The sequence below is a fragment of the Meiothermus sp. CFH 77666 genome, assembly GCF_017497985.1.
GTDB lineage: Bacteria > Deinococcota > Deinococci > Deinococcales > Thermaceae > Meiothermus.
The window spans coordinates 1-49,439 of record NZ_JAGDFV010000026.1; the positions used below are offsets into that span (position 1 = coordinate 1).

General features: G+C 61.5%; 47 protein-coding genes, 2 tRNA genes and 1 pseudogene. 28 read left to right on the forward strand and 22 right to left on the reverse strand.

Translation table 11 applies throughout. The features are described from left to right. Window positions 1-110: 110 nt before the first annotated feature. On the reverse strand, window positions 111-518 hold the full coding sequence (locus J3L12_RS12745) for a transposase (protein ID WP_243455222.1): 408 nt from the start codon (window positions 516-518) through the stop codon (window positions 111-113). A 67-nt stretch (window positions 519-585) separates the two neighbouring features. Continuing rightward, the gene (locus J3L12_RS16980) at window positions 586-1,413 is read right to left on the reverse strand and encodes a PEGA domain-containing protein (protein WP_208015442.1); all 828 of its coding nucleotides are present in this window, start codon (window positions 1,411-1,413) and stop codon (window positions 586-588) included. A 363-nt stretch (window positions 1,414-1,776) separates the two neighbouring features. Between J3L12_RS16980 and J3L12_RS12755 the strand changes: the two genes are divergently transcribed. Both J3L12_RS12755 and J3L12_RS12760 read left to right on the forward strand, forming a co-directional pair. Next, entirely contained in the window at window positions 1,777-2,550 is a 774-nt protein-coding gene (locus tag J3L12_RS12755) for a fumarylacetoacetate hydrolase family protein (protein WP_208015443.1), read from the forward strand. Window positions 2,551-2,657: 107 nt separating this feature from the next. Beyond that, on the forward strand, window positions 2,658-3,866 hold the full coding sequence (locus J3L12_RS12760; RefSeq protein ID WP_208015444.1) for a potassium/proton antiporter: 1,209 nt from the start codon (window positions 2,658-2,660) through the stop codon (window positions 3,864-3,866). Between the two features lie 177 nt (window positions 3,867-4,043). On the opposite strand, the gene J3L12_RS12765 is transcribed toward J3L12_RS12760, so the two are convergent. Continuing rightward, complete coding sequence (locus J3L12_RS12765; RefSeq protein ID WP_208015445.1) at window positions 4,044-5,564, reverse strand: NFACT family protein; 1,521 nt, start codon at window positions 5,562-5,564, stop codon at window positions 4,044-4,046. Window positions 5,565-6,010: 446 nt separating this feature from the next. Between J3L12_RS12765 and J3L12_RS12775 the strand changes: the two genes are divergently transcribed. After that, a complete protein-coding gene (locus J3L12_RS12775) occupies window positions 6,011-6,580 on the forward strand; it encodes a cold shock domain-containing protein (protein WP_208015446.1) in 570 nt (189 codons plus the stop codon). 69 nt (window positions 6,581-6,649) lie between these two features. Here J3L12_RS12775 and J3L12_RS12780 read toward each other — a convergent pair whose 3' ends face one another. Beyond that, a complete protein-coding gene (locus J3L12_RS12780; RefSeq protein WP_208015447.1) occupies window positions 6,650-7,423 on the reverse strand; it encodes a tRNA (adenine-N1)-methyltransferase in 774 nt (257 codons plus the stop codon). A 196-nt stretch (window positions 7,424-7,619) separates the two neighbouring features. On the opposite strand from J3L12_RS12780, the gene J3L12_RS12785 reads away from it, so the two are divergent. The 10 genes from J3L12_RS12785 to J3L12_RS12830 all read left to right on the forward strand — a co-directional run bounded on the left by J3L12_RS12785 (window position 7,620) and on the right by J3L12_RS12830 (window position 17,344). Beyond that, window positions 7,620-8,609, forward strand: a complete 990-nt coding sequence (locus J3L12_RS12785; protein WP_208015448.1) for an ATP-binding protein — start codon at window positions 7,620-7,622, stop codon at window positions 8,607-8,609. A 256-nt stretch (window positions 8,610-8,865) separates the two neighbouring features. Then, entirely contained in the window at window positions 8,866-9,351 is a 486-nt protein-coding gene (locus J3L12_RS12790) for a GspH/FimT family pseudopilin (RefSeq protein ID WP_208015449.1), read from the forward strand. Next, complete coding sequence (locus J3L12_RS12795) at window positions 9,348-9,737, forward strand: prepilin-type N-terminal cleavage/methylation domain-containing protein (RefSeq protein WP_208015450.1); 390 nt, start codon at window positions 9,348-9,350, stop codon at window positions 9,735-9,737. The genes J3L12_RS12790 and J3L12_RS12795 overlap by 4 nt, the downstream gene beginning before the upstream one ends. Window positions 9,738-9,855: 118 nt before the next feature. After that, entirely contained in the window at window positions 9,856-10,629 is a 774-nt protein-coding gene (locus tag J3L12_RS12800; protein ID WP_208015451.1) for a hypothetical protein, read from the forward strand. A gap of 56 nt (window positions 10,630-10,685) precedes the next feature. Next, a complete protein-coding gene (locus J3L12_RS12805) occupies window positions 10,686-12,770 on the forward strand; it encodes a hypothetical protein (protein ID WP_208015452.1) in 2,085 nt (694 codons plus the stop codon). A gap of 61 nt (window positions 12,771-12,831) precedes the next feature. Continuing rightward, entirely contained in the window at window positions 12,832-13,416 is a 585-nt protein-coding gene (locus tag J3L12_RS12810; protein WP_208015453.1) for a response regulator transcription factor, read from the forward strand. 216 nt (window positions 13,417-13,632) lie between these two features. Continuing rightward, the gene (locus J3L12_RS12815; protein WP_243455223.1) at window positions 13,633-15,696 is read left to right on the forward strand and encodes a pilus assembly PilX N-terminal domain-containing protein; all 2,064 of its coding nucleotides are present in this window, start codon (window positions 13,633-13,635) and stop codon (window positions 15,694-15,696) included. Then, a complete protein-coding gene (locus J3L12_RS12820; RefSeq protein WP_208015455.1) occupies window positions 15,693-16,151 on the forward strand; it encodes a prepilin-type N-terminal cleavage/methylation domain-containing protein in 459 nt (152 codons plus the stop codon). The genes J3L12_RS12815 and J3L12_RS12820 overlap by 4 nt, the downstream gene beginning before the upstream one ends. Beyond that, window positions 16,141-16,515 (forward strand): prepilin-type N-terminal cleavage/methylation domain-containing protein, encoded by a 375-nt coding sequence (locus J3L12_RS12825; protein WP_208015456.1) that lies wholly within the window; start codon window positions 16,141-16,143, stop codon window positions 16,513-16,515. Before J3L12_RS12820 ends, J3L12_RS12825 begins: the two co-directional genes overlap by 11 nt. A 7-nt stretch (window positions 16,516-16,522) precedes the next feature. Next, the gene (locus tag J3L12_RS12830) at window positions 16,523-17,344 is read left to right on the forward strand and encodes a type II secretion system protein (RefSeq protein ID WP_208015457.1); all 822 of its coding nucleotides are present in this window, start codon (window positions 16,523-16,525) and stop codon (window positions 17,342-17,344) included. Here the strand turns inward: J3L12_RS12830 and lepA are convergent. Then, window positions 17,341-19,140, reverse strand: a complete 1,800-nt coding sequence (gene lepA / locus J3L12_RS12835; protein WP_208015458.1) for a translation elongation factor 4 — start codon at window positions 19,138-19,140, stop codon at window positions 17,341-17,343. The two genes, J3L12_RS12830 and lepA, sit on opposite strands and share 4 nt — an antisense overlap. 216 nt (window positions 19,141-19,356) lie before the next feature. Between lepA and J3L12_RS12840 the strand changes: the two genes are divergently transcribed. From J3L12_RS12840 to J3L12_RS12850, 3 genes are all read left to right on the forward strand, one after another. Beyond that, complete coding sequence (locus J3L12_RS12840) at window positions 19,357-20,196, forward strand: ABC transporter substrate-binding protein (RefSeq protein ID WP_208015459.1); 840 nt, start codon at window positions 19,357-19,359, stop codon at window positions 20,194-20,196. A gap of 242 nt (window positions 20,197-20,438) precedes the next feature. Next, window positions 20,439-21,464: an amino acid ABC transporter permease gene (locus J3L12_RS12845; protein WP_347708900.1), complete on the forward strand. Its 1,026-nt coding sequence runs from the start codon at window positions 20,439-20,441 to the stop codon at window positions 21,462-21,464. A gap of 277 nt (window positions 21,465-21,741) precedes the next feature. Beyond that, window positions 21,742-22,485: an amino acid ABC transporter ATP-binding protein gene (locus J3L12_RS12850; RefSeq protein ID WP_208015461.1), complete on the forward strand. Its 744-nt coding sequence runs from the start codon at window positions 21,742-21,744 to the stop codon at window positions 22,483-22,485. A 27-nt stretch (window positions 22,486-22,512) separates the two neighbouring features. Here J3L12_RS12850 and J3L12_RS12855 read toward each other — a convergent pair. Beyond that, window positions 22,513-22,588, reverse strand: a tRNA-Asn gene (locus J3L12_RS12855). Window positions 22,589-22,737: 149 nt separating this feature from the next. On the opposite strand from J3L12_RS12855, the gene J3L12_RS12860 reads away from it, so the two are divergent. The 3 genes from J3L12_RS12860 to uvrA all read left to right on the forward strand — a co-directional run bounded on the left by J3L12_RS12860 (window position 22,738) and on the right by uvrA (window position 29,032). Beyond that, entirely contained in the window at window positions 22,738-25,377 is a 2,640-nt protein-coding gene (locus J3L12_RS12860; protein WP_208015462.1) for a replicative DNA helicase, read from the forward strand. A 36-nt stretch (window positions 25,378-25,413) separates the two neighbouring features. After that, window positions 25,414-26,016, forward strand: a complete 603-nt coding sequence (locus J3L12_RS12865) for a hypothetical protein (RefSeq protein WP_208015463.1) — start codon at window positions 25,414-25,416, stop codon at window positions 26,014-26,016. A gap of 76 nt (window positions 26,017-26,092) precedes the next feature. Continuing rightward, window positions 26,093-29,032 carry an excinuclease ABC subunit UvrA gene (gene uvrA / locus J3L12_RS12870; protein WP_208015464.1) on the forward strand — a complete coding sequence of 980 codons (2,940 nt, stop codon included), beginning with the start codon at window positions 26,093-26,095 and terminating at the stop codon, window positions 29,030-29,032. Here uvrA and J3L12_RS12875 read toward each other — a convergent pair. The 4 genes from J3L12_RS12875 to J3L12_RS12890 form a co-directional block, all read right to left on the reverse strand. Continuing rightward, window positions 29,029-29,649: a deoxynucleoside kinase gene (locus J3L12_RS12875; RefSeq protein ID WP_208015465.1), complete on the reverse strand. Its 621-nt coding sequence runs from the start codon at window positions 29,647-29,649 to the stop codon at window positions 29,029-29,031. The genes uvrA and J3L12_RS12875 overlap by 4 nt on opposite strands. A gap of 59 nt (window positions 29,650-29,708) precedes the next feature. Then, window positions 29,709-30,365 carry a deoxynucleoside kinase gene (locus J3L12_RS12880; protein WP_208015466.1) on the reverse strand — a complete coding sequence of 219 codons (657 nt, stop codon included), beginning with the start codon at window positions 30,363-30,365 and terminating at the stop codon, window positions 29,709-29,711. An 84-nt stretch (window positions 30,366-30,449) separates the two neighbouring features. Continuing rightward, window positions 30,450-31,508 carry a trypsin-like peptidase domain-containing protein gene (locus tag J3L12_RS12885; RefSeq protein ID WP_208015487.1) on the reverse strand — a complete coding sequence of 353 codons (1,059 nt, stop codon included), beginning with the start codon at window positions 31,506-31,508 and terminating at the stop codon, window positions 30,450-30,452. Window positions 31,509-31,662: 154 nt separating this feature from the next. Beyond that, on the reverse strand, window positions 31,663-33,504 hold the full coding sequence (locus J3L12_RS12890) for an arginine--tRNA ligase (RefSeq protein WP_347708901.1): 1,842 nt from the start codon (window positions 33,502-33,504) through the stop codon (window positions 31,663-31,665). A gap of 124 nt (window positions 33,505-33,628) precedes the next feature. Here J3L12_RS12890 and J3L12_RS12895 point away from each other — a divergent pair, with 124 nt between their 5' ends. The 5 genes from J3L12_RS12895 to J3L12_RS12915 all read left to right on the forward strand — a co-directional run bounded on the left by J3L12_RS12895 (window position 33,629) and on the right by J3L12_RS12915 (window position 36,251). Beyond that, a complete protein-coding gene (locus J3L12_RS12895; protein ID WP_208015468.1) occupies window positions 33,629-33,913 on the forward strand; it encodes a type II toxin-antitoxin system Phd/YefM family antitoxin in 285 nt (94 codons plus the stop codon). Next, on the forward strand, window positions 33,903-34,181 hold the full coding sequence (locus J3L12_RS12900) for a type II toxin-antitoxin system RelE/ParE family toxin (protein WP_208015469.1): 279 nt from the start codon (window positions 33,903-33,905) through the stop codon (window positions 34,179-34,181). Before J3L12_RS12895 ends, J3L12_RS12900 begins: the two co-directional genes overlap by 11 nt. 85 nt (window positions 34,182-34,266) lie before the next feature. After that, complete coding sequence (locus tag J3L12_RS12905; RefSeq protein WP_208015470.1) at window positions 34,267-35,385, forward strand: M20 family metallopeptidase; 1,119 nt, start codon at window positions 34,267-34,269, stop codon at window positions 35,383-35,385. Next, window positions 35,382-35,858 carry a YbaK/EbsC family protein gene (locus J3L12_RS12910; RefSeq protein WP_208015471.1) on the forward strand — a complete coding sequence of 159 codons (477 nt, stop codon included), beginning with the start codon at window positions 35,382-35,384 and terminating at the stop codon, window positions 35,856-35,858. The genes J3L12_RS12905 and J3L12_RS12910 overlap by 4 nt, the downstream gene beginning before the upstream one ends. A 105-nt stretch (window positions 35,859-35,963) precedes the next feature. After that, window positions 35,964-36,251 carry a hypothetical protein gene (locus J3L12_RS12915; protein WP_208015472.1) on the forward strand — a complete coding sequence of 96 codons (288 nt, stop codon included), beginning with the start codon at window positions 35,964-35,966 and terminating at the stop codon, window positions 36,249-36,251. A gap of 43 nt (window positions 36,252-36,294) precedes the next feature. On the opposite strand, the gene J3L12_RS12920 is transcribed toward J3L12_RS12915, so the two are convergent. After that, a complete protein-coding gene (locus J3L12_RS12920) occupies window positions 36,295-36,867 on the reverse strand; it encodes an NYN domain-containing protein (protein ID WP_208015473.1) in 573 nt (190 codons plus the stop codon). A gap of 159 nt (window positions 36,868-37,026) precedes the next feature. Here J3L12_RS12920 and J3L12_RS12925 point away from each other — a divergent pair, with 159 nt between their 5' ends. Beyond that, complete coding sequence (locus J3L12_RS12925; protein ID WP_243455225.1) at window positions 37,027-37,254, forward strand: hypothetical protein; 228 nt, start codon at window positions 37,027-37,029, stop codon at window positions 37,252-37,254. Between the two features lie 264 nt (window positions 37,255-37,518). Here J3L12_RS12925 and J3L12_RS12930 read toward each other — a convergent pair whose 3' ends face one another. Continuing rightward, complete coding sequence (locus J3L12_RS12930; RefSeq protein ID WP_208015475.1) at window positions 37,519-38,547, reverse strand: zinc-binding dehydrogenase; 1,029 nt, start codon at window positions 38,545-38,547, stop codon at window positions 37,519-37,521. 157 nt (window positions 38,548-38,704) lie between these two features. Then, window positions 38,705-39,457 (reverse strand): acetylglutamate kinase, encoded by a 753-nt coding sequence (gene argB / locus J3L12_RS12935; protein ID WP_208015476.1) that lies wholly within the window; start codon window positions 39,455-39,457, stop codon window positions 38,705-38,707. Between the two features lie 86 nt (window positions 39,458-39,543). On the opposite strand from argB, the gene J3L12_RS12940 reads away from it, so the two are divergent. Continuing rightward, window positions 39,544-39,618 (forward strand) — tRNA-Val (locus J3L12_RS12940). 39 nt (window positions 39,619-39,657) lie between these two features. Here the strand turns inward: J3L12_RS12940 and J3L12_RS12945 are convergent. The 8 genes from J3L12_RS12945 to J3L12_RS12980 form a co-directional block, all read right to left on the reverse strand. After that, on the reverse strand, window positions 39,658-40,278 hold the full coding sequence (locus tag J3L12_RS12945; RefSeq protein ID WP_208015477.1) for a DUF480 domain-containing protein: 621 nt from the start codon (window positions 40,276-40,278) through the stop codon (window positions 39,658-39,660). Between the two features lie 80 nt (window positions 40,279-40,358). Beyond that, complete coding sequence (xylB, locus tag J3L12_RS12950; protein ID WP_208015478.1) at window positions 40,359-41,786, reverse strand: xylulokinase; 1,428 nt, start codon at window positions 41,784-41,786, stop codon at window positions 40,359-40,361. A gap of 55 nt (window positions 41,787-41,841) precedes the next feature. Beyond that, window positions 41,842-42,687: an ATP-binding cassette domain-containing protein gene (locus J3L12_RS12955; protein ID WP_243455226.1), complete on the reverse strand. Its 846-nt coding sequence runs from the start codon at window positions 42,685-42,687 to the stop codon at window positions 41,842-41,844. A gap of 2 nt (window positions 42,688-42,689) precedes the next feature. Further along, window positions 42,690-43,679, reverse strand: a complete 990-nt coding sequence (locus tag J3L12_RS12960) for an ABC transporter permease (protein WP_208015479.1) — start codon at window positions 43,677-43,679, stop codon at window positions 42,690-42,692. Window positions 43,680-43,798: 119 nt separating this feature from the next. Further along, entirely contained in the window at window positions 43,799-44,803 is a 1,005-nt protein-coding gene (locus tag J3L12_RS12965; RefSeq protein WP_208015480.1) for a sugar ABC transporter substrate-binding protein, read from the reverse strand. 62 nt (window positions 44,804-44,865) lie between these two features. Beyond that, window positions 44,866-45,909: a LacI family DNA-binding transcriptional regulator gene (locus tag J3L12_RS12970; RefSeq protein WP_208015481.1), complete on the reverse strand. Its 1,044-nt coding sequence runs from the start codon at window positions 45,907-45,909 to the stop codon at window positions 44,866-44,868. A gap of 498 nt (window positions 45,910-46,407) precedes the next feature. Then, window positions 46,408-46,902: a hypothetical protein gene (locus tag J3L12_RS12975; RefSeq protein WP_208015482.1), complete on the reverse strand. Its 495-nt coding sequence runs from the start codon at window positions 46,900-46,902 to the stop codon at window positions 46,408-46,410. Continuing rightward, the gene (locus tag J3L12_RS12980; protein WP_208015483.1) at window positions 46,902-47,258 is read right to left on the reverse strand and encodes a DUF6152 family protein; all 357 of its coding nucleotides are present in this window, start codon (window positions 47,256-47,258) and stop codon (window positions 46,902-46,904) included. Before J3L12_RS12980 ends, J3L12_RS12975 begins: the two co-directional genes overlap by 1 nt. A gap of 253 nt (window positions 47,259-47,511) precedes the next feature. Here J3L12_RS12980 and J3L12_RS12985 point away from each other — a divergent pair, with 253 nt between their 5' ends. Continuing rightward, a complete protein-coding gene (locus J3L12_RS12985) occupies window positions 47,512-48,093 on the forward strand; it encodes a phospholipase A2 (protein ID WP_208015484.1) in 582 nt (193 codons plus the stop codon). Here J3L12_RS12985 and pdxY read toward each other — a convergent pair. Then, the gene (pdxY, locus tag J3L12_RS12990; RefSeq protein WP_208015485.1) at window positions 48,090-48,971 is read right to left on the reverse strand and encodes a pyridoxal kinase PdxY; all 882 of its coding nucleotides are present in this window, start codon (window positions 48,969-48,971) and stop codon (window positions 48,090-48,092) included. The two genes, J3L12_RS12985 and pdxY, sit on opposite strands and share 4 nt — an antisense overlap. A gap of 155 nt (window positions 48,972-49,126) precedes the next feature. Between pdxY and J3L12_RS12995 the strand changes: the two are divergent. Further along, a pseudogene (locus J3L12_RS12995) lies at window positions 49,127-49,439 on the forward strand (hypothetical protein); the annotation flags it as partial.

Sequence of the window (49,439 nt, forward strand, 5' to 3'; positions counted from 1 at the left end):
GCCATCACCGTACTGAACTTGGCTTTACCGCTTGGTGGGCTTACCTCATCATCGCCCTGAACCTCATCGCTGCTTCCCCAGACCTGTGTATAGCTGACATCGTTTTGTGACTAGCACCAGTGATTATCTAAGGCTACTGCCTCCTCCACCACCCCTAAGCTCTGCAATAACTGCCGGTTCATCTCATCCAGGTGACTTGCACGAAAGCGCTGATACATCCGGCTGAGGGTGCTGTAGTGAGGCACCTCTTCGAGTTCCAGTGCCTCCCTGAGTTCCTGGCTCATCCGCAAAAGCTCTTCAAAGTCACGGTAGCTCATCTTGAAGTAGAAGCACAACATAACGCAGGCGGCCAGTTGGGGGAGGGTGTATTTCTTGGGGCTATTGGGGTGGCTGTACTCGGGAAAGACCGTTTGGGTCTGGGCGTAGATGATTCGCGCAACCTGCAGGTGCAGGCTCGTTCGTGGCTGGGCTGCTTTACCCGCCCGGCAAGAAGGTCTTGGGGAGCGTTTATGACCCATCGGGCCCCATTATCACAAACCTTGCAACAGAGCAAGGTGATCTCGCTTTGGTGAAGCACTACAAGTCCTACTGCACCAGCTCCACTTCCAGATTTTTGTTGCGGGGCACGTTAATCAGAGCGCTGAAGGTACGGTAGCCGGGCGCCTCGACCTGCAGGGTGTAGTCGCCCGCCTCGAGCAGGAAGCTCGAGCGCCCTAGCTTGCTACTGGCAATCTCCTGGGTGCCTTGCAGGATGCGAACGGTGGGGTTCGCGGCATTGACCCTCACGCTCAGCAGACAAGGACAGCCTGGCTCGACCTCGCGCACGCTGCCCGAGGCTGCAGGCTGGCTAGGCGGGGGTGGGGTGGGCTCGGTGGGCGCTGGCGCGGGCGAGGGTTCTGGAGTGGTTTGCGGCGGGCCTGGCTCGGACGGGGTGGGAGCGGGCTCGGGGCTGGTAGGGGCCGGGCCGGGCTCTATGGGTGCGGGGGTTGCTCCGTTGGATTCGGGGGTGGTGGGGGTTGCGGTGGGTGGCATGGCCGGGCTGGTGCGGAAATTGTCGAGCGGGTCGGGGATGGTGCCGGAGGTCAGCAGGTTGGGGTTGGGGCTATCCAGCAGGGTGATGCTGCCAAACCCTACCAGCCCCAGCAGAATCGCCAGGGCTGCCGTCCAACCAGCCAGGCGGCGCTGACGCAGGTTTAGAAAGGCCCAGACCAGGAGCAGCACCCCCAGAACGCCCATGCCCCAGAACACCGGTGTGCCGTACAGGTGATGCAGCCAGGCTCCACCGAACCCAAATAAACCCAGCAGCGCACCGAAAGCCATCCAGGCTAGCCCACCACGCTGGAGGCGGGTCAGGCCCCACAGCAACAGCAGTACCCCCAGAATGCCTAGAACCCATAGCAATAGTGCGTTCATACAAGCTCCTTTCGTGGCTCGAGGGATCGGGAAAGAGGCTCACAGGGCATGGTCAGGCACTCAACCCCTGGGAGCCTTTCAGTTCACGACGGCGGGCCCGGACATCCTGTGTACTTTGCGAAGGCCCAGTGGTCGTGAATTCCTTACTCGCATGAGCCGTTGCCCTTCCTAAACTCTAACACCAGGGCTAACAACCTGGGTGTATCCACACCGTCCCGAATAACTCAAGAAATCCGAAGTGAAGCCCACACGACCCGCCAGGCTGAAGGTGGCGTTCGGCTTTCCAAATACACGCCGGCTCTGTAGGGCTGAGGCAAACGTCCTAGGACAACCCCAGCCGGGCAACGGTATACTTGACCCACTATGAAGCTCGTACGTTTTGGTGCAGGCCAGTGGGGGGTTCTAGAAGGCGAGATGATCCACGAGACCGACGGCCCGGCGGGCAACCCCACGGGCCGTCATTTTGACCTGGGGGGGGTGACCCTGCTGGCACCGGCCACGCCCACCAAGATTGTGTGCGTAGGGCGCAACTACCTCGACCACATCAAGGAGATGGGTAACGATGCCCAGGAGCTGCCCAAGGAGCCGGGCTTGTTTCTCAAGGGACTCAATACCCTGGCTCATCCGGCCAACCCGGCCCGCCCCGACCACTCCGGCGATGTGGTGCCCTATCCCAGCTTTACCAACCTGCTGCACTACGAAGGGGAGCTGGCGGTGGTCATCGAGCGGCGCATGAAGAACGTGCCCGAGGCCGAGGCCCTGGACTACGTGCTGGGCTATACCTGTGCCCTGGACGTGACCGCCCGCGACAAGCAAAAAACCGACCTGCAATGGGTGCGGGCCAAGTCCGCTGATAAGTTCTGCCCCCTGGGGCCCTGGCTGGTGACCTCGCTGGACCCGCAGAATACCGTCCTTCGCACCTATGTGAATGGCGAACTGCGCCAGGAGGCCCACACTAGCCTGATGATCTTCTCGGTGGCCCAGATCCTCTCCTATATCAGCAGCTTCATGACCTTAGAACCCGGCGACGTGGTGCTGACCGGCACGCCCGAGGGGGTGGGCGAGCTCAAGCGCGGCGACCACGTGGAGGTTGCCATCGAGGGGATTGGCGATCTGCACACCCGAATTGGGCACTAAACCCCTGCCTCCAGCAGGGTTTGGCCGCATACTGAACCTCGAGGTGCCCCGCGCACCAGGAAAAGGCGGTGTCTGCCCAGGAGGGCAGATGGGACGTGGAGGTGTAGTTGCCAAGGGCCGAACTCATCTTGCTGGTAGCAGGCGTTTTGCTGCTCCTGAGCGTGCTGGCCACCAAGCTGGGTGGGCGGTTGGGGGTGCCGGGGCTCTTGTTGTTTCTGGCGATTGGGATGCTGGCCGGCAGCGACGGGCCGGGGGGTATCTGGTTCGATAACTACGCCCTGGCCCAGTTTGTGGGCACGGTGGCGCTGGTGTTTATCCTCTACTCGGGTGGGCTTTTCACCCGCTGGAGCACGGTGCGGCCCATTCTGGGGCCGGGGCTGTCGCTGGCTTCCGTAGGGGTGTTCATCACCATGCTGGCCACCGGCGCTTTTGCCTACTGGGTGCTGGATTTACGCTGGCTCGAGGCCCTCTTGCTGGGGGCCATTGTCTCCAGCACCGATGCCAGCGCAGTGTTTGGCGTTTTGCGTGAGCGGGCGGTGCGCCTGCGCAAGCCGCTGCGCCCCTTGCTCGAGTTCGAGTCGGGCACCAACGACCCCATGGCGGTCTTCCTGACGGTGGGCCTGACCCTGCTCCTGACCCAACCCGGCATGAGCGGCTGGCAGATTCTGCCCATGTTCGTCCAGCAGATGCTGCTGGGCCTGCTGCTGGGGTACGGGCTGGGCCGGGTTTCGGTCTGGCTTTTGCGCCACCTGCGGCTCAGTTTCGATGGGCTGTATGCGGTCTTCTCCCTCACCCTGATGCTCCTGGTCTTCTCGCTAACGGCGGTGCTGGGGGGGAGCGGCTTTCTGGCGGTGTACGTGGCCGGGGTGGTGGTGGGCAACAGCGATTTTCCCCGCAAAACCGCCCTCACCAGCTTCCACGAGGGCCTGAGCTGGCTGATGGAGATCGGCATGTTCCTCACCCTGGGTCTGCTGGTGTTTCCTTCCCAACTGCCTGCGGTGGCCCCGAGTGCGATTCTGCTAGCCCTTTTTCTGTTGCTGGTTGCCCGCCCGGTGGCGGTGTTGTTCAGCCTGCCCACCCCCCGCTTTACCTGGAACGAAAAGGCCTTCATCGCCTGGGTGGGCCTGCGCGGGGCCATTCCCATCGTGCTGGCCACCTTTCCCTTGCTGGCCGGGGTGGAGGCTGCCCAGCAAATCTTCAACGTAACCTTTTTCGTGGTGATCTTCTCGGTGCTGGTGCAGGGCACCACCCTGCCCCTGGCGGCCCGCTGGCTGCGCGTGCGTGCCGAGGACGAGCCCCCAGGTTCCTCGCCCTGACTGCTTATACCAAATCCACATGAACCCCTTGCCTTCTCCCCTGGGCGGGAGAAGGTGGCTACACCCCGATCGCGCTATTTGCCAGTAGTGACGGGAACACGATTAATCGCACCTGGGGTGTTGCCGGATGAGGGGGGATATAAACGCCTTTCAAAGATAACTATCCTGGTAAAGTTGTTACTCCTCCGGCGGCTCTGCATCCACAAACAAGGTTTTGCCCTGGGTGTAGAGCACCTGTCCCGGTGCGGCCTTGCGGGGCCGCCAGACGTGTTTTTTAGCGGTGTAGTCCACCGGCACATTTTTCTCGCCCCTGGCCCTGGAGTGGTAAGCCGCCAGCTGGGCCGCATAGAGCAGGTCGGGCAGGGCGGCGGGCTGCCCCTGGGTGCGCAGGATGACGTGCGAGCCGGGGAGGCCCTGGGCATGAAACCACAGGTCTTCGGAATGGGCCATGCGGGTCAGGAGGTCGTTTTCCTTGCTGCTGCGGCCCACCCAGACCTCAAACCCGCCCGGGCTTTTGAAGCGCAGCCCGGTCTGGGGGCCTTTCTCGCGGAGCTTGCGGCTTTCTGTGCGAAGCTCGTCCCTCGAGAGCCCTTCCACCCGCTTGAGCTCGGCCTCCAACGCCCTAATCTGCGCCTCGGTCTGGGGGAAGAGCTCCAGGGCCTTTTCGGCGTTGGCCTCGAGGCGCTTGGCCCGCTCGTAGAATTTGCGGGCGTTCTGGATGGGCGAGAGCCCCTTCTCCAGCGGAATTTCCACCGGCTGGCCGGAGAAGTCCTGGAGCCGCGCCACCGTTCCCGGCGTAATTTGCGGGCCATAGGCCATCAGGAGGTCGCCCCACTCGCGCAGCCGTTTCGCTTCCTCCAGCCGCTCGAGGGCCCGCCGGTAGTCCTGGAGGCGGGCTTGCAGGGTTTTGATCTGCCGCTGTAGCGCCTCGCGCAGGGGCTTGCGCAGGGCCTCGGCCTCCTCCTGCTCCCAGCTTGCCCGCAGTGCTGCCGAAAACGGGGTGCGCCCCTGGGGCTGTTCCACCAGGCTGTGGATAACCCTGTGGATAAGCGGCAGATGCTCGGCGGTCAGCACCGTCTGCGGGCTGAGCTGGGCGCGGCGCACCAGTTCGGCCCCCAGTTCCTTGCCCACCCCGTCCAGGTGTTTGAGAAGCTGAGCAAAGGTCTGGCCCACAAAAGGGGTCAGCGCCTCCGGGTTTAGCGTGCGGGGGTCGAGCTTCTGGTAAGGTGGGGGCGGGGTGTAGGGCAGCCCAGGCCGCAACTCCCGGAAGCGGTTAATTGCAGGGGTGACGGGGCGGTCTATGCCCAGGATCTGCCCCTCCAGGTCGCAGACCATCAGGTTGGCGTTGCGCCCGGTGAGCTCGAAGACCAGCCGGGCCGGGGCCACGTCCACAAAGCCCTTCTCCCCCTCAAACTCCAGCAGCACCACCCGGTCCAGCTTGACCTGCTGTAGCCCCACCAGCCGCCCCTTGCAGCGGGCCTCCAGCAGCCGCTGAAAAGGGGTTCGGGCCTCGCCCCCCAGGCGGCCCGGCTCCACCGTCAGGATGGGGTTGGGCGGGCGGTAGCGCAGCACCAGGTTGCCCACCCCCTCCAACAAGAGCGCTGCCGTCCCCTCGTCCGGAAAGGCCCAGCCCAGGCTGCGCAGGGGCAACTGCCCCGCCAGCTCGCGCACCACTGCATGAATCAGCAAACCTTCCATCCGGCCCTACCACGGCCAAGTATAGGGGTTTGGAGAGGGCCCGACCCCTTCAGACTTCGGAGGCTAGCCGGTTCTCGAGTACCGCCTTATACAAAAACAGCAGGGCCGAAAGGGCAACGTTCTGCGTAGAGGCCGATACGTTTTGGTTGACTGCGAGATCGGTTAGGTAGGCCCTTACCTCTTCTAGCCCCAACTTTCTTGGGTGTTTTCTGCCGTGGAACCTGATGAAGTCGGTGATTGTAGTATAAATACGACTGTTCAGTGCTACGGGCTAGATGGCGAACCCTGATGGCCTCGCGCACTGAGTTCAGGAAAGGGGAGGTTTTGGGGGAATAAACCTTTGGTGGTTCATGGTCGTTCGCCACTTCGGCATAACTCCTCTCAGGAGGGTTTTATACCGCAGGTGCGGCATAATCACTAGCTAGCCGTTTTCAAGAGGAGTCTCTGTGCAAGGCAAGGTCAAATGGTTCTCTGAGGAAAAGGGGTATGGTTACATTGTGGCCGACGACGGAAAGGAATATTACTTTAATATCAGAGATATTCAGGGAGCGAATCTCCCGCGCAATGGTGATGTTGTCAGTTTTGAGTCCGTCCAAGGAAAAAAAGGGCCGAAGGCAACATCGGTTTCCATCGTGGCCAAATCTCAGACCCCCTCAAACAGCCGCGGCAATGATGACAGAGCCACTTGCACCCATTGCGGGAAAAAGATGGTGCCTCGAATCATAACTTACAGGGGTGAACCAAGTAAATCTGTTTGCCCATTTTGCGGTGGCACCTACAAAGATTTTGGTTTGTGCTTTATCGCCACTGCCGTTTATGGTGACTATCACGCCCCTGAGGTTATCGCACTCAGGCGCTTCCGAGATGAAACCCTCCAGCCCTCTCTCGTTGGCCGCATGTTCATCGCTGTGTACTATCTGCTTTCTCCTCCCATTGCGAAATTTCTTAGCTCAAAACCTTTTTTAGCTGCTGCTGTCAGGAAAATTCTGAATGTGCTGGCACGCTACTACGGCTAACAAACGCTTCGAGAGGGACGTATAAACACAGGGCGAAGCAGCCTGTTGGAGCGTCCCTCAAGCCGCACGTTAGGCCCCCCCAACCCGCCTAAGCTGCACCAAAAACGCCGTATGCCCCACCTGCTGAAACTTGGGGTGGGCAATGGGGGGGCGCACGTCCCACTCGCGGTGCAGCACTTCCAGGGTGCGCTCCACCAGGTAGGGGAGGCGCTGGGCCTGGAGGTACTCGAGCAGCGCTACCACCTGGGTCAGGTTGGGCAGGTAGCAGGCCAGAAAGCGGTCGGGCTTGAGGGCCGGGGTCACGGCGGGGAGGACTGTCCAGGGTTCCATCAGATCCAGCGCCACGCCGTCGAAGGTGCCGGGGGGTAGCTGGGCCTGGGCCAGGTCGGCCTCGAGCCAGGTCACGTTGCCCCAGTCTTCAAACTCGTGCAGGTTGCGCCGGGCCCGGGCCTGGTGTTTGGGGCGGGTCTCGTAGCTCCACACCTGGCCCGCAGGCCCTACGGCCCGCGCCAGGTACAGGGTCAGGCCCCCGGAGCCCGAACCGGCTTCCAGCACCCGCATGCCGGGGGCCAGGTCGAGCAGAAAGCAGAGGGTGGCGGCGTCCTTGGGGTAGGTGGGGGTGGCCTCGCGAGGCATGTGCAGTACGTAGTCTTCCAGGGTGGGGCGGTGGATGGTGAACTGCTCGCCCTGCGGGGTGGCGATCCGGGCGCCGGGGCCCGCCTGCACAATGGCCTCGTGATCCAGGGAGCCCCGGTGGTAGTTGAAGCGGCCCCCCGCCTGCAAACGGAACAGGTAGGTGCGGCCCCGCCGGTCTTGCAGGAGCGCCCAGTCGCCGTAGGTCATGGAGCCTAGCCTAGCGGGGGGGTGGGTGGGTTTGTCAAACGCGCTGGCGCTGCCAGAACGAGAACCTGGAACCCGACCCGAGCCCCACAGATGGAAAGTGGGTTTGGGGTCGAAAAAACCCGTCCTCTGTGTGCGTCTGATTTGGCTACTTGCTGAAAAAACCAGGTACCGATAGGGTTGGGCGTACACTTAGCCTATGCCGCTCAAGCATCAACTGGCCTGGGTGATTGGTTTGCTGGCTTTTATTCCCAACCTGGTCATTGTGCTCACCTTCTGGGCCTCGGTTCGAGGGCAACCCCTGGAAACCTCGCTTTTTTTGCTGGGGTGGGTGCTGGTGCTGGCGCTGATTGCTGCTGGCGTAGGCTACGTCCTGGCCAATACGCTCCTGCGCCCCATGGACGAGCTGACCCGCAGCCTGTACTACCTGCGCGGGGCGGGCCGCACCCTGGCCGAGCTTTCGCTGCCTTCGCCGCAACATCGGCCACCGGCTGAGATACGGCAACTGCGCGAGGGCTTCGAGGACATGCTTGAGCACCTGCGTGAGCTGCTGGAAGCCCGCGAGGCCACCTACGCGGCCCTGACCCACGACCTCAAGACCCCCCTGCTGGCCAGCCTGCGGGCGCTGGAATACCTGGAAGAGGCCGACAAAATCGGGCCGGAAAAGCGTAAGGAAATGCTGCGGAACTTGCAAGAAGAACTGAACCGCAGCTACCTGCTGGTCGAGAATCTGCTTACCGCCAGCCGCCTCGAGGCTCAGCGCATCCAGCCGGAAAACCTCAACCTGCGCTCGATTCTGGAGGACTTTCGCCTGCGCTACACCCAGCAGGCCCAAAAGCGGGGCCTGCAACTGGAGATTGAAGGGGCCGGACAGGCCCGCGCCGAACGGCTCTTGCTCGAGCGGGCCGTGGCCAACCTGACCGAGAATGCCCTGCGCCACGCCCGAAGCCGGGTGGTGCTCAGGGCGGGGGACGGCTGGCTCGAGGTCGAAGACGATGGACCGGGCCTGCCCGATAGTCTGGAAGCCCTCTCCCAGCCCTTTCGCAGCCAGCGCCTGCGGGGGGTGCGGGCGGGCAGCGCGGGGTTGGGGCTGTATGTGGCCCGGCGGGTAGCCGAGGTGCATGGCGGGCGTTTGGAAAACCTGGCTTTACGGGGCCAGGGCACCCGGTTGCGCCTTTGGATGCAATAAAACCTTGAGCCAGAGCTTCCAAATTCTTTGCCTGGATTTGACACCCGCTCCTTGTCCGGATTGTGATATTTGACCACGGACAAAGGGGTTATGAAAAAAATGCAAAACGGGTTCTGGAACGCATCAATCTCCAAAAATAATAATCTGAGACAAGGTATTAACAACTTATTAACGTAACGTCCAAACCCCCAAATGGGGGTCTTCAAAATCGTGGCCGCTACCTACTTTGGTTAGGTAGGAGGGCATACAAGCCGTTATGCGGAAAAGTCATCGGTCGCGTCTGAGGACAGGGGGTTTTACCCTCATCGAAGGCATCATCGTTTTTGCAGTTATGGCGATACTGTTCTCGGTTGGATTGGTGGGTTTTCGCGGTTTTTCCAATCCACTTGAGAACCAGTATGCCGAGCTCATCTCCCTTGTTCGCATGGCTCGAATAAAGGCCATGCAGAATACGGCTGCTTATCGGTTGAATGCCAGTGGCAGTACCATCTCGGTGCAGAGGGCCAGCAACTGCAACGCTACCGTCTGGAGCACAGATACCAGCATCGGGCGGGATCTGGGTGGGGGGATTCGAGGCTTACAGCTCGGTGAGGGTGTGACTATGAGCCCTACTACCTGGGTCATCTGCTTTAACAGCCGTGGAACCCTGGGCTCTAACAGCAATCTTTCGCTTACCTTGAGCCGTGCAGGGCAAACCCGCTCAATGCAGGTGCTACTGGGGGGAGGAGTGGTGAAGCAATGAGCAAGCCCTCCGCTTTTTCTTTAATTGAAGCGCTGGTGGCCCTTGCAATTCTGGCCATCCTGCTGGCATTTGTAATACCCAGCTTTGTGGGTTTTTTGCAGTCCAACACCGATAACGAAATTCGCAACCAGGCGGCCATTGTTGCGCAGCAACAGATGGACTTCTGGCGACAGCAAGCCAAAGGAGCGACTGGCGCCAGTATTCCGCTCTCGGGTACTAGCCCCACTCAGACTGTAACTCAAGGGGGGCGAAGCTACTCGGTTGTCACGGCCTTCTGCCCTGATGCAAGCCAATGCTCCAGCGACAAGCGACAGCTCAGGGTGGAGGTTCGGCTAGGCACAAGACTGGTCTACAGCCTGGAGGCGGTTTATGTTATCTTCAACTAGTCACCCAACTTCATCATTTCGAGTAAATGGTACAAGGGCCCGGGGTTTAACGCTTGTAGAACTCCTTATAGCCTCGGCAATTTCCATTCTGATTCTGGCTTTACTGGTACCAATCGTAATGGGAAGCCGACGCCTATACACGCTCGACCAGTCCCGCACTGGGGTCAACCAGGATCTGCAAACGGCCATGTCCATGATTGGCGACGATCTGCGCCAGGCGGGTCAGGGGCTTTTGTACCCGGGGGCTGGATATAACTCGAGCCCAAAGCCCATTGTGGTGACTACCGGGACGCCCGGGGATACCCTCGAGGTCTGGTTCGCACGTAGCGGTACGAATATCCCATTGCCCATTGGTTTGTGTGGCAACGCCACGGCCAGCATCATTCCCGTGGCCAGCTCAAGCAACAACTGCGGCCAGGGCGACTCCAACAACAACAACATTCCAGATAAGGTTGAAAACTTCAACAACTACCGCATTGACCAGGGCGGAAGCATAGTGGCATATCTGTACAACCCCTCGCTGCAAACTGGAAAACTGATCACCCTTACCGGGGGCAGTGGTACGGCTACCGACTACAACTTCACTTACACCGGCTCCGGTAGTGGAACCTACGGGGTGAACTCGAGCCTGATGCTGGTAGATCGCAGACAGTACTCTCTCTCGGGTGGCCAGCTTTTGCTATCGGAAAACGGCGGGCCGGGCCGGGCCGTTATGGTAGGGGTAACGCAGTTTCGGGTCGAACCGCTTACGAGCACCAACACTGCCTGGACTCCCAGCATGCCCTTATCTTCTTTGAGCCGTGTGCGGGTGACCCTTAGGGCAACCGATCCCCAGGGAGTTACCCGTACCCAGACCAACGAGTTCTTTCCTCGCAATTTCCTCTCGCAGTAGGAGGTCTAGAAGTGATGAAAACTAACCGAGGTTTTGCTTTTCTGGCTGTGGTTCTTATGATGGCCGTGCTAGCCACCTTACTCACAGCCTACTTCACCATCAGCATGCTGGATACCAACAACTCTGCTGCTCAGTCTTCCCGCACAAAGGGCTTTTTTGCGGCTGAGACTGCGCTAAACCTGCGAGCGGCAGCGATCAAGGAGATCTTCAGCAACTACAGCCGTCCAAGCGGTACCTCGCCTGGCCCGAACAGCCCCTGTACCGCAGGCAATATGGGCAGCGGCGACTTTGCTTGCCAGACCAGCACGGTTCAGGGGAAGCAGGTAGTGACCCACATGCGTGAGCTGACCAACGACCTGGTCAACGGCGACACCATTTCGATTCCCCCGGGCGAGCCCTTCCAGGGGCTCTGGGCCAACCAGTACCGCTACGATGTGTTCGCTCGGGCCCTCAACCGCCAGAATCAACCCGAAGCCATTGTGCGCATGACCTTCCGCCAGCGGATGATCCCTCTCTTCCAGTTTGGGGTGTTTTACGAGGGTGACCTCGAGTTTGACCGCACGGCTACGCTGACCATGGCCGGCCCTATTCACTCCAACCGAAACATCTTTCTCGATGCAGGAGGTAGCGCCAGTCTAACCGTGGATGACAACGTGACGGCAGTGCAGGACATTTACCGAGGTGGAAAAAGCAATGTAGGCTGCAACGGAACGGTGTCGGTTCTTTCGGTGGGCATTGATTGTGGTAGCGGTGCTCGGCGTGTTCTTACAAGCGCCGAACTTTCCAACCCTGCTTGGGCGGGGCGGGTGCAGAACAACATGAATCCGCTGCAAATTCCGGCTCCATCGGCTTTTGATCCCGGCGGCCTTTATTGGGAACGGGCTGAACTCCGGGTTATGCTTGACCTGAGTACGGGTACACCACAAATTCAAGCACGTAATGTAGATGGCACAGTTAATGTGGCCCTCACCTCGGTTCTTACCACCGGAACGGCTTTTGACCCCAACACCGGGGCAGGTACCCGCCCGGTGGATTACTCCAACTCCTTCTACAACAACCGCGAGCTAACCACCCGGCCCAATCTGGGGCCCATCCACATGCTCGAGGTCAACATGGCTGCTTTGCTGCAAGCCTTGCAGAGTAGCGGTCTGGTCAACCTGGCCGACACCACCGATAACGGCCTGGTGTTTTACTTTGGCGTGCAGGGCCCCAACAGCGCAGGTTTGAACAACTATGGTGTGCGCATACGTAATGGAGCCGACCTGACCGTAGCCAACCCCCAGATCAAGGGCCTAACGGTGGTTACGAACCAGGCGCTTTATGTGCAGGGCGACTACAACAGCGATATGAGCACCGGCTCGACCTCCCGCTGGCGTCCCGCCGCCCTGATGAGCGACTCCATGAACATCCTGTCCAACGAGTGGTTCAACCAGCATCCCAACCCTTATATCAGCGGCCATTACGGGGCGGCCTTTACCAACCCCGGCGGTTTCACCAACAATATTCCTAACGCCTGCGGTACCATTGGCCTGAACGGAGCCGTGACCAATGCGCTCGCCAACCAGATTGGCGGGGATGCCAAGAGCAACCCCCGCTGCCGCAACCGCTGGATGGCGCTGGGCACCAGTGAGGACAGCAGCAATGCTCCCAATCGCTGGATTCCCCCAGCCACCAACACCACCGTGCAGGCCGCCGTTCTGACTGGCTCTACGATTACCCCTACCATTGGCGGACAGAGCGCGGGGGGGGTACATAACATCATGCGTTTCCACGAGCAGTGGACGAACCAATGGCCGGAGGTAAGGATTGCACCTCTTAGTGCAGCAATCTGGTCGGCCGTTAAGGGTGCTTCGCTGGGCACGGTTAGCCTGACGGTCAACGGTGCGTCGCTCACTATGCAGCGTTTCAACAACACTACTGCTTCTCGCACCTTTACCTACAGAGGCTCCATCGTGAGCCTCACAACCAACGGCCCGCAGCACGTAAACGGCAACTTCTTCCTGGGCCAGCCCTGGTACCATCCTCCCATTCGTAACTGGGGTTTTGATACCCGATTCCGCAACTTCACGCTGCTGCCGCCCCTTACCCCCATGGTCTCGTACATGAGCCAGGAGCTATTCCACCGGGATTACAGCCAGTAAGCACGCCGAGCAAGACCCTCTGTGACTTTGCCAGAGGGTCTTGTGTTATGTTGTCAGCTAGATGCGCCTCCTCATAGCCGACGACCACCCCCTGTTCCGCGTGGGCCTGCGGGCGGCCCTCGAGCGCGAAGGCTTCGAGGTAGTAGGGGAGGCTGGCGACGGCCAGGAAGCCCTGAACCTGTGCATGCAACTGCTGCCGGATGGGGTGGTGTTGGATGTGCGGATGCCCCACATGGACGGGATTACCGCCGCGCGAATGCTGCGCGAGCAGCGCTACCGGGGCCTGATTACCCTCCTGACCACCTTCAACGAACCGGTCTTGGTTCAGCAGGCGGCTCTGGCGGGCGCCGATGCTTACTGGTCGAAAGAACTGCCACCCGAGGCCCTGGCCGAGCGCCTGCGTCGGCTTAGCCTGGGGCTAGAGCCCCGCCTGCGGGCGCCGGAGCTCCCCAAACTCACCGCTCGCGAGCAAGAGGTGCTGCAGTGGATGGCCCAGGGGCTTTCGACCAAGGAAATTGCCCGCCATCTGCACATCTCGCCCGAGACCGTCAAGGATCATCTGGTACGGCTCTACGAAAAACTCGAGGCCCGCAACCGTGTGGAGGCCCTCGAGCGGGCCCGCAGCCTGGGGCTGCTGAGTATTTGAGTGCTTTCGGGCCTACCCTCGCTGCGGTTGGCCCGGTATGTCCTGTTTGTGAAGGGCGTTTGGTTTCTGAGGTTGTAAACTTTTGGGCAATCAACACCCCCAACAGGGGGTGTTACAATACGAACGAATTGCAAATCATGCAGATAGGCTTACGGGATTTGGAGGCGCTCCATGCCAGGCAACAAGGGAATTACGCTCGTCTCAACGCTGGTATTTATGTTTATTGTCATCATTCTGGTGAGCGTTGCTACGCTTACCTCGCTCAACAACCGCCGCAACGCCCAGGACGCCCTCCGCACCTCGCAGGCCCAGTTTGCTGCCGAGGCGGGCCTCGAGCGGGCCGTGGTTCGGCTGTGGCACCAGGTACTTGCGGAAGCCAGCTCCTCTAGCGTGACCGGTTACCGCTTGGCCCTGGATCACATGGGCTTGACCAACGGCGGTGTCATTGCCAGTCTGTTTGGCCAGCCCCAAAGTCTGGAGGATGGAAGCCGTTTTGAGGTGCAAGTCTCCCGGCGCGACACCACCACGCCCTCGGGGGAGGCCCAGATCGAGCTGACCGTGATCTCTACCGGCACCCTATCCGATGGAACCACCCGGCGGCTGCGGCAGGTATTCCGCGTGGCCCGGGCCCCCTTTCCCTTCGACTACCCCTTCCTGACCAACAAAGCCGACTGTATTTTCTGCCACCTCGAGGTGCGCAGCATGGACGCCCTGCGGGGTAACCCCAACCCCAGCGACCCCAGCACCTGGTGGCGGCGCATCAAGGTGGGGGTGCTGGAAGACCTGGTTATGCGGGACGATCAGGAAGCGGGTACGGTACACGGTTCGCTCGTCACCCGGGGCACGGTTCGCCAGCAGTATAGCGGTCGCCTCGAGCCCTCCGCACAGTACTTCACCACCTTGGAGCCGGGCCAGACCCGCATCCGCTCCACCACCCCCCTGCGCCCCACCCCTGCCGACTGCAGCACCCCGAGCAACTGCACCACCCCCCAGAACCTCTACTACAACTACCCGGACAGCACCAACCTGGCCGCCTTTAGCAACCGCTACCCCGATGGCGAACTCCCCGACTTCTTCCCCCTGCCCATCCCCGACGACAACAACAACCGCCTGATCGACGATGACGAGTGGCTCGACGCGGTGCAGACCAGCCTGGAGAACCGCAACGAGAACTATTTTACCGGCAGCATCAGCGCCCCCATACTGGTGAACCCCAGCAGCATCGCCTGGCCGGGAGGCTCGAGTTTACAGACCCTCGACTCGGCGGCGCTGGGCCTTTCCCGCAACAACGTCATCCTGGATGGCTCAGTTATCCCCATCACCCTTAGCGGCACGGTCTTCATCAACGGCGACGTGGTCATCCGGGGCCGGGTGCGGGGTAACGGCACTATTCTGGCCCGCGACAACGTGTATATCCTGGGCGACCTGATCTACGACTGCGGCCAGGGCAGCGCCCTGCAGGCCTGCGATTACCGCGACCCCAGCCGTCTGCCCCAGCTCAACCTGATTGCCGGAGGCAATACGCTCATGGGGGATTTTTTGAGCATAGATACCTTTATGGCGGACAATCTCAATCTTCTGCAAAACAACCGAATCCAGCTCCCCATGAGCGTTTGTCGGGACAACCCCTCCCAGCCGGGGTGCGGCAGTGGTGCACGGGTAAGCTGGCAAGATGACCCCCTTTATCGCCCAAACCTGGCCCTGACCGAGGTGACCAACTTCAACCGCAGCGAGCTGCAGCGCTGGTTGCGAAATAACAACTACCGGCCCCGCTTTTACACCTATGGCGAGAACGAAGTTTACTTTGGCGATGGTTGCAATCACGACCCTGTCCGCTACTCCAGCTACCAGACCCTCAGTGCTGGGGCCCGGGTTCACACCTGCCAGGGGGAGCGTTCACTGGGCAGCGTAGCGCTCACCCAGGCCCAGGTGAACGCCATTCTTAGCCGGGCGGTGCGGTACGAGATTACCTCGAGCTTCTTCAACAACAATTCGCTCAAGCAACTCTGGAACGAAACGATGCAGAACCGCTCCGCAGGGGCGTTGCGTACCGATGGGCTTTTATACTCCGCCAATGCCATCTTCAGCGTGATTCAGAATGGCCGGGGCTACAACATGGGAGGGCGCTGGGATCTGCGGGGCGCCCTGGTCGCTGCCGATACGGGCGTGCTGGCCCCGGTCAAGCTCGACATCTATCACGATGCTCGTCTGCGACCCCGTATTCCGGGTGGACAGCAGGCCCAGCTCAGCAGGGGTATATGGGAAGTGGTGGGGCAGTGAATAGACCCTCCCCGAGTGGCATCAGCCTGGTGGAGTTTCTGATAGTGCTGGCAGTGCTCGGCATCCTGCTGGGGGTGGGCTTTGTTTCGCTACGTTCTTATCAGCAGAGCCTGGCCATCCGCGAGGCGGCTACGCAGGTGGCTACTGAGCTCCTCAACATCCGCCAGCAGGCGAGGCGGCAGTCGGTCAACTTTTCCTTTCAGGCCAGCGCCAACTCCAATACCTACCGGGTGGGCCGAACCAGCGAGCTGGCATCGCTCCCCAGTAAATCGCTGCCCCCAGGGGTGGTTTTTCAGAGCGTACCCTCGGGCGGCGGCACCGTTCGGTTCGATGCCCCCTATGGCATCGTGACCAGTGGGGCCAATGGCAGCTATGTCCTGCGAGGGCCTGGCAACCGGGTGCTCAATGTCAATGTGGTCGGTCGAACCGGAAAGGTGGTGGTTCGTGCGCCGTAGTGGTTTTTCTTTTGTTGAGGTGATGGTAGCGCTGGCCATCCTCTCATTGACCATTCTGATCCTGACCTACTTTGGCTCGAGCTTCACCCTCACCCGCAATGCCCAGATCGACACCCAGGCTCAGGCCTTTGCCCGGAGCTACTTCGACAATGTGCGGGCTAGCTGGTCTACCAGGGCGGCCTTCAACGCTGCGGTGCTGCCCTCGGTATCGCCGCCCAGCGGCTTTAGCAACCCCTCGGCCAGCCTGGCCACGATCCAGACCATCGGAACCCAGGTGGTGCTGCGCCGGATCACCCTTCAGTTCACCGGCCCGCAAAACCGCTCTTATAGCTTCTCCACTGAGGTTGCCCTGCCTCCCTTGTAAAGGTTCTATGCGTAAAACAGGCATTACCCTCATTGAAATGCTGATTGCTGCCGTCATTAGCGTGGCCATCCTGGGCCTGATCGCCGCCGGGCTGCGCAGCAGTAGCGATAGCCTGCGTTTTGTGCAGAATTCCCAGCTCCTCACCGAAGACCTGCGCAACGCGGGTAATCTGGTGAGCGATTACATAGCCAAGGCCGCCTTTGTTTACCCCCCTGGCGTTACCCTGACCATCGGCAGTGTAGGGGGCTACACGGTGCGGAACCCCTCCACCAACAACAACACCTGGCGCATTGGCCAGGATTCCGCTATTGCGCTGCTCTGGCCTCCAACAGTTGAAAATGGCGTAGAGGTGGTCAAGTTTGTAATGGTCTACCCCCTCAACCGGGGCTGGGTGGTAAGCAGGGCTACCGGGGCCGAAAACCCCGGCCCCGACCCCGCTAACAACAGTAAATGGCTGCTGTACATTTACGAGCGCAATGTCCCGGTGGGCTCGAGCCGCCTCCCCAACGGTTTCCCTGCCATCATTCCCACTACCATTTCTGAGGGCTCAGGCAACCTGCTGGCCGACTACGTGCAGCCGGGGGGCTTTGTGGTTAGCTACCGCAATTGCCTGGGGTTTGACGAGGGAGGTTTGGCTACGCTAGCCCTTTGCCCCACCACCCCGCCCACGCCCCTCCGCGCTGAGCACAGCGCGGTGCAGGTACAGTTTTCCCTCCAGGGCGAGATTCACCAGGGCAGTCGGGACTCCCGCGTGCCTGCCAACCCCCTGCGCTTCGAGGCGGCTCCCCGCAACCTGCCCACGCGACTGACCGATATCACCCTGAATTAGTCGCGCCCTGCCGACAACACCGCCAGGAAGGCCTCCTGCGGTACGTCTACCTTGCCGATGGCCTTCATGCGCTTCTTGCCTTCCTTTTGCTTTTCCAGAAGCTTTTTCTTGCGGGTGATGTCGCCGCCGTAGCACTTGGCCAGCACGTCTTTGCGCAGGGCCTTTACGGTGGCGCGGGCGATAATCTTGCCCCCAATGGCGGCCTGGATGGGCACCGCAAACTGCTGGCGGGGGATCACCTCCCCCAGCTTGTCCACTATCTCGCGCCCAATGCCATAGGCTTTGTCCTTGTGGGCGATAAAGGCCAGTGCGTCTACCGGCTCTTCGTTCACCAGGATGCTAACCTTGACCAGATCGCCTTCCTGGTAGCCGATCTGCTCGTAGTCCATGGAGGCATAGCCCCGGCTGATGGACTTCAGGCGGTCGTGGAAGTCGTAGAGGATCTCACCAAACGGCACCTCGTAGACCAGCTCGACCCGCTTGCCGATGTAGTGCATGTTGCCCATCTTGCCGCGCTTTTCCTGCAAAAGCTGCATGATGGAGCCCACGTATTCTTCGGGGGTATAGACCGTGAGCTTGACGTAAGGCTCGTAGATGGCCTCAATTTTGTCCGGGCTGGGCAGTTCGGAGGGGTTGTGAATCTCGACCTCGGAGCCGTCCGAGAGCCTGACCCGGTAAATCACGCTGGGGGCGGTGGAGATCAGGTCGAGGTTGAACTCCCGCTCGAGCCTTTCCTGCACAATCTCGGCGTGTAACAACCCCAAAAAGCCACAGCGGAAGCCAAAGCCCAGGGCCTCCGAGGTTTCCGGCTCAAAGGAGAGGGCTGCGTCGTTGAGCTTGAGCTTTTCCAGGGCCTCGCGCAGCCGGTTGTACTCCTGGGTGTCGGTGGGGTAGAGGCCGGCAAACACCACCGGCTTGGCCGGCTGGAAGCCCGGATAGGGGGCCTGGCAGGGGTTTTGGGCCGAGGTGATGGTATCGCCGACCTGGGCATCGCCAATCTCGCGAATCGAGGCCGTCACCCAGCCCACCTCGCCGGGGCCTAGCTGCCCAACCGGCTCGAGGGCGCCAGGCCGAAAAACCCCCACCTTGTCCACGCTGAATTCCTTGCCGGTAGACCAGATGCGGATGGTGTCGCCCGGTTTGATGCTGCCATCCATTACCCGCACATAGGGGATGACCCCCTGATAGGCATCGTAGATGGAGTCAAAGATCAGGGCCTGGGTGGGGTTGGTGGGCTGGCCCTTGGGGGCCGGGATGCGGGCCACGATGGCCTCCAGAATCTCGTCCACCCCCTGCCCGGTCTTGCCAGAGGCAAACACGCAGTCGTCGGCGGGAATGCCCAGCACTTCTTCCACCTCGAGCGCGACCTCGAGCGGCTCTGCCCCCGGCAGGTCAATCTTGTTGATGACCGGGATGATGGTGTGCTCGTGCTCCATGGCCAGGTAGAAGTTGGCGATGGTCTGGGCCTCCACTCCTTGAGAGGCGTCCACCACCAGGAGAACCCCCTCCACGGCGGCCAGCGCCCGGCTGACCTCGTAGCCAAAGTCTACGTGGCCGGGGGTGTCGATCAGGTTGAAGGTGTAGGTCTGGCCCGACTTGCTCTCGTAGAACAGCCGCACCGCACTGGCCTTGATGGTGATGCCACGCTCGCGCTCGAGCTCCAAGGAATCCAAAAACTGCTCACGCATTTCCCGCTCCGAGACCGCCCGGGTCATCTGGAGAATCCGATCCGCCAGCGTAGACTTGCCGTGATCTACGTGCGCGATGATGGAGAAATTTCTAATCCGCTCCTGCACAGCCTATACATTGTAGCCGATGCCTTGGGAAACTCTGTAAGCAAAGGCTGCACAAAGCCTGGAATGCGCCGCCCATCGTCGCCAGCCATTGGTATTTACAGCCCACCATCAAGCCCCAGCCCTCACCAGGTCGTTGACACTCTCATCTGGGTTTTGTAATGTTGAGCACGACGTTCTTTAGCAGTAAGTGGCTCCACTGTACCGGGGAGGTTTGAAGTGAAACGACTGTGGATAGTAGGTCTAGTAACCCTTGCTTCGCTGGGAATGGCCCAGACCAGGATTGGCAATTGTGAAGTAACCGGCCAAAAAGGACAGTTTCCTATTCGTCCTGCGGTGGCGGGCCAACTCACGGTGCAAACCAACCTGCCGGGGCCTGGCTTCTGGAACGGCGATAGCCCCGCCACCATCAAGGACGGCTTCGAGTACTGCCTGGCCGCCAACATTGCCCACCGCGCCGGGCTGGATAAAGTGGTGGTGCAGAACGTGGCCTGGGATGCGCTGATTGCTGGTCAGACCCGCAACTTCGACTTTGCCCTCTCCCAGATCACCATCACCGAAGCCCGCAAGCGCGTGGTGGACTTCTCCCGCCCCTACTTCTCCTCCGACATTGGCGTGCTGGTGCGGGCTGCCGACAAGGCCAAATTTACCGGCCCGGCCAGCCTTAAAACCGCCCGCTTAGGGGTGCAGCAGGCCACCACGGCAGCCAAGTTCCTGAGCGATACCCTCAAGCACCCCCAGAACCTGACCCGGGTTTTCCCCGATGTGGCAGCGGGCTTTACCGCCCTGCGTGCCGGTCAGATTGATGCTTTCATCATAGATACCTCCATTGTGCTCTCGGAGGCGGCCAAGTCCAATGGCGCCCTGGCGGTAGTCGGGCAGTTCCAGACCGGCGAGAACTACGGGGCCCTTTTTGCCAAGGGCAACGCCAACCGGGCGCAGGTGGACAAAATTCTGGAAGCCCTGGAAAAAGACGGCACCCTCAAAAAGCTTTCCCAGACCTATCTTGCCAAGGAATGGGGCATTGACCCCACCACCGTGCCGGTCTGGCGGCCCTAGGTAAAGGTCAATAGTCAATCGGTGATGGTCTAAGGTCTATCGTCATCCAAAGTCCAAAGGCAACTTGAAACCTGGGGTGGCGTAACCAAGCGGTGTACCGATGTTCCACCTCGGGGGTGCAGAGATGCACCCCCGGCTTTTTCCAGTAAAATCGCTTATCCATGAGGGAGCCGGGCTCAAACAGCAAGGAAGCACGTCGGCGCAATCCGACCCTGCCACGGGATGGCTTTGGATTTGCTCTGGTGGCGCTAACGCTGGCCATTTTGCTCTTGCTGGCGACGGCTTGGGTCATGTGGCAGGTCAAGCAGGTTATGTCTGTCAACCAGTTTCGGGCGCTCTGGGCCGACTTTTTGCTGGTGCTGGTGGCGCTTTTGCCCCTGGGCCTTCTGTTCCCCGCGGGCCGCAGCCTGGGGCAGGCGAGCGCAGCCCGGCGGGCTTTGCAAAGCGAAAACCTGATTGCCGCCAGAGTTCATGGCGCCGAGGCCCACACCTGGGCCTGGTTTACCCTGGGCTATGCCGGGGCGCTTTTGCTGTTTTTGTTGTTCGTACTGTTTTTCATTGCCAACAACGTGGCTGTGGGGCGCACTTTTTTTCAGCTCGAGCTAATCGCTAACTCCTTTGGCCTGATTCTCAAAGCCTTCTGGGTCAATGTGGTCATTTTCCTGTTTGCAGGGTTTTTCTCCCTGGTCTGGGGCCTGGTGGTGGCTGTGGCCAAGCTCCTGCCGGGCAAACCGGCCCAGCCCATTCGCTTCATCGCCACTTTTTACACCGATGCTTTCCTGAGCCTGCCTTCCATCATCGTGATTTACCTGATTGGCTTTGGCCTGCCCCTCACCGGCATTGGCTTCTTTCGCAGCCTGCCCTTAGAGGCCCTGGCGGTGCTGGCCCTGACCCTGACCTACGGGGCCTACATGGCCGAGGTCTACCGGGCGGGCCTCGAGAGCATCCACCCCAGCCAGTGGGCCGCCGCCCGCAGCCTGGGCCTCTCCTATGGCCAGACCCTGCGTTTTGTGATTATTCCTCAGGCGGTGCGGCGCATCATTCCGCCCTTGCTCAACAACTTCATCGGTATGCAAAAAGACACCGCGCTGGTCAATGTGGTGGGGGTGATAGATGCCTTCAACCAGGCCCGCATCATCGCCTCCAACGACTTCAATCTGTCTGCCGTGACCACAGTAGCCATTCTTTTTATCCTGATTACCATTCCCCAGACCCGCCTGGTAGACCGGCTGGTAGAGCGCGACCGGGCCCGCTTCCGGCAGGGGTAGAGGAGAAGAGCCAGATGTGCGATGCCAAGTTCGCTTGAACACTTTGCATGCCGTAGGAGGTTGGCGATAGGGAGCAGGGGTTAGAGGGCAGGGGGCAGGTGTGGAAGAACTACCGCCTGCCTCCCACCACCAACCCCCACCCTTTGTGTGTAGCTGAGAGTTGGTTATAAGCCTGGAGTTGGTTTGAAAACCAGAAAGCGGATGCCATGAACCATAAACCCTTGACCCCAGACGCCCTGCCCGCCTTTGTTTGGGCGCTCAGCGCAGGAGGCTCTAAATGAGCTTCCTGGAAGTCAAAAACGTACACAAGCGCTTTGGCGCCAACGAGGTGCTGCGCGGCCTCAATCTGAGCGTGGAGGAACACCAGGTGGTTTGCCTGATTGGGCCTTCGGGCTGCGGGAAATCTACCCTGCTGCGCTGTGTGAACGGCCTCGAGGAGATCCAAGGGGGCGAGATCCGGCTCCACGGAGACCGCATCACCGGGCCAGGGGTGGACTTGAATGCCCTGAGGCGCGACGTGGGCATTGTGTTCCAGAGTTTCAACCTGTTTCCCCACATGACCGTGCTGCAAAACATTACCCTGGCCCCCACTCAGGTGCTCCGGATGCCCGAGGCCGAGGCCCAGGAGAAAGCCCTGGCCCTTCTGCGGCGCATTGGCCTCGAGCACAAGGCCCGGGCCTACCCCGACCAGCTTTCGGGCGGCCAGCAGCAGCGCGTGGCCATTGTGCGGGCGCTGGCCATGGAGCCCATGCTGCTGCTGCTGGACGAGATTACCTCGGCCCTCGACCCTGAGCTGGTCTCGGAGGTGCTGAACCTGCTGCGCGAGCTGGCCCGGGAGGGCATGACCATGATTCTGGCCACCCACGAGATGGGCTTTGCCAAAGAGGTGGCCAGCAAAGTCTGCTTCATGTACGAAGGGGTGGTGCACGAGGAAGGCCCCCCCGAACAAATATTCTCCCAGCCCCAGCACGAGCGCACCCAGCAGTTTTTGTCCAGCATCATCGAGGCGGGGCGGCTATGAAAAAAACCCAGGTTTCCCTGGGTTGTCTGGCTCCGCGAGCAGGGCTCGAACCTGCGACCATTCGATTAACAGTCGAACGCTCTACCAGCTGAGCTATCGCGGAACGCTCGCCGATGGCAGATAAGAATATAGCAGAGCTTGTTGTAGTTGGCAAGCACAGGAGCTTTGAACTCGGTTGACCTTTGCCAAACCCGCCTGGATTGAATAGAGTAAGAACTTGCTGATATTGGTGTAGTAGATAGGAGCATTCGCATGGCAACCACCCCGCTCGAGGGCCGTGTGCCCCCTCATAATCTGGATGCCGAGGCCAGTGTGCTGGGTTCGGTGCTGCTGGATAGTGAAGTGCTGGACAGGCTCGAGGGGCTGCTGGCCCCTGACGCTTTTTACAAGGAAGCCCACCGCAAAATCTGGGAGGCCATGGTGGCGCTCAGGGCCCGGCGCGACCCGGTAGACCTGGTAACGCTCTCCGAGCAGCTCCGGCAAAGTGGGGAACTCGAGAACATCGGAGGGCTCTCGTACCTGGTGGGGCTTTCGGAACACACCCCCACGGCGGCCTATGCCGACTACTACGGGCGGATTGTGGCCGAAAAGTGGACGCTGCGCAAGCTCATCACGGCGGCGGGGGAGGCCATGAAAATGGCCTACGACGAGGAAGGGAGCCTGGAGGACATCCTCGACACCGCCGGGCGCAAGGTGCTCGAGGTCTCCACCCAGGGGGCCCGCTCCGAGTTCCAGAGCATGAAGGAACTCGTCCACGAGACCTTCGAACACATCCAGCTGCTCTACGAGAACAAGGGGCAGGTGGATGGCATCAAGAGCGGCTTCCGTGAACTCGACGCCCTGATTGGTGGCCTGACGAGTGGTTCGCTCAACATCATCGCGGCGCGTCCCAGCATGGGCAAAACCAGCTTCGCTCTGACCATCGCCCAGAACGTGGCTCTGCGGGGCGAAGGGGTCGGGGTGGCCATCTTCTCGCTGGAGATGCCCGCCGTGCAACTGGTCACCCGGATGCTCTGCTCCGAGGCCCGCATAGATATGAACCGGCTGCGCCAGGGCCAGCTTACCGACCGCGACTTTTCCCGCCTGGTGGACGTGGCAGGCCGCATCTCCGACGCGGCCATCCTGATTGACGATACCTCCGACATGACCCTGATGGAACTGCGCGCCCGCGCCCGCCGCCTGCACGCCCAGCACAAGCTGGGCCTGATTGTGATTGACTACCTGCAACTGATGTCCGGCCCCGGCGGCAGTAAGAACGGTGGTGAGAACCGCCAGCAAGAGATTGCCCAGATTTCCCGCGGCCTCAAGGGCCTGGCCCGCGAGCTGAATGTCCCCGTGATTGCCCTCTCGCAGCTATCCCGGGCGGTGGAGTCGCGGCCCAACAAAAGGCCCATGCTCTCCGATTTGAGGGAATCGGGCTGCCTGAGTGGAGATACGCTGGTGCAGATGGCGGATGGCTCGAGGCAGCTCCTCCGAGACCTGGTGGGCAAGAGCGGCTTCGAGGTGCTCGCGCTCGATGAAACCACCCAACAACTCAGGCCGGCTAAAGTGAGCCGTGCTTTCTCGACCGGTATAAAGACCGTGTTTGCCCTGACTACCCGACTGGGTCGTAGCATCCGCGCCACGGCCAACCATAAGTTCCTCACGGCTCAGGGCTGGAAGCGGCTGGACGAGCTGGCGGTCGGCGATTACCTGGCCTTACCACGGCGGCTGGCCTCCGACGAGCGGCAAAGCCTGAGCCAAGACGAGCTGGCTTTGCTGGGTCACTTGATCGGTGATGGCTGTACCCTGCCCCGGCACAGCCTGCAATACACCACTAAGGAGAGCGATCTGGCGCAAACCGTGGCCGATCTGGCCAGGGCGGTTTTTGCCCAGGCCATCACCCCCAAAATTAAGCGCGAGCGGGGCTGGTGGCAGGTCTATTTGACTTCAGCACAGCCGCTGGGCCGGGGTAAGCGCAACCCGGTGGCCGTGTGGCTCGAGGAGCTGGGCGTCTGGGGGTTGCGCTCTCACCAAAAGCGGGTTCCGGCGCCGGTATTCGCCCAACCCGCCCCGGCCATTGCTCGATTCTTGCGGCACTTGTGGTCTACCGACGGTTGCATTCGCCTGCGCCGCGGCAAGGCCCCGTACCCCGCGGTCTACTATGCCAGCAGCAGTGAGGGGCTGGCCCAGGACGTGCAAACCCTGCTACTGCACCTGGGTATCAACGCCAGACTCAAGCGGGTGCCCCAAAAAGGCAAAGGGCATGATCAGTTCCATGTGATCGTGAGCGGCCAGTCCGACCTGCTACGCTTTGTGCGGGCGGTGGGCGCCGTGGGGCGTTACAAGCAAAATGCGCTGGCGGAAGTCGAGGGCTATTTGCTGGCCCGTGCAGAGAACACCAACCGGGACGTAATTCCACTCGATTTGTGGCTAAAGCCTGCCAGAACCGATCTGGCCGCTTCAGGTATGAGCCACCGGGAGCTGCACCGAGCTCTGGGTATGGCCTATTCCGGCATAACCCTTTTCAAGCAGAACCTGAGCCGGGAGCGCACCCGGCGGATGGCCGAGGCTCTGGGTTCGGAGGCATTGAAGCTGCTGGCAGCAAGCGATGTTTACTGGGACACCGTAACCTCTATCGAGGCTGCGGGCCAGGAGGAGGTTTTCGACCTTACGGTGCCAGGCCCCCATAACTTTGTTGCTAACAACATCATCGTGCACAACTCTATCGAGCAGGACGCCGACCTGGTCATGTTCATCTACCGCGACGAATACTACAACCCGCACTCCGAAAAAGCCGGAATCGCCGAGATTATTGTGGGCAAGCAGCGCAACGGCCCTACCGGAACCGTAGAGCTTCAGTTCCACGCCCAGCACGTGCGCTTCAACGACCTGGCCAAGGATGAAATTTGACCGGCCTTGCTGGCTATCTGCGGCTAGACTGCGAAGGTGCGGCTCTTCTGGCTAATGCTCATCCTGGCGGGGAGTACCTTCTGGTTGATCCGGGAGGTGCAGGCCCGGCCCATCGCCCGCCCGCCGGGGGTGCTGGCTCCTCGTGCGCCCTTCCAGACCCCACTCACGCCAGAAAGCGAGGTGCGGCTGGAGAAACCCGGTTATCAGTTCGAGCCAGTGGCCTACTTTGAGCTCGAGGCCCGCGTACTTTCCAGGCGTCTCTATCGCTACGATGCCGCCGCGGCAATTTCCCCGGTAGACCTGGCCCTGGGCTGGGGCCGGATGTCCGACACTGCGGTGATTCGCCAGCTGAGCATCCGCCAGTCGGATCGCTTCTACTTTTATGCCTGGCGCGGGGATCCGCCCATCCCGGTGGGGGAAATTGTGGTCAGCAGCGCCAACATGCACCTGATTCCGGGCAATGACAACATTCGGGTGCGCCTGGAGCGCCTCAAGCCCGGCAACCTGGTGCGTATCCGGGGGTTTCTGGTCAACGTGAAGGGCCCCAATGGTTTTTACTGGAACACCTCCACCATTCGCCACGACACCGGCAACGGGGCCTGCGAGATTGTCTGGGTGGCCGACCTGGTGGTGCGGTAAACCCCATAGCATACACCCTTTTCGTATTGAAGCTATGTTATTTACATAACCCAGGGGCGGGTGTTATAGTGCTCGGATGGACAGGATTATCGTCCGGGGAGCCAAAGAGCACAACCTGAAGAACATTACCGTTGAACTGCCCCGGGGGCAGTTCATCGTCATTACGGGGGTCTCGGGCTCGGGCAAGAGCACCCTGGCCTTCGATACCATTTACGCCGAAGGGCAGCGCCGCTACGTGGAGAGCCTGTCGTCGTATGCGAGGCAGTTTTTGGGGGTGATGGAAAAGCCCGATGTGGAGAGCATCGAGGGGCTTTCGCCGGCTATCTCCATTGACCAAAAGACCACCTCGCACAACCCTCGCTCCACGGTGGGTACGGTCACCGAGGTACACGACTACCTGCGCCTCCTGTTTGCCCGTGTGGGCACCGCCTACTGCCCCCACTGCGGGCGGCCCATCGAGCGGCAGTCGGCCTCGGAGATCACCGACCGGCTCTTTCGCCAGCCCGAGGGCACCAAGGCCATCCTGATGGCCCCGGTGGTGCGGGGGCGCAAGGGCGAGTACCGCAAGGAGTTCCAGCAACTGCAAAAAGAGGGCTACGCCCGGGTGCGAGTAGACGGCGTGATCTATACCCTGGAAGAAGCCCTGGGGCTCAGGCTGGAGAAGTACGAGAAGCACGACATTGACCTGGTGGTGGATCGGGTGGTCTTGAAGCCGGAGGAACGCGCCCGCATCGCCGAGTCGGTGGAGCTGGCACTCCTGCGGGGCGAGGGGCTGATGCGGGTTTTGTACCCGGATAGCGGCAATGAAGAGCTTTTCTCGGAAAAGTTCGCCTGCCCGGAGCACGGGAGCGTGCTGGAGGAGCTCGAGCCCCGCATCTTCTCCTTCAACGCACCCTACGGCGCCTGCCCGGACTGCTCGGGCCTAGGCTACAACCAGGTCTTCGACCCCGAGCTGATTGTGAACCCCGAGCTCTCGCTGGCCGAGGGGGCCATCATCCCCTGGAGCAAGGGCCGCGACAACGGCAAGGGCTACCTGTGGGATCGGTTGCGGGCGCTCTCGGAGCACCTGGGTTTCGACATGAAGACCCCTTTCAAACAGCTCTCGCCAAAGGCTCAGCAGGCGGTGCTGTACGGCCTGCCCGAGCCTTTTGAGGTGGTCTTCCGGCGCAACGGGCGCGAGACCATGCGCTTTATGGTGAGCTACGAGGGGGTGGTGCCCTGGCTCGAGGGCCGCTACCGCGAGACCGAGTCCGAAGGGCTGCGCGAGGCGCTGGAAGCCTACATGACCCTCAAGGCCTGCCCGGCCTGCGCGGGTACGCGCTACAAGCGGGAGGTGCTCTCGGTGCGGGTAGGGCAGTTCAACATTGCCGAGGTCTCCAACCTGCCGGTGCGCGAGGCCAAGCAGTTCTTCCAGGCAGTGGCTCACAACAACCTGCTCGAGGTGGGGGAGCAGCTCAAGGCCTATCGCATCCCCCTCGAGGGCCTGGCTGAGCCCAGGGAGCACCGCAACCTGAACGAGTTCCAGGTGCAGGTGGCCGCTCCCATCTGGCGCGAGATCTACAGCCGGCTGGGGTTTCTGGAGGATGTGGGCCTGGACTACCTGACCCTCGACCGTTCGGCCAACACCCTCTCGGGCGGCGAGGCCCAGCGGATTCGGCTGGCAACGCAGGTGGGTTCGGGCCTGACCGGGGTACTCTACGTGCTGGACGAACCCTCCATCGGGCTGCACCCCCGCGACAACCAGCGCCTTCTTTCCACCCTCAAGAAGCTGCGCGACCTGGGCAACACCCTCTTGGTGGTGGAGCACGACGAAGAAACCATGCGCGAGGCGGACTGGATTGTGGATATGGGGCCGGGGGCTGGGGTACACGGGGGCGAGGTGGTGGCCGAGGGGCGGCTCGAGGACATTCTGGCCCACCCAAAGAGCCTGACCGGGGCCTATCTGCGGGGCAGCAAGCACATTGCAGTTCCCAAAACCCGGCGCAAGGGTAACGGCAAGTGGCTGGTGGTCAAGGGGGCCCGGGAGCACAACCTTAAGAACATCACCCTCCGAGTTCCGCTGGGGAAGTTTGTGGCCATTACCGGGCCGTCAGGGTCGGGTAAGTCCACCCTGGTTCACGACATCCTTTATGCTGCGCTGGCTCGAGACCTGATGCGGGCCAAGGCCATTCCGGGCCGCTTCGACGGCCTCGAGGGCATCGAGCACCTGGATAAGGTCATTGAGATTGACCAGTCGCCCATTGGCCGCACCCCCCGCTCCAATCCCGCTACCTACACCGGCATCTTCGACGAAATTCGGGACCTCTTCTCCAAGACCCCCGAGGCCCGCAAGCGCGGCTACGAGGCCGGGCGCTTCAGCTTCAACGTCAAAGGGGGGCGTTGCGAGGCTTGCAGCGGCGACGGCACCAAAAAGATCGAGATGCTCTTCCTGCCCGACCTCTATGTACAGTGCGAGGTCTGCAAGGGCAAGCGCTACAACAAAGAAACCCTGGAGGTAAAGCTCAGAGGCAAGAACATCGCCGACGTTCTGGACATGACCGTAGAGGAGGCGCTGGGCTTCTTTGAAAATATCCCCACCATTGCCCGCAAGCTGCAACTGATGGTGGACGTGGGCCTGGGCTACATGAAGCTGGGCCAACCCTCGCCCACCCTCTCGGGCGGCGAGGCCCAGCGCATTAAGCTCTCCACCGAACTGGGCCGCCGCTCCACCGGGCGCACCCTGTACATCCTCGACGAGCCCACCACCGGTCTGCACTTCGAGGACACCGCCAAGCTGCTCTCCGTCCTGCACCGCCTGGTAGAGGGGGGCAATACCGTGGTGGTGATCGAGCACAACATGGACGTGGTCAAGACCGCCGACTGGGTGGTGGATCTGGGGCCGGAGGGGGGCGCACGCGGGGGCCAGATTGTGGCCGAAGGTACCCCCGAAGACGTGGCCCAGACCAACAGCCCTACCGGGGCCTTCCTGGCCCGGATTCCCGAGATCCGGCAGAAGGTGGGTGTGGCGGCGGACTAAACCAGCGGGGTGCTCAGGCCGTAGGCTTCCAGCATCCGAAACATGAGCTCGCGGGCTTCTTCATCTTCGGCGTAGTTGACGGTGTCGCTGGAAATCACCAGCACCGGCGAGAGGTCGTAGGCCCCAACCCAGGCTTCGTAGAGACGGTTGAGCGAGGCTAGGTACTCGGTGGGGATGGTTTGCTCGTAGGCCCGCCCCCTGCGGGCAATGTGGGCTTGCAGGGTTTCAACCGAGGCCCGCACATAAATCAGCAGGTCGGGCTTGCGTAGCGCGGGCGCAATACCCTCGTAGAGGGCCAGGTAGGTCTGCCAGTCCCGCTCGGAGAGGTGGCCCTCGAGCCACAGGTTCTGGGCGAAGATAAAGGCATCCTCGAAGATGGTGCGATCCTGCACCACGTGCTGGGCGGGGTTGATCTGCTCGAGGTGCTGGGCCAGTCGCTTGGCCAGGAAGAATACCTGCGACTGGAAGGCCCAGCGCCTCATGTCGGCGTAGAAGTCGGCCAGGTAGGGGTTCTCGTCCACGGCCTCGTAGACCGGCAAAAGCCCATAGCGTTGGGCCAGCAGTCCGGTCAGGGTGGACTTACCGGAGCCAATATTCCCTGCAATGGCGATATACATGGGCGTCGAGGGTTCAGCGTCGGGGGTCTAGGGCCAAAAACAAGGCGGTGTTGGATGCTTCAAGAGCGCTCGAGGCCCGCAGGGCTCGAGGTAGGGCCAGCATGCCCCGGGTTGGCTGCCGGGATGCCCAATCTTTCCTGTACGCGCCGCACCACCCAGTCCCGGTCGGCCTCGCGCTCGGCAAAGTTGAACTCCTGGGTGTCCAGTATCCATAGGGGATTGGGGTAGGTAGCGAAGTGGCGCTCGTAGAACTCGCTCAGGCGGGCCAGGTACTCGGGTTCCATCTGCTTCTCGAAAACCCTTCCCCGGCGGCGGATGCGCTCCAGTATGACCGGCAGGGGGGCCCGCAGGTAGAGGGTCAGGTCGGGGGTGGGCAGCTTGGGCGAGAGGTGGGTGTAGAGGTCGTTGTACAGCTCCCACTCGGCCCCGCTCAGGTTCATGGCGGCAAAGATTGCGTCCTTGTCGAACAGATAGTCGGCCACCACCCCCCGCGCAAACAGGCTGGGCTGCGAGAGGGGCAGCAGTTGCTTGTAGCGCGAGAGGAGGAAAAACACCTGCACCTTAAAGCCGTAGCGCACCGGATCTTGATAGAACAGCGGCAAAAAGGGGTTCTCCTCCACCACCTCATGCAGACTCTCGGCCCCCAGCCGCTCGGCCAGCAGCCGGGCCAGGGTGGTCTTGCCCACCCCAATCACACCCTCGATGGCGATATACATCGTGCTATAGCGTCCAGGGTTGAGGGCCGAGTGTCAAGGGCTGTTTGTGATTGAGCGCTTGACCCTCGACCCTCGGCAGGCGCATCAGCGCCTGGCAATCATCGTCAGCGTGACATCCAGCCGCCGTCCGTTGCGCCAGATGGTCAGATTGACCCGATCGCCAGGGCGGTAGCGGGCAATGGTCTGGGTGACCTCGCCGGCGTTGCGCATGGTGCGGCCATTGACGGCCAGGATGACGTCGCCCAGGCTGATTAGCTTGCCGCGCTGGTCGCGCTGGGCCGGGCGTAAGCCCGCGCGAGCGGCGGGGCCGCCGGGCTGCACCTTTTCAATCATGGCCCCGCGGGTGGAAAGCAAGCCCACCCGCCCCAGCAGGATGGGGTCCAGTTCGCCCAGGTCGAGCAGGGTGGCGCCCAGGGTGCCCCGCTGGGGCACCCCGAAGCGCTCGAGGTCGCTCACGCTTTGCCGCACCAGGTCACCCGGAATGGCCACCCCCACTCCGCCTACCCCGCTCAGGTCGCCCAGGGTGGCGTTGGCCACCCCCACCACCCGGCCTTGCAGGTCGAGCACCGGGCCCCCCGAGTTGCCCTGCACGATGCGGGCATCGGTGAAGAGCAGGTCGCCAATTTCCGCGCCCACCTCGGGGTCAAGGTCGTTTTTCTCTGCCGCGGTGGGGCCGGTTCCGGCCAGAATGCCGTAGGAGGCCAGGTTGCGCTGTCCAAAGGGGCTGCCAATCACCACCAGCCCCATGCCCACCGGCAGATTCTGCGAGCTAGCGAAGGAAAGCTGGGCGGGGGCCGTTACCCCCTGCACGGTCAGGATGGCGATATCAATGCCCTTGTCCACCGCAAACACCTGGGCCGGGAAGGAGCGCCCATCAAAGAGCTCCACGCTGATGTCGCGCAAGTCCTGTACCACGTGGTAGTTGGTGATGATGCGGCTGGGTGCATAAAAAAACCCCGAGCCGTTGGTGGGGCCTTCGTTGCCGGTCTGGGGGTCGCGCAGGATGCCAAAAATCTTGACCACTGCAGGCAAGGCCCGGCGAATCACCTCCACCCGGGCCACCTCCTCGGGGGTGGTCAGGCGGGGCGCCTGGGCAAAAGCCGGGGTCAGGGCCAACAGGGTCAAAAGGGCAACCGTGCGCATCATCAGCAAACCTTTTTCATTCTCATATGTCGATGGTGAGTAATCAATAGCTATTACTCAGAAACCCCCAAAGGGGGGGTTTTACTTCATCGGCACAGGGTTTCGCGGGCCAAAAAGCGCATTCGAGATGTTCAAGAAACCTTAATCTGCCGATCTACATCACCTCCGGCGCCTGCAAGCCCAGCAATTCCAACCCCTGCCGGAGGGTCTGCCGCAGGGCCTTGACCAGCTCGAGGCGCACCCCGCGCAGCCCAGGGGGCGCGGTCAGCACGGGGGTCGCCGACTTGCCATCCGGGGTTTTGGCATTGTAAAAGCTGCTCCAGGCGGCGGCCAGTTCCAGCAAATACTGGGCCACGATATGCGGAGCCTTGTTGCGGGCGGCATCCTGCACGGCCTCGGGAAAGCGCAGGAGGTTTTTCGCCAGGATAATCTCGTAGGCGGTGGCCTGGGCGTAATCGGCCTCTTCCTGCAAAACCCCCTGTTCTTCGGCCTTGCGCAAAATAGAGCCGGCCCGGGCGTAGGCGTACTGGATGTAAGGCCCGGTATCGCCCTCGAAACTCAGGGCCTGGTCGTAGCGGAAATCAATCTGCTTTTTGGCCTCGGTTTTGATCATGGCGAAGCGCACCGCGCCGACGCCAATCTGCTCGGCGGCCTCCTGGGGGTTGGGGTGGTCGGGGTTTTTCTCGGCAATCACCGCCCGTACCCGCCGGACGGCCTCGTCCATCACCTCGTCCACGCTTACCACAATGCCCTTGCGCCCGGACATCTGACGGCCCTCGAGCAGCACCGTTTCGTAGGCCAGGTGGAAGCATTGCTCGGCCAGGTCGTGCCGCCCCTCGACCTCGAGGGAAGCCTGCACCACCCGCAGGGCATGGCTCTGGCGGGCGTCCACCACGTTGATGGTCTCGCTGGCCCCCCCAAAGGGCATGACCACCCCTTCAGGATGGGTGCTGTAGAGGGGGGCGCCGCTGGGCTGGGTGTCGTACTCCACAAACTTGATGCCCTGTAGCAGGCCCATCTTCCAGAACTGCAGGGCGATGTCCTTGGCGGTGTAGGTGCTGGTGCCGTTGGAGCGAATGAGCACCAGGTAGGGGTCTTCCAGACCGGGAATGAAGGCGCTGGTGTCCATCACCAAAGCCCCGGCATACTTGCCCTCGGTGGGGCGCGAGACGTAAGGGGAGCCCTCGAGGGCTTTCATGGCCTGGCCCAGCAGGCCCTCGCGCACGATGTCCGACTCCCAGACCAGGGCGTCGTACTCGGCCCCCAGGCGGTACATGGTTTGCAGCTGCGAACGCAGGATTTTATCCACTTCGGGGCGCAGCTCGCCTGCCTCGAGGCGATGCAGTGTCTCCTGTACCCCTTTCTCGATCACGGCTTTCTTCTGGGGGTCTTCCAGCTCCTGGTGCAGCCGCACGTAGGCATCGCCGACCCAGTGGTCGTACTTGGTGCCGGCGGGGGGGGTTTCCAGGCCAAAGTACCGCAGGGCGTACAGGCTCTCGGCGGCCTGCCGTCCGGTGTCGTCAATGTAGTTCATGACCTCCACCCTGCGCCCGGCATAGCGCAGGATTCGCGCCAGCGAGTCGCCCAGGCAGATGTTCCGCAGGTGCCCCACGTGCAGTTCCTTGTTGGGGTTGACCGAGGTGTGCTCCAGCAGCACCTTGCCCTCGGTTCGCGGGAAGGGCGTAATGGGTAGGGTGGCCGCCTGCACCAAAAAAGCGGGATCCAGCTCGAAATTCAGGTAACCCCCCACCACAAAAGTGCGACGCACCCAGGCGGGTAGCTGGATATTCTGCACCAGGTCGGCGGCAATTTGCGGGGGGGCTTTTCGCAGGGTGCGGGCCAGGCTCATCGCGATGGGCGTGCCGTAATCGCCTTCCTTGCCGGCTGGGGTCTCCTGCACAATGATTTCGGGCAATTCACTCAACCCCAGGGCTTGCAGGCCCTGGGCGATGGCTTCTTTGAGCTGAGCCTTGATATCGGGGCGATGCGCTAACACCGCAATAGGATAGCAGAAAGAGGAACCCCGAAGCGCTTGGCTGGTGCTGGTATCAAGCCTCAACCACTGGGACGAGAAAGGCTCGAGGCTAGAATCGCTCATGAAAATTATGTACAATATTTGCATGCCCACCCTGGACATTGCGAACAATGTAATTCCCATCTCGGAGTTTCGCTCGAATGCCTCCCCAATTCTCAAGCGGCTGCGTGAAGAGGGCGGAATTGTGCTGGTCACGCACAATGGCTACTCGGCTGCGGTCATGATGGGGGTGGAAGAATACCAAAAAATGGAACTTCAATTGCGTGAATACAAAGCCATGGTGGAGGGCTTGGCCGATGCGCTGAAGGGCAAAATGGTTTCCAACGAAGCCGTATTGAAGAAGTTGAATAGGGAAGGTAATGCGGATTAGGTGGTCTGAGGGCGCGGAGTTGCAGCGTGACGAGGCCCGCCTACGACAGAGCAGTTCGACCAGGCTTCGCCAGTTGAATCGCAAGCTGCGCGAAATGTTGGAGTTGATTGAACAGTTCCCCGAAGCGGCCAAACCTCACCCCGACTACAACCGCAGTGATATTCGGATGGCAGTGGTCGGCGAGTATCGCATGTCGTACATGATTCTGGCTGACGAAATAATTGTGATTTCCTTTGTTCATGGGAAATCTAATACGGCTCAGGACTAAGGCGGCTTTTCGCACTGGTCAGGCGTGCGATGCTCAGGGCCGAAAAAGCCTGTTCACTGATGCTGAACGGCGTTAGTATGGGCCTGTGAAGCCTCTGGAACACCTGCAACCCCAACTGCCCGCCATCCTGCAAGACTTAGAAGCCATCGTGACCCTCGAGGCCCCCTCCTACGACCTTCCCGGTCTGGATCGGGTGGCCCGCTGGATTGCAGAGCAGTTTGAGCCTTACGGAAGGCTCGAGCGCCAGGAAACCGAGAACGGCCCCATGCTCCGCGTACAGGTGCCGGGGAGCGGGAAAAAAGTGCTGGTGCTCTGCCACTTCGACACCGTACATCCGGTGGGCGCTTTTGCGGTGCCCTGGAAAGTGGAGGGCGAACGGGCCTATGGCCCCGGCGTCTACGACATGAAGGGCAACATCGTGCAGCTTCTGTGGGCCCTGCGCACCAATGCGGCCCTGAGTCTGGGCAGACCCCAGCTCGAGCTGCTCTTCACCCCCGACGAGGAGGTGGGTTCGCAGGCTTCGCGGGCGGCCATCGAGGCCGGAGCCCGGCGCAACGACCTGGTGCTGGTGTTGGAGGCGCCCATGGGCAACGGCGACCTCAAGGTAGCCCGCAAAGGGGTGGGCCAGTACCGCCTCACCGCCCACGGCAAGCCCGCCCACCAGGGCGTCGAGCCTGAAAAGGGCATCAACGCCATTGTGGAGCTGGCCCACCAGATTCCCAAAATTGTGGCCCTGCAAGACTGGAACCAGGGCACCACCCTGGGGCCCAACGTCATCAAGGGCGGGACGACCAGCAACGTGGTGGCGGCCACGGCCTGGGTGGATATCGACCTGCGGGCCTGGACCATGGCCGAGGCCGAGCGGGTGGAGCGCGAACTCCGGGCTTTGCAGCCGGTGCTGCCGGGGGCGTCGCTCTCGCTCGAGGGTGGCCTGAACCGACCCCCCATGGAGCCTTCCCCGGCTTCGCTCGAGCTGTTCGAGATGGCCCGGCGTATCGGGGCCGAAGTGGGCCTAGAGCTAGGGCCTGGAAGGGTAGGGGGCGGCTCGGATGGCAACTTCACGGCGGCTCTGGGCGTACCCACCCTGGATGGGCTGGGCTTGTTCGGCGAGGCGGCCCATCAGCTCACCGAGAACGTCTACATACCGCAAATCCCGGCCCGCATCGCCTTGCTGTGTGGCATTCTGGACGAACTCTCCCGATGAAGCTCTCGCCCAGCGCGCAAAAGGTGCAGGATGCCTTGCACCGGAAAGGCTTTAGCCACCTGCGGGTGCAGGAGCTGGCTGCCTCGACCCGCACCGCCCAGGAAGCCGCCGATGCCGTGGGTTGTACGGTGGGCCAGATTGTCAAATCACTGATTTTTCGAGGGGCCATTAGTGGACAACCCTATTTACTGCTGGTTTCGGGAGCCAACCGGGTCAACACCCACCGGATCGAAGCAGAACTGGGGGAAAAGCTGGTCAAGCCCGATGCCGAGTATGTCCGCAGAGTGACCGGCTTTGCCATTGGTGGGGTGCCACCGGTAGGCCATGCCCAGCACCTGGAAGCCCTGATTGACCCCGATCTGCTGCAATATGAGCGCATCTATGCTGCGGGTGGAACTCCGTTTGCACTCTTTGCACTTTCCCCAAACGAACTGCTGGCGCTCACGGGTGGGCGTGTGCTGGCCATTAGATAGAATGGACAGAGCGCTCTTCACGTATTTCGAACCATCCGGCTTCAAAAACCTCCTGGGTTTTGGTTCTGGCGACTGTCTTTTTGAATCCGGTATTAGACTGAAAGCATGTTCGGTCTGTTTCGCAAACCCGATGAACACATTCAGCGCGAGGGCGATACCGCTTTTCGGGTACGGGTGCGCACCGCTCGGAGTGGCGATATCGTAGAGTTACGGCTCACCAAGGGCAGCGAGATTTCCACCTCCGACGAGGGGGGGTACTACGTGCGTAAGATTATCGTCTCGCCGCAGCACCTCGATCGGGCCGTGCTGGAAATCTGGTTCGACAACGCCTATCGCCCCAAGCGCAAGGTTGTGGAGGGGGGCGAGCTGGTTCCTATCAAGGAGTGGACGTGAAAAACCCCCTACCGGACAGGTAGGGGTTAGCGTTCGTGCCGTTTTACTGTAACTCGTCCTCGAGGTTATCCATCAGTCGGCGGGCGGCGCTGGTCTGCTCCTCGCCGCCAAAGCTCTCCTCGCTGACGGCAGGATAGGCGCGCCGTCCACCGCCGGTGCGCTCGAGCTGGGCCTGCAACTCGCGCAAGTCCAGATAGCGGTCGCTCTGGTTGCGCAGCTCGAGGTCGGTGAGTTCGGGCACCCCCAGCAGGTGAATCTCCTTGCCCTGGGCCCGGAGGGCCGAGAGGGTATGGGCTAAGTCGCCCGAGCCGCTCGCCACCACTGCCCGCTCCCAGCGGGGCGCGGTAATCAGCAAATCGGTGGCGATCATGGCCTCGAAGCGGGGGTCGCCGTGGGCTTCCCGGCTGCGCACGGTGTAGCCCATGAACACCAGCGCGTCGAGGAATTTCTGCTGGCGCTCGTCGTTGCTGTCGGTGACGGGGGCGTAATAGAAGGCGTTGTACAGATCCTCGGGCTTGGAGAAAACCCCAATCGCCTTCCGGTGGTCAATGTTCCACCCCAAACGCTTGGCCGCATCGTACATGTAGGAGCCGTCAATAAACAAAGCCGTCTTCATTGTTTTTCTTTCTCGCTTCCTGTGTTGCGGCGGGGTTGTCCGCTACGCTAGATGTGTATGCTACATCTAGACGGCCCAATCTACTATCTCGGTGCGCTTGAGCAACCGCTCCTGCTTCAGACAGGGCCACCCCTAGCTCTGCTCTTTACATCATGCGACATGGCCCGCCAATTTCCAAGCGCTGTAACGGGTTTGGGCGACCTCGAGGTGCAGCAAATACAAGACTGGCGCGGAAAAGAAGAGTTCTTCAAAGCCCTCTTGCTGCAGGGCATCGAAGTGTATTTGCTCGACCCCAACCCCCGCCAACCTTTGCGTGCTGCACGGCATGCAGTACGTGCGGCGTTGGTCTACGTGCAAAGCCACAAGACGCAAACCGCCTGTCTTTAAGTCAGCGGCCTGCGGCTCACTGGGGTCATGGTCTCGAGCAGGGAAGCCCTTCCACACATGCGTTATGCGAACTGGGTGCAAGGTTATGTATCAAACTTGACCCTGTTTTCCTTCGCCGAGGGATGAGGGTTAGCAGTAAACCTCGAGGGTTCAGCACCCGCCCTCCATTTCTTTATTTGAGCACAAAAAGGCCCCGGACTGAGGCATCGGTTACAAGCGGCCAGAGACTATAGACCATCGACCATAGGCAGTCTTTTACCCGCACTAAACTTCCAAAACCACCTTGCCAAACACCCGGCGCTCTTCCAGCAGCCGGTGTCCCTCGGCGGCTTGCGCGAGGGGCAGAGTGGCCCCCACGATGGGCTTGAGCCGGCCCTCGGCCACCCAGCGGAGAATGGGGAAGAGGCGGCTCTTGGAGCCCATGGTGGAGCCAAAAATGGAAAGCTGCCGGTAAAAGACGTGAGAGAGGGGGGTTGTGGCTTCGTACCCCGAGGAGGCCCCCACCAGGCAGATGCGCCCACCCCAGGCCGTGGCCTTGATTACCCCCTCCCAGTACTGGGCGCCGGTGTGGTCCACCACCGCATCGGCGCCCTTGCCGCCGGTAAGCCTGCGAACCTCCTTGAACCAGTCCGGGTGGGCGTAGCTGACCGTTTCGTCCGAACCCAGCGCCCTGGCCTGGGCCAGCTTCTCCTCGCTGCTGGCGGTGGCAATGACCCGTGCCCCATACAGCTTGGCAATCTGAATGGCGGCCACCGAAACCCCCGAACCGGCGGCCATCACCAGCACGTCCTCGCCCGGTCTGACCTGGAGCTTGTCCACCACCATCTGCCAGGCGGTCAGGAAGGTAAGGGGCACCGAGGCGGCCTCGGCCCAGCTCAGGTTGGCCGGTTTGGGCAGGACGTTGGCTGCCGGTACCGCAATGAGCTCTGCGTACCCACCCCAGCGATGTTCGCCCAGGATCTGGTACTGCGGGCAGAGGTTATCCTGCCCGCTCAGGCACCGCTCGCAGCGGCCACAGGAGACCCCAGGGTTCAGCACCACGGCATCCCCCGGCACGAGGCCCTCCACACCCGCGCCCACCGTTTCCACCACCCCGGCTACATCGGAGCCCAGGATGTGCGGCAGCGGCAGTTTGGGGCTGGCTACCCCCTTGCGAACCCAGATATCCAGGTGGTTCAGGGCCACCGCCTTCACGGCCACCCGAACCTGCCCGGCTTCTACCGCCGGGGCCGCTATCTCGGCGTAGCGCAAAACCTCCGGGCCGCCCCTGGACTCCATCCAGACCGCTCGCATAGAGGCGATTGTGCCACTTCACGTAAGGGGTCGTCAAACGGGCATGGGGAAATGCCGAAAGCCTGAAGCTGAAGGCCAGAGGCTCAATGGGCGTAAGGCTCCGGACGGGTTTACGACCTGATACCGGGGATGGTTGGTGCAAAAGCCAAGATAACGGTTACGATGCCACCACCCGCGTCCCTGCCGTGCCTTCCAGCACTGCCTGCAAGATGCCCTGGGTTCCCCTGGCAATGCTGGCCCAGGGAGCGCCTTTGCTAATGGCATTCAGGGCAGCCTCGACCTTGGGAATCATGCCCCCGGAAATGGTGCCGTCCTGGATCAAGCCCCGCACCTGGGCCTGGCTGAGCTGGGCCAAGCGGCTGCTGGGGTCTTTAGGGTCGCGCAGAACCCCCACCACATCGGTCAGGAAGACTGCCGGAAGGTGCAGGGCTCCGGCGATGGCCCCGGCGGCGGTGTCGGCGTTGATGTTGAGGGGGCCTTGCGGATCGAGACCGATGGGGGCTACCAGGGGGGTCAGGCCCGCCTGGAGCAGGCTTTCCAGAACCGGGGTGTTGACCTTGCTGACCTCACCGACCCGGCCCAGTACGGGATCCCGTAAGCGGGCCTCGAGCAGCCCGGCATCGCGCCCCGTCAGGGCCACGCTGGGCCGCCCTCGGCGTGAAAGGCCCTCGGCGAGTTGTTTGCCCAGGGTGGTGAGCACCATCTCCACCACCTCCATCTGCTCGGGGGGGGTGATTCGCAACCCCTGGTAAAAGTGGGTCTCGAAGCCCATCCGGTTGAGCCACTCGCCAATGCGGGGGCCGCCCCCATGCACCAGCACAAGGGGGCCGGGGTAGGCGCTTACTTCGTCCAGCAACTCGCCCGCTTCCTTCAGGCTACCTCCAATTTTTACGAGCAAAGCCTGTTCCATGCCGATAATCATACCCAGCGCACAGCTTGACACGCCTAAAAGCGGGTGTTACCCTTTTGAGTGCGCTTGCGCGAGCAAGCCAGCACGGGCGATTAGCTCAGCGGGAGAGCACACGCTTCACACGCGTGGGGTCGTAGGTTCAAATCCTACATCGCCCACCAAGAGGGCAGCCGAGGCCACAAAGGTCTCGGTTGTTGCCTTTAGCCCCCCAGCGCCTTCCTGAGCTCCTCCACCACCACCCGCAAATCTCGCACCTCTGCTTCCAGGGCTTCCAGCCGGCTTTCCAGCTCACTTTTTTCCTCTATCCGGACGACGGGGGCCGGGGTTCCGGCCAGGAGGTGGGCATAGCGTACCTCCCGCTCGCCGGGCTGGCGCTCCAGTTGCGTGACCAGCGGATTTGGGGTCAGTTGCATGAGGGTTTGCACCACCGCCTCGGCTTCCTGGAGCGAGGCAAACTTGTGGTTCATGCTTTCGGCCCGGGCCCGTATTTCACCCAGGGTTTGCGGGCCGCGCAGCATCAGAACGGCCATCACGATGGTAGCGGGCGCCTCGAGCTTGTACTCTCGATCCAGAAACTGCCGGTATTTGGGCGCACGGGCGCCATGCTCGCGGAACATGCCACACAGCCGCTTGCGCTGCAAAGAGTCCAGGGCATCGCGCACCTCGGCTTCGCTCAGGTGGGTAACCGGGTTGCGGTTGTTTTTCTGGTTGGCCCCCAGCCGAATAGCGTTCTCGGTCATGGGGTAGTAGTCGGGGGTGGCGTACTGTTTCTCGATCAGGGTGCCCAGAACCCGCACTTCAGTCTCGTTGAGCAAGTTCACGGCGAAATTGTACGGTATGCGCGTGGCGGGGCTTCAAGTACCGACAGGTATTTCGGCAAAAACCCCGGCCAGATGAAGATTCAGGCGTTCGCAAACCACCCAGCCAGCCTGGCATACAGTTGCCTGAACCGGGCGTAACCCTCCTCGTAGGAGGCGCGGGGCAAAGCGGCTGGTTCGGAGGGTTCCCGAGATACCGGCAGCTCGAGCCCCAGGGCCATGGCGCCCAGCAAGGCTGCACCTCGAGCCGACGCCAAGCGCACCGGGCTCACGGTCAGGGGTCGCTTCAGGATGTCGGCCAGGAGCTGCTGCCAGAAAGGGTGGGCGGTGCCCCCGCCCGCCAGCCGCAAGGGGCTACGGGGAGGGACGGCCTCTCCTAAAGCCTCCAGGCCCTCTCGCAGACTGAAGGCCACCCCCTCGAGGGCTGCCCGCATCAGATGACCGTGCCGGTGGTGCCGGCCCAGCCCGGCCCAGACCCCTCGAGCCAGGGGGTCGAGGTGGGGGGTGCGTTCCCCGGTCAGGTAGGGCAGAAAAACCAGCCCCTCGCACCCAGGGGGCGCTTCCGCGGCTTCGGCATAGGCCTGTTCCCAGCTCAGGCCCAGCATGGCCCGCACCCACTCGAGCGCCAGGCCCGCGTTTTGCATGGCGGCCATGGCGTACCACTGCCCCGGAAGAGCCGCCCGGTACAGGTGGGTGCGGAGGGAGGGGTCTATCTTTGGCTCGGCTAGCAGCACGGTAATTTGGGCCCCGGTGCCCACCGTGAGCTGGGCTTCGCCTACCCGCAAACCGGAGCCCAGGAGGGCGGCGGCGGTATCGGCGGCCCCGGCGGCTACCGGAACGCCTGGGGGCAGGCCCAGGTGCAGGGCGGCCTCCGGGCGCAGGTATCCGGCGGTCTGGCTCGAGGGCGCCAGGGGCGGAAATAGGCCAGGGTGCAGTTCCAGGGCTTCCACTACATCCCAGGCCCAGGCATCGGCCAGAAGGTCGTAGAGGAGCGTGCCGGAGGCATCGGAGGGCTCGCTCCCGATCTCTCCCGTAAGCCATAGCCGTAACCAGTCCTTGGGCTGCAATGCCCAGCGGGCTGCTTTGTATAGCTCCGGTCGGTGTTGCTTGAGCCAGAGCAGGCTTGGAGCGGCCATGCCCACGACCAGCGGATTGGCCAGCCGTCGGCGCTGGGTTTCAGGAAGTCGGCGAAGCGCTTCAAGTTCGGCGCTCGAGCGACCATCAGCCCAGAGCATCGCGGGGTACAGGGGGGTTCCGCTTGCGTCTGTCAGCACCACGCCGTGCATCTGGCCCGAGAGGCCCACGGCCCGAACTTCTGCGGCATGCCCATCTACTACAGCCCGGACGGCTCTGCCCACCGCCTGCCACCAGTCCAGCGGGTCGGACTCGGCCCAGCCGGGCCTGGGGGCGTGGACGGGATAGGCCTCACTGGCCTCGGCAAGGACAGCTCCTTCGCTCGAGAGCAGCAAGGCCTTACAGGAGCCCGTACCCAGGTCTATGCCAAGGAACATTACGCCAGGCTATCCCAGGGGTTGTGCCTCTGCCACCTGTTCGTGCCCCCGATGCTCAAGCCAGCACCTCGGGGCTCAGCTCCTCAGGGCTTTTGGCCCCGGTCATGACCGCCACCGTGTCGGACATGCTGATTTTTTTAGGGTTGACCACGGCGGCCCGCTTGCCCAGGCGCTGGATGTGGATGCGGTCGGCAATTTCAAACACGTGGGGCATGTTGTGGCTGATAATGATGACCGGTAGACCGCTGTCGCGCACCCGCCGGATCAGCTCGAGCACCATGTTGCCCTCCTTCACCCCCAGGGCCGCAGTGGGCTCGTCCATGATGACCACATGTCGGGCAAAGGCCGCGCTGCGGGCCACCGCCACCCCTTGCCGCTGGCCGCCCGAGAGGGTCTCGACGGCCTGGCTCATGGAGCGAATGCCGATTTTCAGGTCTTGCATATCGTTGATGGCTTCCTCGAGCATCTTTTTCTTGTCAATCCAGCGAATCAGTCGGGCGAACCAGCCTGGTCGCAGAATTTCCCGGCCCAGAAAGAGGTTCTCGGCAATGGTCATGGCCGGGGCCACCGCCAGATCCTGATAGACCGTCTCGATGCCATTTTTGCGGGCGTCAATGGGGCTTCGGAAGTGTACCTGCTTGCCGTCCAGGTATATCTCGCCCGAGTCAGGAATGATGGCCCCCGAGAGGGCTTTGATCAGGGTAGACTTGCCCGCGCCGTTGTCGCCAATCACCGCCAGAATCTCCCCTTCGCGCAGCTCGAAGTCGGCGCCGTCCAGGGCGGTCACGTGCCCGTAGCGCTTGACCAGACCGCGGGCCTCGAGCACCACCTTGGGCTTGGGGGCGGGTGTGGGTTCGGGGATTGGGTTCGCCTGGGTATTTTGCACCGGATTCAGTTCCATATTTAGCCCCTTCGTTTAGAGACTTGGTCAGCCACCACCGCCAGAATCACCAGGATGCCGGTAATCAAGACCTGATAGACCGAGGAGACCCCCATCAGGGTCAGACCGTTGCGAAAAACCCCCACGATAATGGCCCCCAGCAGAGTGCCCAGGATCATCCCCCGGCCCCCAAACAGGCTGGTACCCCCCAGCACCACGGCGGTGATGGTCTCGAGGTTTTCGGTCTGCCCGGCGTTGGGGTCGGCCACGCTGGTGCGTGAAATTAGAAGCCAGCCGGCAATCCCGTAAAAGAAGCCCGCTATGGTGTAGGTCAAAAGCAGCACCCGCTGGGTAGGAATCCCCATCAGGCGGGCGGCCTCGGGGTTGTTGCCCACCGCGTAAAGGTGACGGCCCGGCGCGGTCTCGCTCAGGAAGAACCAGACCAGCAGATACAGCACAATCACCAGCACCACCCCATAGGTAAAAACCGTCTCGCCCAGCCTGAAGGTGTTGCCCCAGAACAGATGGGCGTCCGGTAAGTTGCTCACGGTCTGGGCCCTCGAGTAAATCTGGGTGAGCGCAAAAGCGATATTCATGGTGCCCAGTGTGACGATGAAAGGGGGCAGTCTGAAGCGGGTAATCAGAAAGCCGTTCAGAAAGCCAAAAGCGGTGGTGACGGCCATCCCGCACAGTATGGCCAGGAGCGGGGGCATGCCCAACTCCACCGCAAACTTGGCCATCACCATGGTGCCCAACGCCATCACAAAGCCCACCGAGAGGTCAATACCGGCGGTCAGGATAATTAGGGTCTGCCCAATTGCCAGCACCGCGACTATCGAGACCTGCTGCAATATCAGGGAAAAGTTCTGCCCGGTCAGAAAGCGTTCCGATTGCAGGCTAAAAAAAATGACGGCCAGTAAAAGCGCTACCAGGGGGCCCAGGATGGTGAGGCTCGGTAGTCTCTCGAGCAGGCTCCTGGGGGATTGGGTGGTGCCGGATGGTTGCTCTGCCATACGTTCCTCGCTATAGCGGCTTCTCTTGTTTTTGCGTTCTATATTACACGTTTTGAGTTCACGTTCTGATTTTTAGGGGGTGGTGGACGCTCAGTCTCACCACCCCCGGAAGCAGCAGACTACTGACCCCAGCAGTTGGCCAGACCGTACTTGACGTCTTTGCTAGCCACGCCAGGAACGGCGTTCTTGGCAATCAGCTCCACGCCGGTATCCACATAGCCCGAGGCTTTCTTGCCGGTCTTGGCATACTCAACGGCGGCTTGAACGCCCATGGCTGCCATGCGCAAGGGGTATTGCTGCGAGGTGGCGGCAATGATGCCCTGATCCACGTTGCGTACCCCCTCACACCCACCGTCCACTGAAACGATGATGACGTCCTTCTCCTTGCCGGCGGCCTTCAAAGCCTGATAGGCGCCGGCAGCAGCGGGTTCGTTGATGGTATAGACCAGGTTGATGTTGGGGTTCTTCTGCAGGCAGTTTTCCATAGCGGTCTGGCCCTTGGCCCGGTCGCCATAGGTGTCGGCCATGCAGACCACTTCGGCGGGCTTGGCCAGCTCGTTGCTTTCAGGGCCCAGGCTCTTCAGCCCAAACCCGGCCAGGAAGCCGTTGTGGCGCTGGGCCCCCACGGGGTGGCCGGGGAACAGATCCAGGGTAGCAATCACCGGCTTCTTGCCCTTCATGGCGGCGGCCGCATACTTACCAATCAGCACCCCGGCCTGGTAGTTGTTGGTGGCAAACAGGGCATCTACCGCGCTCGCGGGGTCGGTGGGGCTGTCGAGAGCAATTACCTGCACCCCTGCAGCCTGAGCCTTCTTGATGGCGGGGATGATAGCCTTGGCGTCGCTGGGGGTGATCAGGATGGTATTTACACCGGCGGCTACCATATTCTCGATAGCTGCAACCTGTCCGGCGTTGTCCCCATCGGTTTTACCGGCAGCGCTGATGAACTTCGCGCCCAGCTTTTGCGCTTCCTTTTGCGCGCCTTCCTTCATCTTGACGAAGAACGGGTTCGACTCGGTTTTGGTAATCAGCCCTACATAGGGGGTCTTGTTCTGGGCCGTGACCAGCCCCAGCATGGCAACGCCCAACACCAACAGACTTGCGATACCTACAGTTTTGCGCATAGTGACTCCTCCCAAACAACTCAAAAGAAAGAACCTGGTTTCCAGACGCCGACTTTGCTATTTCAGTGCCTCCTCCTTTGCCTCTTGAGTCCATTGGTAAAACCGTCCGGTGGGGCGGTGGACTCTCGAACAATGAAACTCACATCCAGCCGGATGCTGGTAGGTAGGGCCGGCTGGCCCCGGCTCAGCGAGCTCAGAAGGGTTTCGCAGGCCAGGAAGCCCAGCTCGTAGGTGGGCTGGGCCACGACGGTTAGGGCGGGGTGCATGGTGGCGGCCCAGCGGGAATCGTCAAAGCCGACGATAGAAAGTTCCTGGGGAATGCGTATGCCCAACTCGCGCACCGCCAGTACCGCGCCCACGGTCATCTCGTTGTTGCCCACGAAGAGGGCTGTGGGGCGTTCTTCGGGCGGAAGGGTCAGGAGCGCCAGGGCGGCCTTACGGCCATCCTCCTCGCGGTGGTTGCCGGGGAGAACCAGTTTTTCGGAGTAAGGGATGCCTGCTGCAGCCAGGGCTTCTCGGTAGCCCTGGTGGCGCTCAACGGCAGTGGAGATGTCAAGCCGCCCCACAATCATGCCGATCCGCCGGTGGCCCAATTCAATGAGGTGTTGTACGGCGGTGCGGGCGCCGCCAAGGTTGTCTACCATCACGGTGCGAACACCGGGGGTTCCGCTGCTGCGATCCAGCTCGACGGTGGGCAGTTTGGGGACGAGCTTGAGATTCTCTTTGGCTTTGGGGGTCGGAACGATAAGCAGCCCCTGGGGAAGATGACCTCGCAGGGCGTTGAGGGCCCGCTGTTCCTTTTCGGGATCTTCGTCGGTGTTGAAGAGAAAAACCGTGTAGTTGTGTTTCTCGGCGGCGTCCTGTACGCCTTTGGCCAGGGTGGCGTGAAAGGGGTTCAGGATGTCGGTAATGATCAGGCCCAGGGTACGGCTGCTACGCTGGCGCAGGCTGCGAGCGAGCTGGTTGGGCTGGTAGCCGAGCTCTCGAGCGGCCTGCAGGATGCGCTCGCGGGTGGCCTCGGCAACCATCTCGGGCCTGGAAAGGGCTCGAGAAACGGTCGCGGTGGAGACCTGCGCTCGTTTGGCTACATCGTCGAGGCTGATCATAAGATGCAATCGTTTGCAAAGTAGATTGCGAGTAAACCGTGACCCAAAAAGGAGATTTCTTTTCAGCGCATCTCGAGGTCAACTTTTATTGCAATCGTTTGCAGTTGTTTATGTCCAAGGTTTTACCACACCCCTTTGAAGAATGCAATAGGCTTCTAAGAGATGCCCCTCTCATCGCATAAACCGCCATCTCGTATTTGCAAAACGTGTGTCGTAAGGGGTGTAAACGCTGCAAACCGCCTAGATTGCAATAGGGCAGGCTTTGGCCCAAGAGTTTGGTTCAGACAAGTTCAACTGTTGGGTCAAATAACCCAGGCCTTGCTTGCTAAAGGGGCATACTAAAGAAACCACTTCGGAGCGGAGCAGTGGTTCATTGGCCGGTGAATCTCGAGGGGAGATTGCATTCAGGCCCCAACCATCTCAAACCACTGCCTGGCCTCTGAAGTTGCCAGGGGATTGCGGCTCGAGGGGAGCCGTAACCCCCTAACTTTTTGTGCTTCATCCCAAATAGGCGATTAGCCGTCCCAGGGCAATGACCGCGACCCAGAGAACAAGCGAGAGGAGGGCCGCTAATCTGGCCGCCAGGGGTGGGTTCACGCCCTGGTTCCATGCCTGTACGCGCCGCCCCACGCGGGCGTGGAAGACCCAGGCGTTGAGCCCGGCCAGGCCAATCAGGGCCATCTTGCCCAGAAATACCGGGCTTACCCCAATGCTTTGGGCATCCGGCAGCAGCAGCAAAAAACCACTGGGGGCCGCTAACGCAAAACCCACCCAGGCCACCGGAAGCAGGTGGGCCGCCATTTGCTGGACAGGAATTTGCCGGGACAGGCCCAACAGCCGCAGGTCAAACAGACCGGCGGCCCCCACCAGCGTACAGAATCCCAGGATGTGCAGGATCTCCACCGTGGGGTAAAGCCACGCCGACTGGCGCATGGCGAGCGCCACCGGGGTGCCATGCAGCCATTCCAGCCAGTTTAGCCAGACTGCTGGCATCAGCGCAGCTCAACCGTTTTGCCGTCTACAATAATGCGTTCGGCCCGCATCTCCTCGCGTTCGGTGCGGTGGGGGTAGCCCACCACCGTGACCCGCGCCCCCACCTTCAGGCTGCCGCTGGGGAGCCCCCGGGCTTCCATGCGCGAGGGGGGCGCCAGCACCACGTACCACTTGCGCTGCATCATCAGGCCGGTGGGTGGGACTTCAATCCAGATGGTGACGTGAGGGAACTCGAAGGTGACTTCGGTGATGATGCCGGTAGTCTGGAATTCGCGGCTGGCATCGTAGCTGCTCCAGCCATGGTGGGCCAGGGCCAGGCCCAACAACAACACGGTGGCAAACCAGGTCTTTCGCATAAATCCCCCTTTTCCCTAAGAACAGTAGCGTTGCTCGTATATTCGGGGAAAATCGTGCTGGACTGTGTAGGAGGGGTTACCCTATGTGGATTTTTTGAGAAGGCAGACCCCCGGATTAAGCTGCCATGGCCTTTCCAATGTAAGCTACTCCTAGCCGACAGTCGGGTTAGCTCATGCAGGCATTTCAAGATGCTTCAACGATAGGGCCACAACCTGCTGTGGTGTTTGCTGATACCCCCTGAGGAGGTCGGTCATGCAAAGAATGGTTCGCTACGGATGGCTGGTGTTGTTGCTGCTATTGGCTGCATGTGGTCAGTCCACCCCGGTTCAGACCCCCACCGAACAAGAAATCTTGCAGGACATGCGCCAACTGGGGGTCGAGCCCGAGGCCATAGCAGCCTACGAGGCCTCGCTCAAGAATCTGACCAAAGCTCGCCAGGCGGTTGAAAGCCTGAGCGCTGGCGACCTCCAACTGGTGCAGACCATCGCACTGGGCAGCATTGCCAACTACGACGGTTACTACGCAGCGCGGGCCAGCTACCCCCAGTTCGACTGGAGCCGCGACGGCTGCTCGGCCCCGGAGGGCCTGGGCCTGGGCTACCGCGAGACCTTCCGGCCCGCCTGCAACGTTCACGACTTTGGCTACGCCAACTTTCCCCGTTTTCCCACCCTCTACAACGAGACCGGGCGGCGGCTTACCGACGATAACTTTTTGCTCAACATGAACAGCATCTGCCGGCCCAAAAGCTTCTTGAGCCGGGCGGCCTGCTACTCGGCGGCCTATGCGTACTACAGCGCAGTACGTGTGGCGGGCTGGGCCTACTTCTACGACTAGGCCACGGGTTCGGCGGAAAAGCGCTGGCTGGGGTTCACATACTCTTCCTGGGCGGCGATCAGTTGAATTTCGCGGGTGTTCATCTGGTGGGTGAGCAGGAGCATGTTGTACATGGCCGAGACCGCGTTCTCGAGGCTCAGCGCCACGTTGCCGGTTTTCAGGTAATGGCCCAGGAACAACGCCGCAATGGCGTCGCCGGTGCCGTTGCGGGGGGGCTCGAGGGGAATGCGGGGGGTGCGTACCAGCCAGGCCCCCTCGTCGGCGACGGCCAGGGTTTCGATGGTGCCCTCGGGCGCCCCCTCGCGCAGCATGCTGGTCACCACCACGATGCGGGGGCCGCCCTGGTGGATGTGGGCGCGGACGATGTGGGCGGCCTCCAGCACCTCGCGCAGGGTCTTGGCGGAAAGCTCGGTGAGGAGCTCGAGTTCGAACTGGTTAGGGGTGATGATATCGGCCTGGGGTAGCACCTGGTGCTTGATGATCTCGGGAATTTCGGGGCGCACGAACAACCCCCGCCCCTCGTCGCCCATCACCGGGTCGCAGCAGAAGAGCGCCCTGGGGTTGAGTTGGCGCACCCGGGCCAGGGCCGACAGAATGGCCTCGGCGGTGCCCCCGCTGCCCATGTAGCCCGACAGCACGGCGTCGCACTGTTCCAGCACCCCGCGCTCGGCAATACCCTCGACCACCGCGCTCAGGTGCTCGGGCGGCATAATCATGCCTTTCCACTGGCCATAGCCGGTGTGGTTGGAAAACTGCACGGTGTGGATGGCCCAGACCTCGAAGCCCATGCGTTGCAAGGGGAATACCGCCGCAGCGTTGCCGGCATGACCGTAGGCGACCCAACTCTGAATGGAAAGAATATTGCGGGGCGGTTGCATGCAGGCAGTCTAAGGGAAGGTCTTTACAGACGGCCAGCCCTGTGGTGTTTTGTTCTGGAAGGTTGCAGGTCTCAGGACGCATGTCGCATGCCAGAAAGTACTCAATCACTGGTGCTAGTTGAAAAGTAGCGGGAGAAAGGAATAGGGTCTGGTGTATGCGGCCAGACCCGAGATGCATTCTATCGCTGGAAGACGTTGCTTTGGTGATGTACGTTGGGGTAGACGATGCCCTGCGTTCGAAGGCTGAACAGCATGAACATCAACAAGCCAAGCTCAGCCTTAGTGAGTTGGTCACCATCGGGCTGATGTTCAGCCTCAAAGGCGGCTCATTCCGCCGGTTCTACCTGTGGCTGGTCGCCAACCTGGGTGACTGCTTCCCCCATCTACCTGAACGCACCCGTTTGCAGCGACGACTACTCCAGTACCAAGCTTTGGTCGTACATTTTCTGGCCGAACCCAGCTTGTTCT

Excerpts from the sequence above, each read along its gene's own strand:
- J3L12_RS12910 (WP_208015471.1), top strand. The coding sequence starts at position 35,382 with ATGAAGCTCTCGCCCAGCGCGCAAAAGGTGCAGGATGCCTTGCACCGG.
- xylB (WP_208015478.1), bottom strand. The coding sequence starts at position 41,786 with ATGTTCCTTGGCATAGACCTGGGTACGGGCTCCTGTAAGGCCTTGCTG.
- J3L12_RS12955 (WP_243455226.1), bottom strand. The coding sequence starts at position 42,687 with ATGGAACTGAATCCGGTGCAAAATACCCAGGCGAACCCAATCCCCGAA.
- argB (WP_208015476.1), bottom strand. The coding sequence starts at position 39,457 with ATGGAACAGGCTTTGCTCGTAAAAATTGGAGGTAGCCTGAAGGAAGCG.
- J3L12_RS12875 (WP_208015465.1), bottom strand. The coding sequence starts at position 29,649 with ATGTATATCGCCATTGCAGGGAATATTGGCTCCGGTAAGTCCACCCTG.
- J3L12_RS12755 (WP_208015443.1), top strand. The coding sequence starts at position 1,777 with ATGAAGCTCGTACGTTTTGGTGCAGGCCAGTGGGGGGTTCTAGAAGGC.
- J3L12_RS12920 (WP_208015473.1), bottom strand. The coding sequence starts at position 36,867 with ATGAAGACGGCTTTGTTTATTGACGGCTCCTACATGTACGATGCGGCC.
- J3L12_RS12780 (WP_208015447.1), bottom strand. The coding sequence starts at position 7,423 with ATGACCTACGGCGACTGGGCGCTCCTGCAAGACCGGCGGGGCCGCACC.
- uvrA (WP_208015464.1), top strand. The coding sequence starts at position 26,093 with ATGGACAGGATTATCGTCCGGGGAGCCAAAGAGCACAACCTGAAGAAC.
- J3L12_RS16980 (WP_208015442.1), bottom strand. The coding sequence starts at position 1,413 with ATGAACGCACTATTGCTATGGGTTCTAGGCATTCTGGGGGTACTGCTG.
- J3L12_RS12785 (WP_208015448.1), top strand. The coding sequence starts at position 7,620 with ATGCCGCTCAAGCATCAACTGGCCTGGGTGATTGGTTTGCTGGCTTTT.
- J3L12_RS12900 (WP_208015469.1), top strand. The coding sequence starts at position 33,903 with ATGCGGATTAGGTGGTCTGAGGGCGCGGAGTTGCAGCGTGACGAGGCC.
- J3L12_RS12930 (WP_208015475.1), bottom strand. The coding sequence starts at position 38,547 with ATGCGAGCGGTCTGGATGGAGTCCAGGGGCGGCCCGGAGGTTTTGCGC.
- J3L12_RS12965 (WP_208015480.1), bottom strand. The coding sequence starts at position 44,803 with ATGCGCAAAACTGTAGGTATCGCAAGTCTGTTGGTGTTGGGCGTTGCC.
- J3L12_RS12765 (WP_208015445.1), bottom strand. The coding sequence starts at position 5,564 with ATGGAAGGTTTGCTGATTCATGCAGTGGTGCGCGAGCTGGCGGGGCAG.
- J3L12_RS12790 (WP_208015449.1), top strand. The coding sequence starts at position 8,866 with ATGCGGAAAAGTCATCGGTCGCGTCTGAGGACAGGGGGTTTTACCCTC.
- J3L12_RS12960 (WP_208015479.1), bottom strand. The coding sequence starts at position 43,679 with ATGGCAGAGCAACCATCCGGCACCACCCAATCCCCCAGGAGCCTGCTC.
- J3L12_RS12975 (WP_208015482.1), bottom strand. The coding sequence starts at position 46,902 with ATGCCAGCAGTCTGGCTAAACTGGCTGGAATGGCTGCATGGCACCCCG.
- J3L12_RS12980 (WP_208015483.1), bottom strand. The coding sequence starts at position 47,258 with ATGCGAAAGACCTGGTTTGCCACCGTGTTGTTGTTGGGCCTGGCCCTG.
- J3L12_RS12795 (WP_208015450.1), top strand. The coding sequence starts at position 9,348 with ATGAGCAAGCCCTCCGCTTTTTCTTTAATTGAAGCGCTGGTGGCCCTT.
- J3L12_RS12850 (WP_208015461.1), top strand. The coding sequence starts at position 21,742 with ATGAGCTTCCTGGAAGTCAAAAACGTACACAAGCGCTTTGGCGCCAAC.
- J3L12_RS12885 (WP_208015487.1), bottom strand. The coding sequence starts at position 31,508 with ATGCGCACGGTTGCCCTTTTGACCCTGTTGGCCCTGACCCCGGCTTTT.
- J3L12_RS12810 (WP_208015453.1), top strand. The coding sequence starts at position 12,832 with ATGCGCCTCCTCATAGCCGACGACCACCCCCTGTTCCGCGTGGGCCTG.
- J3L12_RS12925 (WP_243455225.1), top strand. The coding sequence starts at position 37,027 with ATGGCCCGCCAATTTCCAAGCGCTGTAACGGGTTTGGGCGACCTCGAG.
- J3L12_RS12915 (WP_208015472.1), top strand. The coding sequence starts at position 35,964 with ATGTTCGGTCTGTTTCGCAAACCCGATGAACACATTCAGCGCGAGGGC.
- J3L12_RS12880 (WP_208015466.1), bottom strand. The coding sequence starts at position 30,365 with ATGTATATCGCCATCGAGGGTGTGATTGGGGTGGGCAAGACCACCCTG.
- J3L12_RS12985 (WP_208015484.1), top strand. The coding sequence starts at position 47,512 with ATGCAAAGAATGGTTCGCTACGGATGGCTGGTGTTGTTGCTGCTATTG.
- J3L12_RS12970 (WP_208015481.1), bottom strand. The coding sequence starts at position 45,909 with ATGATCAGCCTCGACGATGTAGCCAAACGAGCGCAGGTCTCCACCGCG.
- J3L12_RS12860 (WP_208015462.1), top strand. The coding sequence starts at position 22,738 with ATGGCAACCACCCCGCTCGAGGGCCGTGTGCCCCCTCATAATCTGGAT.
- J3L12_RS12745 (WP_243455222.1), bottom strand. The coding sequence starts at position 518 with ATGGGTCATAAACGCTCCCCAAGACCTTCTTGCCGGGCGGGTAAAGCA.
- J3L12_RS12895 (WP_208015468.1), top strand. The coding sequence starts at position 33,629 with ATGCCCACCCTGGACATTGCGAACAATGTAATTCCCATCTCGGAGTTT.
- J3L12_RS12830 (WP_208015457.1), top strand. The coding sequence starts at position 16,523 with ATGCGTAAAACAGGCATTACCCTCATTGAAATGCTGATTGCTGCCGTC.
- J3L12_RS12805 (WP_208015452.1), top strand. The coding sequence starts at position 10,686 with ATGATGGCCGTGCTAGCCACCTTACTCACAGCCTACTTCACCATCAGC.
- J3L12_RS12800 (WP_208015451.1), top strand. The coding sequence starts at position 9,856 with ATGGGAAGCCGACGCCTATACACGCTCGACCAGTCCCGCACTGGGGTC.
- pdxY (WP_208015485.1), bottom strand. The coding sequence starts at position 48,971 with ATGCAACCGCCCCGCAATATTCTTTCCATTCAGAGTTGGGTCGCCTAC.
- J3L12_RS12815 (WP_243455223.1), top strand. The coding sequence starts at position 13,633 with ATGTTTATTGTCATCATTCTGGTGAGCGTTGCTACGCTTACCTCGCTC.